The sequence below is a fragment of the Winogradskyella pelagia genome (genome assembly GCF_017581965.1).
GTDB lineage: Bacteria > Bacteroidota > Bacteroidia > Flavobacteriales > Flavobacteriaceae > Winogradskyella > Winogradskyella pelagia.
This window is the reverse complement of sequence record NZ_JAGEVF010000003.1, coordinates 288,357-346,027: the sequence shown is the minus strand read 5'-3', so window position 1 is coordinate 346,027 and position 57,671 is coordinate 288,357. Positions and strand designations below refer to the sequence as shown.

Annotated in this window: 57 protein-coding genes, 1 tRNA gene and 1 pseudogene (2 of these 59 cut by a window edge); 23 read left to right on the top strand and 36 right to left on the bottom strand. The window is 35.9% G+C overall.

Going from position 1 to position 57,671, the window contains the following annotated elements; all coding sequences use genetic code 11:
- Nucleotides 1–180, bottom strand: partial view of a metallophosphoesterase family protein gene (locus J4050_RS06025; protein ID WP_208153281.1) — the 5' end (the start) only. The gene continues 318 nt to the left of window position 1, outside the view; 180 of the gene's 498 nt are visible here — the first part of the coding sequence; the start codon lies at nt 178–180; its stop codon lies off the left edge, out of view.
- Between the two features lie 74 nt (nt 181–254).
- Between J4050_RS06025 and truA the strand changes: the two genes are divergently transcribed.
- Nucleotides 255–1,001, top strand: a complete 747-nt coding sequence (gene truA, locus J4050_RS06020; RefSeq protein ID WP_208153279.1) for a tRNA pseudouridine(38-40) synthase TruA — start codon at nt 255–257, stop codon at nt 999–1,001.
- Nucleotides 1,002–1,031: 30 nt separating this feature from the next.
- Nucleotides 1,032–2,798, top strand: a complete 1,767-nt coding sequence (locus tag J4050_RS06015; RefSeq protein WP_208153277.1) for an ABC transporter ATP-binding protein — start codon at nt 1,032–1,034, stop codon at nt 2,796–2,798.
- Here J4050_RS06015 and J4050_RS06010 read toward each other — a convergent pair whose 3' ends face one another.
- The 5 genes from J4050_RS06010 to folP are packed head-to-tail and all read right to left on the bottom strand — an operon-like array spanning nt 2,799 to nt 6,733.
- On the bottom strand, nt 2,799–3,602 hold the full coding sequence (locus J4050_RS06010; protein WP_208153275.1) for a DUF3667 domain-containing protein: 804 nt from the start codon (nt 3,600–3,602) through the stop codon (nt 2,799–2,801).
- Nucleotides 3,603–3,608: 6 nt separating this feature from the next.
- Nucleotides 3,609–4,394: a DUF3667 domain-containing protein gene (locus J4050_RS06005; RefSeq protein ID WP_208153273.1), complete on the bottom strand. Its 786-nt coding sequence runs from the start codon at nt 4,392–4,394 to the stop codon at nt 3,609–3,611.
- Nucleotides 4,394–5,176, bottom strand: a complete 783-nt coding sequence (cdaA, locus tag J4050_RS06000) for a diadenylate cyclase CdaA (RefSeq protein ID WP_208153271.1) — start codon at nt 5,174–5,176, stop codon at nt 4,394–4,396. The genes J4050_RS06005 and cdaA overlap by 1 nt, the downstream gene beginning before the upstream one ends.
- A 39-nt stretch (nt 5,177–5,215) precedes the next feature.
- Nucleotides 5,216–5,905, bottom strand: a complete 690-nt coding sequence (locus tag J4050_RS05995) for a hypothetical protein (RefSeq protein WP_208153269.1) — start codon at nt 5,903–5,905, stop codon at nt 5,216–5,218.
- Complete coding sequence (gene folP / locus J4050_RS05990) at nt 5,906–6,733, bottom strand: dihydropteroate synthase (RefSeq protein ID WP_208153267.1); 828 nt, start codon at nt 6,731–6,733, stop codon at nt 5,906–5,908.
- A 95-nt stretch (nt 6,734–6,828) separates the two neighbouring features.
- On the opposite strand from folP, the gene J4050_RS05985 reads away from it, so the two are divergent.
- The 6 genes from J4050_RS05985 (at nt 6,829) to J4050_RS05960 (ending at nt 11,609) form a co-directional block, all read left to right on the top strand.
- Nucleotides 6,829–7,368: a DUF1599 domain-containing protein gene (locus J4050_RS05985; RefSeq protein WP_208153265.1), complete on the top strand. Its 540-nt coding sequence runs from the start codon at nt 6,829–6,831 to the stop codon at nt 7,366–7,368.
- A gap of 24 nt (nt 7,369–7,392) precedes the next feature.
- Nucleotides 7,393–8,502: a BT_3928 family protein gene (locus J4050_RS05980; RefSeq protein WP_208153263.1), complete on the top strand. Its 1,110-nt coding sequence runs from the start codon at nt 7,393–7,395 to the stop codon at nt 8,500–8,502.
- Nucleotides 8,503–8,525: 23 nt separating this feature from the next.
- Nucleotides 8,526–9,602 carry an ABC transporter permease subunit gene (locus tag J4050_RS05975; protein ID WP_208153325.1) on the top strand — a complete coding sequence of 359 codons (1,077 nt, stop codon included), beginning with the start codon at nt 8,526–8,528 and terminating at the stop codon, nt 9,600–9,602.
- Between the two features lie 85 nt (nt 9,603–9,687).
- Nucleotides 9,688–10,437, top strand: a complete 750-nt coding sequence (tpiA, locus tag J4050_RS05970) for a triose-phosphate isomerase (protein WP_208153261.1) — start codon at nt 9,688–9,690, stop codon at nt 10,435–10,437.
- On the top strand, nt 10,438–11,274 hold the full coding sequence (prmA, locus tag J4050_RS05965; protein WP_208153259.1) for a 50S ribosomal protein L11 methyltransferase: 837 nt from the start codon (nt 10,438–10,440) through the stop codon (nt 11,272–11,274).
- Between the two features lie 59 nt (nt 11,275–11,333).
- Nucleotides 11,334–11,609, top strand: coding sequence for an ATP-dependent Clp protease adaptor ClpS (locus J4050_RS05960; protein WP_208153257.1), 276 nt, complete (start codon nt 11,334–11,336; stop codon nt 11,607–11,609).
- A gap of 47 nt (nt 11,610–11,656) precedes the next feature.
- On the opposite strand, the gene J4050_RS05955 is transcribed toward J4050_RS05960, so the two are convergent.
- The 6 genes from J4050_RS05955 to J4050_RS05930 all read right to left on the bottom strand — a co-directional run bounded on the left by J4050_RS05955 (nt 11,657) and on the right by J4050_RS05930 (nt 15,437).
- Nucleotides 11,657–11,929 carry a heavy-metal-associated domain-containing protein gene (locus J4050_RS05955; RefSeq protein WP_208153255.1) on the bottom strand — a complete coding sequence of 91 codons (273 nt, stop codon included), beginning with the start codon at nt 11,927–11,929 and terminating at the stop codon, nt 11,657–11,659.
- Nucleotides 11,930–11,934: 5 nt separating this feature from the next.
- A complete protein-coding gene (locus J4050_RS05950; RefSeq protein WP_243878560.1) occupies nt 11,935–12,129 on the bottom strand; it encodes a YgaP family membrane protein in 195 nt (64 codons plus the stop codon).
- A gap of 23 nt (nt 12,130–12,152) precedes the next feature.
- Nucleotides 12,153–13,559, bottom strand: a complete 1,407-nt coding sequence (locus J4050_RS05945) for an MBL fold metallo-hydrolase (RefSeq protein ID WP_208153251.1) — start codon at nt 13,557–13,559, stop codon at nt 12,153–12,155.
- A 205-nt stretch (nt 13,560–13,764) separates the two neighbouring features.
- Nucleotides 13,765–14,181 carry a DUF6691 family protein gene (locus J4050_RS05940; RefSeq protein WP_208153249.1) on the bottom strand — a complete coding sequence of 139 codons (417 nt, stop codon included), beginning with the start codon at nt 14,179–14,181 and terminating at the stop codon, nt 13,765–13,767.
- A gap of 2 nt (nt 14,182–14,183) precedes the next feature.
- A complete protein-coding gene (locus J4050_RS05935) occupies nt 14,184–14,741 on the bottom strand; it encodes a YeeE/YedE family protein (RefSeq protein WP_208153247.1) in 558 nt (185 codons plus the stop codon).
- Between the two features lie 60 nt (nt 14,742–14,801).
- Nucleotides 14,802–15,437, bottom strand: a complete 636-nt coding sequence (locus J4050_RS05930) for a Crp/Fnr family transcriptional regulator (RefSeq protein ID WP_208153245.1) — start codon at nt 15,435–15,437, stop codon at nt 14,802–14,804.
- Nucleotides 15,438–15,523: 86 nt separating this feature from the next.
- Here J4050_RS05930 and J4050_RS05925 point away from each other — a divergent pair.
- A tRNA-Arg gene (locus J4050_RS05925) sits at nt 15,524–15,597 on the top strand.
- A gap of 107 nt (nt 15,598–15,704) precedes the next feature.
- Here the strand turns inward: J4050_RS05925 and J4050_RS05920 are convergent.
- Together J4050_RS05920 and J4050_RS05915 are read right to left on the bottom strand one after the other, a co-directional pair.
- Nucleotides 15,705–16,157 (bottom strand): pyridoxamine 5'-phosphate oxidase family protein, encoded by a 453-nt coding sequence (locus J4050_RS05920; RefSeq protein ID WP_208153243.1) that lies wholly within the window; start codon nt 16,155–16,157, stop codon nt 15,705–15,707.
- A gap of 135 nt (nt 16,158–16,292) precedes the next feature.
- The gene (locus tag J4050_RS05915) at nt 16,293–16,445 is read right to left on the bottom strand and encodes an SsrA-binding protein (protein WP_208153241.1); all 153 of its coding nucleotides are present in this window, start codon (nt 16,443–16,445) and stop codon (nt 16,293–16,295) included.
- Between the two features lie 566 nt (nt 16,446–17,011).
- On the opposite strand from J4050_RS05915, the gene J4050_RS05910 reads away from it, so the two are divergent.
- Entirely contained in the window at nt 17,012–18,970 is a 1,959-nt protein-coding gene (locus tag J4050_RS05910; protein ID WP_208153239.1) for a T9SS type A sorting domain-containing protein, read from the top strand.
- A 33-nt stretch (nt 18,971–19,003) separates the two neighbouring features.
- Here the strand turns inward: J4050_RS05910 and J4050_RS05905 are convergent, their stop codons facing one another.
- Both J4050_RS05905 and J4050_RS05900 read right to left on the bottom strand, forming a co-directional pair.
- Complete coding sequence (locus tag J4050_RS05905; protein ID WP_208153237.1) at nt 19,004–21,091, bottom strand: M56 family metallopeptidase; 2,088 nt, start codon at nt 21,089–21,091, stop codon at nt 19,004–19,006.
- A 2-nt stretch (nt 21,092–21,093) separates the two neighbouring features.
- Nucleotides 21,094–21,453: a BlaI/MecI/CopY family transcriptional regulator gene (locus tag J4050_RS05900; protein WP_208153235.1), complete on the bottom strand. Its 360-nt coding sequence runs from the start codon at nt 21,451–21,453 to the stop codon at nt 21,094–21,096.
- 146 nt (nt 21,454–21,599) lie between these two features.
- Here J4050_RS05900 and J4050_RS05895 point away from each other — a divergent pair, with 146 nt between their 5' ends.
- Entirely contained in the window at nt 21,600–22,556 is a 957-nt protein-coding gene (locus J4050_RS05895; protein ID WP_208153323.1) for a calcium/sodium antiporter, read from the top strand.
- A gap of 50 nt (nt 22,557–22,606) precedes the next feature.
- On the opposite strand, the gene J4050_RS05890 is transcribed toward J4050_RS05895, so the two are convergent.
- Nucleotides 22,607–23,629 carry a glutamine synthetase beta-grasp domain-containing protein gene (locus J4050_RS05890; RefSeq protein WP_208153234.1) on the bottom strand — a complete coding sequence of 341 codons (1,023 nt, stop codon included), beginning with the start codon at nt 23,627–23,629 and terminating at the stop codon, nt 22,607–22,609.
- Between the two features lie 178 nt (nt 23,630–23,807).
- Between J4050_RS05890 and J4050_RS05885 the strand changes: the two genes are divergently transcribed.
- From J4050_RS05885 to J4050_RS05865, 5 genes are all read left to right on the top strand, one after another.
- A complete protein-coding gene (locus J4050_RS05885; RefSeq protein WP_208153232.1) occupies nt 23,808–25,994 on the top strand; it encodes a glutamine synthetase III family protein in 2,187 nt (728 codons plus the stop codon).
- 227 nt (nt 25,995–26,221) lie between these two features.
- Complete coding sequence (locus J4050_RS05880) at nt 26,222–26,359, top strand: hypothetical protein (protein ID WP_208153230.1); 138 nt, start codon at nt 26,222–26,224, stop codon at nt 26,357–26,359.
- Between the two features lie 172 nt (nt 26,360–26,531).
- On the top strand, nt 26,532–27,188 hold the full coding sequence (locus J4050_RS05875) for an outer membrane beta-barrel protein (protein WP_208153228.1): 657 nt from the start codon (nt 26,532–26,534) through the stop codon (nt 27,186–27,188).
- Between the two features lie 42 nt (nt 27,189–27,230).
- Nucleotides 27,231–28,430 carry an AIR synthase related protein gene (locus J4050_RS05870; RefSeq protein WP_208153226.1) on the top strand — a complete coding sequence of 400 codons (1,200 nt, stop codon included), beginning with the start codon at nt 27,231–27,233 and terminating at the stop codon, nt 28,428–28,430.
- Nucleotides 28,431–28,433: 3 nt separating this feature from the next.
- Nucleotides 28,434–29,429 (top strand): DUF3078 domain-containing protein, encoded by a 996-nt coding sequence (locus tag J4050_RS05865; RefSeq protein ID WP_208153223.1) that lies wholly within the window; start codon nt 28,434–28,436, stop codon nt 29,427–29,429.
- On the opposite strand, the gene J4050_RS05860 is transcribed toward J4050_RS05865, so the two are convergent.
- Both J4050_RS05860 and J4050_RS05855 read right to left on the bottom strand, forming a co-directional pair.
- Nucleotides 29,422–30,087 carry an ATP-binding cassette domain-containing protein gene (locus tag J4050_RS05860; protein WP_208153221.1) on the bottom strand — a complete coding sequence of 222 codons (666 nt, stop codon included), beginning with the start codon at nt 30,085–30,087 and terminating at the stop codon, nt 29,422–29,424. The two genes, J4050_RS05865 and J4050_RS05860, sit on opposite strands and share 8 nt — an antisense overlap.
- An 8-nt stretch (nt 30,088–30,095) precedes the next feature.
- Nucleotides 30,096–30,383, bottom strand: a complete 288-nt coding sequence (locus tag J4050_RS05855; protein ID WP_208153219.1) for a hypothetical protein — start codon at nt 30,381–30,383, stop codon at nt 30,096–30,098.
- A 116-nt stretch (nt 30,384–30,499) separates the two neighbouring features.
- Between J4050_RS05855 and prfA the strand changes: the two genes are divergently transcribed.
- Together prfA and pyrF are read left to right on the top strand one after the other, a co-directional pair.
- Nucleotides 30,500–31,576: a peptide chain release factor 1 gene (prfA, locus tag J4050_RS05850; protein WP_208153217.1), complete on the top strand. Its 1,077-nt coding sequence runs from the start codon at nt 30,500–30,502 to the stop codon at nt 31,574–31,576.
- A gap of 51 nt (nt 31,577–31,627) precedes the next feature.
- Entirely contained in the window at nt 31,628–32,443 is an 816-nt protein-coding gene (gene pyrF / locus J4050_RS05845) for an orotidine-5'-phosphate decarboxylase (RefSeq protein WP_208153215.1), read from the top strand.
- A gap of 308 nt (nt 32,444–32,751) precedes the next feature.
- Here pyrF and J4050_RS15275 read toward each other — a convergent pair whose 3' ends face one another.
- On the bottom strand, nt 32,752–32,946 hold the full coding sequence (locus tag J4050_RS15275; RefSeq protein WP_208153213.1) for a Lacal_2735 family protein: 195 nt from the start codon (nt 32,944–32,946) through the stop codon (nt 32,752–32,754).
- Nucleotides 32,947–33,022: 76 nt separating this feature from the next.
- Nucleotides 33,023–33,727, bottom strand: a complete 705-nt coding sequence (locus J4050_RS05835; protein WP_208153211.1) for a DUF4197 domain-containing protein — start codon at nt 33,725–33,727, stop codon at nt 33,023–33,025.
- A gap of 172 nt (nt 33,728–33,899) precedes the next feature.
- Between J4050_RS05835 and J4050_RS05830 the strand changes: the two genes are divergently transcribed.
- Nucleotides 33,900–37,316 (top strand): methylmalonyl-CoA mutase family protein, encoded by a 3,417-nt coding sequence (locus J4050_RS05830; RefSeq protein WP_208153209.1) that lies wholly within the window; start codon nt 33,900–33,902, stop codon nt 37,314–37,316.
- Nucleotides 37,317–37,336: 20 nt separating this feature from the next.
- On the opposite strand, the gene J4050_RS05825 is transcribed toward J4050_RS05830, so the two are convergent.
- Complete coding sequence (locus tag J4050_RS05825) at nt 37,337–37,732, bottom strand: hypothetical protein (protein WP_208153207.1); 396 nt, start codon at nt 37,730–37,732, stop codon at nt 37,337–37,339.
- Between the two features lie 117 nt (nt 37,733–37,849).
- Between J4050_RS05825 and J4050_RS05820 the strand changes: the two genes are divergently transcribed.
- Entirely contained in the window at nt 37,850–38,290 is a 441-nt protein-coding gene (locus J4050_RS05820) for an Lrp/AsnC family transcriptional regulator (RefSeq protein ID WP_208153205.1), read from the top strand.
- Nucleotides 38,291–38,294: 4 nt separating this feature from the next.
- Here the strand turns inward: J4050_RS05820 and J4050_RS05815 are convergent.
- Together J4050_RS05815 and J4050_RS05810 are read right to left on the bottom strand one after the other, a co-directional pair.
- Nucleotides 38,295–39,890: pseudogene (locus tag J4050_RS05815) on the bottom strand (amidohydrolase family protein).
- A gap of 107 nt (nt 39,891–39,997) precedes the next feature.
- Nucleotides 39,998–40,999 carry a YpdA family putative bacillithiol disulfide reductase gene (locus J4050_RS05810; protein ID WP_208153203.1) on the bottom strand — a complete coding sequence of 334 codons (1,002 nt, stop codon included), beginning with the start codon at nt 40,997–40,999 and terminating at the stop codon, nt 39,998–40,000.
- Nucleotides 41,000–41,191: 192 nt separating this feature from the next.
- Here J4050_RS05810 and J4050_RS05805 point away from each other — a divergent pair, with 192 nt between their 5' ends.
- A complete protein-coding gene (locus J4050_RS05805; protein ID WP_208153201.1) occupies nt 41,192–41,791 on the top strand; it encodes a DUF1684 domain-containing protein in 600 nt (199 codons plus the stop codon).
- 131 nt (nt 41,792–41,922) lie between these two features.
- On the opposite strand, the gene crcB is transcribed toward J4050_RS05805, so the two are convergent.
- Complete coding sequence (crcB, locus tag J4050_RS05800) at nt 41,923–42,288, bottom strand: fluoride efflux transporter CrcB (protein WP_208153199.1); 366 nt, start codon at nt 42,286–42,288, stop codon at nt 41,923–41,925.
- Nucleotides 42,289–43,311, bottom strand: a complete 1,023-nt coding sequence (locus J4050_RS05795; protein ID WP_208153197.1) for an SRPBCC family protein — start codon at nt 43,309–43,311, stop codon at nt 42,289–42,291.
- Nucleotides 43,312–43,406: 95 nt separating this feature from the next.
- Between J4050_RS05795 and J4050_RS05790 the strand changes: the two genes are divergently transcribed.
- Complete coding sequence (locus J4050_RS05790; protein WP_208153195.1) at nt 43,407–45,446, top strand: dipeptidyl-peptidase 3 family protein; 2,040 nt, start codon at nt 43,407–43,409, stop codon at nt 45,444–45,446.
- A gap of 140 nt (nt 45,447–45,586) precedes the next feature.
- On the opposite strand, the gene J4050_RS05785 is transcribed toward J4050_RS05790, so the two are convergent.
- From J4050_RS05785 to J4050_RS05745, 9 genes are all read right to left on the bottom strand, one after another.
- Nucleotides 45,587–45,979, bottom strand: a complete 393-nt coding sequence (locus J4050_RS05785) for a LuxR C-terminal-related transcriptional regulator (RefSeq protein ID WP_208153193.1) — start codon at nt 45,977–45,979, stop codon at nt 45,587–45,589.
- A 130-nt stretch (nt 45,980–46,109) separates the two neighbouring features.
- Nucleotides 46,110–49,259: a T9SS type A sorting domain-containing protein gene (locus J4050_RS05780; protein WP_208153191.1), complete on the bottom strand. Its 3,150-nt coding sequence runs from the start codon at nt 49,257–49,259 to the stop codon at nt 46,110–46,112.
- A gap of 17 nt (nt 49,260–49,276) precedes the next feature.
- Entirely contained in the window at nt 49,277–50,332 is a 1,056-nt protein-coding gene (locus tag J4050_RS05775) for a right-handed parallel beta-helix repeat-containing protein (RefSeq protein ID WP_208153189.1), read from the bottom strand.
- A gap of 128 nt (nt 50,333–50,460) precedes the next feature.
- The gene (locus tag J4050_RS05770) at nt 50,461–52,173 is read right to left on the bottom strand and encodes a T9SS type A sorting domain-containing protein (RefSeq protein WP_208153187.1); all 1,713 of its coding nucleotides are present in this window, start codon (nt 52,171–52,173) and stop codon (nt 50,461–50,463) included.
- Nucleotides 52,174–52,279: 106 nt separating this feature from the next.
- On the bottom strand, nt 52,280–53,131 hold the full coding sequence (locus J4050_RS05765) for a hypothetical protein (RefSeq protein ID WP_208153185.1): 852 nt from the start codon (nt 53,129–53,131) through the stop codon (nt 52,280–52,282).
- Nucleotides 53,132–53,136: 5 nt separating this feature from the next.
- Nucleotides 53,137–53,760, bottom strand: coding sequence for a response regulator transcription factor (locus J4050_RS05760; protein ID WP_208153183.1), 624 nt, complete (start codon nt 53,758–53,760; stop codon nt 53,137–53,139).
- Nucleotides 53,757–55,499, bottom strand: coding sequence for a tetratricopeptide repeat-containing sensor histidine kinase (locus tag J4050_RS05755; RefSeq protein WP_208153181.1), 1,743 nt, complete (start codon nt 55,497–55,499; stop codon nt 53,757–53,759). Before J4050_RS05755 ends, J4050_RS05760 begins: the two co-directional genes overlap by 4 nt.
- A 25-nt stretch (nt 55,500–55,524) precedes the next feature.
- On the bottom strand, nt 55,525–56,256 hold the full coding sequence (locus J4050_RS05750) for a hypothetical protein (protein ID WP_208153179.1): 732 nt from the start codon (nt 56,254–56,256) through the stop codon (nt 55,525–55,527).
- A gap of 145 nt (nt 56,257–56,401) precedes the next feature.
- On the bottom strand, nt 56,402–56,587 hold the full coding sequence (locus J4050_RS05745) for a hypothetical protein (RefSeq protein ID WP_208153177.1): 186 nt from the start codon (nt 56,585–56,587) through the stop codon (nt 56,402–56,404).
- 53 nt (nt 56,588–56,640) lie between these two features.
- Here J4050_RS05745 and J4050_RS05740 point away from each other — a divergent pair, with 53 nt between their 5' ends.
- The gene (locus J4050_RS05740) at nt 56,641–57,027 is read left to right on the top strand and encodes a pyrophosphohydrolase domain-containing protein (RefSeq protein WP_208153175.1); all 387 of its coding nucleotides are present in this window, start codon (nt 56,641–56,643) and stop codon (nt 57,025–57,027) included.
- 35 nt (nt 57,028–57,062) lie between these two features.
- Here J4050_RS05740 and J4050_RS05735 read toward each other — a convergent pair whose 3' ends face one another.
- Nucleotides 57,063–57,671, bottom strand: the 3' portion of a protein-coding gene (locus tag J4050_RS05735) for a branched-chain amino acid aminotransferase (RefSeq protein WP_208153173.1). The gene runs 462 nt beyond the window's last position; the window shows 609 of its 1,071 coding nt (coding positions 463–1,071); the start codon falls outside the window, past its right edge — the gene reads right to left on this strand; the stop codon is at nt 57,063–57,065.

The window sequence follows — 57,671 nt, the reverse complement described above, 5'->3', positions numbered from 1 at the left end:
TTTAGCATCATCAATATTGCCATAAACAGCTACTAAAGGTCTTAAGGCTTTAATTTTATCTGTTACAACTAAATCTCCAATATCTCCTGCGTGCCAGACTTCGTCTGCTTGCTTTACATACTTGAGGATGTTATCATCTATATAACTATGTGTATCCGAGAGCAAGAGGATTTTTCGCATTAAGATAATATTGTGATTATACCTAGCTATTCTAAGTATATTTGTAGTTTGTGAAGCAAAAATAAAGCAAACTTTTGAGATATTTTTTAGAGCTTTCATTTAACGGAAGGGCTTATCATGGTTGGCAGGTGCAGCCAAATGCAATAACGGTGCAAGAGGTCTTGGAAACGGCACTAAGTACTATCTTAAAGGAACCACTTAAAATTGTAGGAGCGGGTCGGACAGATACTGGTGTTCATGCCACACAAATGTTTGCCCACTTTGATTGCAGTAATCTAGTTTTGGAGGATGATTTAAAATACAAAATGAATTCCTTTCTGTCTAAAGATATTGTAATTAAGAATGTGCTAAAGGTGAAACCTGATGCTCATGCTCGGTTTGATGCTGTGAGTAGAACCTATAATTATAGAATTTCTACGATTAAGGATGCTTTTAACTTTGACTTTACATATTGTATGCAGCTGCCTTTAAATTTAGAGGCTATGCAAGCAGCTTGCGATATCTTATTGACGCATAAGAATTTTCAATGCTTCTCAAAAACACATACGGATGTAAAGACATATAATTGCGATATAAAAGAGGCCTATTTAAGGCTTGAGAACCAAGAAATTATTTTTACAATAAAGGCGGACCGCTTTTTGAGGAATATGGTACGCGCGATTGTTGGGACGCTAATTAATATAGGTTTAGGAAAAATTGCAGTAGAGGATATGCACCATATCATTAAATCTAAAGATAGGAGTAAAGCAGGGTTTTCAGTTCCTGCACAAGGATTATATTTAGTGGAGATATTCTATCCGAAAGACCTTTTTTTAATTTAAAAATTGATTCCCATATTTAGGAAAATTAATATGGCAGAAAAGCAAAAGAAAATATTTGATGTTTCATTGTTTAAAAGGCTCTTAAATTATATAAAGCCTTATAGAACGGTCTTTGTCTTGTCCTTAGTATGTGTAATTGGGTTGTCTATATTTGGAGCTTTACGGCCCTATGTTCTTCAACAGGCCATTGATACTCAAATAGCGCAAAAAAAATACGATGGCTTCATTGTATATATCGTTTTGATGTTAGCCCTTCTTTTACTCGAAGTCATCTCTCAGTTACTATTTATTTATTACGCAAGTTGGTTAGGTCAATCTGTGGTAAGGGATATTAGGGTAAGGCTATTTAGCCATATGCTCAAATTTAAGATGACCTATTTTGATAAATCGTCGGTAGGGATTTTAATAACCCGGGCTGTTACCGACATGGAGCGTATAGCAGACATTTTTGGTCAAGGTCTTTTTATGATTTTCAGTGATATATTAAAAATGGGTGTTGTTGCTGGTTTTATGTTGTATATGAACTGGAAATTAAGTCTTATTGTATTCATCACGCTCCCTATTATCATTTTTGCGACCAAGATATTTCAAAAATACATGAAGCGGGCCTTTGAAGAGGTGCGCACGGAAGTTTCGAATCTTAATTCTTTTGTGCAAGAGCGTGTGACTGGGATGAAAATCTTGCAGCTCTTTACAAGAGAAGGCACAGAGTTTAAAAAGTTTAAAGCTATTAATGAGCGCCATAAAAAGGGTTGGTTAAAAACGGTGTGGTATAACTCTATTTTTTTTCCAATTGCTGAATTTGTATCGTCTTTAACCATGGGTGCAATCATTTGGATTGGAGGACTTAACACTGTGGTGGGTCAAACGGCGAGTATGGGAGATCTTATTGCTTTTACTATGTTTATTCCTATGTTGTTTAGGCCCCTAAACCAAATTGCTAATAAATTCAACACACTACAGATGGGTATGGTCGCTGCCGATCGTGTCTTTAAGGTTTTGGATACCAACTCTAATATTAACGACACAGGAACTATTGAAGCCAATCATTTTAAAGGGCAGTTGACTTTTGAAGATGTTAGATTCTCCTATATAAAAGATGAAGAAGTCTTAAAAGGTGTATCCTTTAATGTTGACGCCGGACAAACGGTTGCCATTGTTGGCGCAACAGGCGCAGGAAAATCAACTATCATTAATTTGTTAAACCGATTTTACGATATTGATTCTGGAGCTATAAAAATAGATGGAGTTGATATTAAGTCAATGACCTTAAGTTCATTAAGGCACCGAATAGCTGTGGTTTTACAAGATGTATTTTTGTTTGCAGATACTATTTTAAATAATATCACTTTAAATAACGAATATATTACTGAAGAAGACGTGGTTACTGCAGCTAAAGCTATTGGTATACATGATTTTATTTCGAGTTTACCAGGTGGTTATCACTATAACGTTAAGGAGCGTGGTGTGATGTTGTCCTCTGGGCAGCGTCAGTTAATTTCCTTTTTAAGAGCGTATGTTACCAATCCAAGCATTTTAATTTTGGATGAGGCGACCTCCTCTGTAGATTCTTACTCCGAGCAATTGATACAAGATGCTACCGATACCATAACCAAAGGAAGAACGTCTATAGTTATTGCGCATCGTTTAGCAACGGTGCAACAAGCTGATAAAATTATAGTAATGGATTCTGGTCAAATTGTAGAAATGGGGACGCATAAATCCCTACTTAAAAAGAAGGACGGTTACTACAAAAATCTTTACGAGGTTCAGTTCTTAAAGGCTGAGGCCGTTTAATTATTGTTTAGGTTTAAAATCTCCAAGGTTGTACTGACCCGTTAAAACTCCTAAGACAAAGGAAATTACCGCCAAGATTATATAGAGAACAAAGAAAATTGCTAAAAACAAAATTGTTTTTACAAGCAACTCTGAAATACTGAGATTGAAAATTCGTTTTAGTAAAAAACAGTGGTAAAGTAAAATAATGGGGTAGGTTATAAAGATAAAAGGAATATAATATGTTGGAATAATTAAAAGGATAATTTGCCCAGCGATAACAGAAAAAATTGAGATTAGGGACATACTGTACAGATAAATTATAATATGCTCTGTAAAGTTGTATTTTTTATCCCAAAAGACAATCCACGAAATTAGACCAAAAACGGGAACAATTGCTGAGTAAATTAAAGAGCTATATTCCATTGTATCACCCGCGGAATAATTTGCAAGGGCTTCTTGGGATAGAGGATTATTAAAAATCTCAAGGCTAGACATCCATGCTACTATGTCAAAATACTCCAGATAAAATCTTTGAATTAAAAATACTGATAGCCCAGATATCGTTAAGGACAATCCAAAAAGACTAATCGGGTTGACGTAGCGTTTCCTAACCCCGTCAATATAAGTTGAGATAACTTCTTCGGGCTTTTTACATAAATCGATTATAGTCCTTAGCAGTTTGTTATCATAATTGAAAAACGTTTCGCTTAGGTGTTCAAATAAGTTTTTAAGAGTTAATCGTTTTCTAACAACTTTGCCACCGCAGATGCTGCAATATTCAAAATCTTCTCGTAACGCTGTATTACAATTTTTACAGTTCATTTTACGTTATTTTATAAGGCCTACGGTAATTAATGCACCTATAACAGCGACTATCAATCCAAGCACCAAGTAACCTCCTATATAAACTACCATAACCAATAAAAATTTAGCAAGGGTATGAACATGTTGCTCTTTAAATACACGTTTTAGTATGAAGTATAAATAAATAAAGTACGGTATACTTAATATAGTGGATACCATTAAATAGTTAAGGCCAAAGAATAAAAATAGAATACTAAAAACAGCGGTTATGATTATAACTTGAGCTGAATAATATAAATTGATAACAATATGTTCAGTGAAATTATAACGTTTTTCGCTTAAAAAGTAATAAACAATCCAAGTTGAAAAGGCAGAAATTGGGACTCCAATAATATAAAATAAACCTTGATAATCCGTAAAAAAACCAAAGTCCATATCTTTTAAAGGGTTGTTCTCTTGTCCTTGTATACTTTCCATTCCTTCGTAGATATTAACATCTAAAGCTTCCTTAAAAAAGGTTGACATCAAAAACACCTGAATACCTGCTAAGGTTAATGAAAATGCAAAATATGGGATAACATCAAAGAATTTCTTTCTTGTCCCTTCGATATAACCGACAATGACGTCTTCAGGTTTAGTAAACAATGCTATAAATGTGCTCAATAACCTGTTGTCTAGTGAAAAAAATTCTTCATTGACTTGTTGAGCTATAATACGTAGTGTTAATCTATTTTTAATAATCCGCGCACCACATTCATCACAGTAGTTCTGGTCTTCTCGTAGCTGTATATGGCAATTTTTACAGTGCATTATCTAAGGTCATCTTTAATCTTTTTTATAAGATCATCTGTATCCTTGAACATAACGAATTCGCCATTTTTTAAATAGGATATTTGGCCAGTTTCTTCACTAACAACTAAAGCCAAGGCATCTGTTTTTTCAGTAATCCCTACAGCAGCTCTATGCCTTAGGCCAAAACGTTCCGGGATATTCTTCTCATTATTTACAGGCAAAATAACGCGCGTGGCTTTTACGATGTTATTATCTATAATGATAGCTCCGTCATGTAACGGGCTATTTTTAAAAAAGATACTTTCAATAATGGGTTGGGATACCAGGATATTCATTTCATCACCTGTGTTAGTTAAAAAGTCTAGATTATTGTTGCGCTCAATAACAATTAACGCTCCCGTATTTGAAGCTGCCATTTTTGTGCAAGCCTTAACAATAGCTTCAACATCAGTTGAGGTTTGGTCATTGTTTTTTAAGAATTTAAAATCTCTAAAAAGTCCTTTTTTTCCCGCAATATTTGTTGAGCCTACTAAGAGAAGGAATTTTCTAATCTCTGGTTGAAAGACCACAATTAATGCGATGATACCAACTTTCATAAAACCATCAAATATACTGTAGAGCATATACATATTGAGGTAGTCGGTGAGACGCCAAGCAAAGTAAATAATCAGAATGCCAATGAAAATATTAACGGCAACGGTACCTCTCACAAGGCGATAGATATAATAGAGTAGAATAGCGACCAAAAAGACATCTACAAAATCGATTAATCTAAAATCCCAAAGTTGTAAGTCTTCCAATGTTAGCTCTTTTTGCTAATTTATAAAAATAAATGAGGATTATGGAAACAAGTATTCGTTTTCGGATATCTCAAAATCACTATTCATGGGTAGGCTGAAAAAATGCTTTACATCAATATAATCTTGAAAGCTTAAATCATAGTCAAAAAATAAAATAAGGTTTTTAGTTTTTGCAGCTTGCAACTTGTCAAGAAAATTCTCAGAATCATTGAAATAGTACCCTTCTGAAACTTCAGTTTTAAAATCCTGAGTTACACTAATCAATCTTACTTTTTTGTCCTCTTCGATTTTTACAAGCAGGTAGTCATTAGGATTGTTTTTACTGTATTCAAGGTAGTTGGGGTTTTCATCTTTAAAGTAAATATCGGTAAATTCTAAAAAACCAAGAGTCTTAGTTTCTATATTATTGCATGTAAAGTAGTTTTTAGCATTTTCATTTTTATGCATTTGAGCATTACGTTTCTTTTCCTGTAGAAATATTATATGAGTTAAGGCCTGTTTTAGTGAAAGGCGTTTATCCACATTAACGAGCCAGTTGGTTGTACTAATAAGGTTTTTGCGGTTTAATAGTGTAGAATCTGATTGAGATTCGTCATAAAAAATATAAGCTGCCGAAACATCCAATACTTCGGTAACCTCCGCACTCTCTATTTCTGGTAGAATTAAAGTACGTTCATTATTGCAGCTTAAAACAAAAAAAAGTAGAAATAGCTTTAAATATCGTTTCATTTAGTAGGAGTTGATTTGGTTAAATAAAGTTACACATTCCATGGCTTCTTTAACATCGTGAACCCTTAAAATTGAAGCACCTTTTTGTAAACATACCATGTGAAGTGCTGTGGTACCATTAAGTGCATTTTGGGCATCTGTTTTTAGGGGTTTATATATCATGGACTTCCTTGAGACACCAGCCAATACAGGTTTTCCAGCTATTTGAAGCAATTCCATTTTTTGTAATAAATTATAATTTTGCTCTAAAGTTTTGGCAAAACCAAATCCAGGATCAATAATAATATCCTTTATGTTGGCCGCATGAGCCTCGGATATGCGTTCTCCAAAATAGACAATGATGTCTTTTAATAAATCATCGTAATCGGTAAGCTGCTGCATAGTTTTAGGATTTCCTCGCATATGCATCATTATATAGGGTACACCCAACGCTCCTATTGTAGGTATCATCTTATTGTCTAATTGACCACCAGAGATATCATTTATTAATGCAGCACCTTCAGAAATACTTGCTTTGGCAACATTGCTTCTAAAGGTGTCAATAGAAATTATAGTACTTGGAAAATTAGCGAGAATTAGTTTTATAATAGGAACAACACGCTTAAGTTCTTCATTTTCAGAGACGAAATCAGCTCCAGGCCGAGAACTGTAGCCACCAACATCTATAAAGGTTGCACCTTCACGTATCATATATTCTACCTGCTCTAGAATAGTATTTTTATCTTTATAGTGGCCACCATCATAGAATGAGTCTGGTGTTACATTAAGAATACCCATAATTTTTGGGAGAGACAAATCAATAAGTTGGCCTTTACAGTTTATTGTCATATTTGATAGTGTGATTTAAGGTGGTAAACTTTAAACCTTAAACTTTGAACTTCTAATTTATTTATGCGAAATTTACGGAAATTTTAATGGAATAGATGCAAGATACGTCCGCAGAATACGATGCTATCATAGAACAATGCCGTTCACTTTTTGTAAAAAAAATGAGTGATTACGGTTGTGCATGGCGCATACTTAGATTGCCCTCTTTAACAGATCAGATTTTTATCAAAGCTCAACGCATAAGGAGTCTTCAACAAAATGAGGTTAGAAAGGTAGATGAAGGTGAAAAAAGTGAATTCATAGGGATCATTAATTATTGTGTTATGGCGCTCATCCAAATAGATAGAGGTGTTGTAGAGCAACCAGATTTAGAAAATGATGAGGCTACTAAATTGTATGATGAGAAAATTGCCCAGACCAAGCAGCTTATGATGGACAAAAACCATGATTATGGTGAGGCGTGGCGAGATATGCGTGTAAGTTCGTTGACTGATTTGATTTTACAAAAACTGTTGCGTGTTAAGCAAATTGAGGATAATGCCGGTAAAACCATTGTCAGTGAGGGCATAGATGCCAATTACCAGGATATGATTAATTATGCTGTATTTGCATTAATCCATCTTGAAGAATCCTAATACTTTTAATCCATAAATACGTGTATGAAATATATAGTACAGCTCAGTAGAATTTTTGTAGGTGTTTTATTTATAATTTCAGGGTTTATAAAGCTTAATGATCCTTTGGGATTTTCATATAAGCTTCAGGAGTATTTTGGCGCAGATGTACTCAATATGGAATTTTTAATTCCGTATGCTCTGGGTATTTCCGTGTTTGTAGTAGTTTTTGAGGTCATTCTAGGTGTATTTCTTTTAATTGGTTATAAGGTAAAGTTTACCATTTGGAGCTTACTAGCTATGATTGTATTCTTTACTTTTCTTACATTTTATTCTGCCTATTTCGATAAAGTAAAAGATTGTGGGTGTTTTGGAGATGCTCTTAAATTGACACCTTGGGAGAGTTTTACCAAAGATGTTGTGCTTCTTGTATTGATATTGATTCTGGTTGCAGGCATTAAGTATATAAAACCCATTTTCCCCAAACTTCCTAATACAGTTATTGCATTATTAAGCTTTATTGTGTCCTTATGGTTTGGTTATCATGTATTGATGCACTTACCTGCAATAGATTTTAGAGCCTATGCTATTGGTAAAAACCTGAAGCAACAAATGGAAATACCAGAAGATGCCGCTAAACCAATTACAGAATATACTTGGACCTTTAATGTAGCTGGAAAAGAACAAACTTTTATTACAAATGGAAGTTATCCAAATGTAGAAGGAGAGTACGTCGGTGTAGAAACTAAATTGATTGATGAGGGTTACATTCCGCCGATTCAAGATTTTTCAATAGAATCTGATGATCAAGATTTTACTACTGAATTTTTGAATGAGGAAAACTTGGTTATTGTAGCTCTTTATAGTATTTCTAGTGCAGAGCAAGAGGGTGTGGCGAAACTTAAGGTTTTTACTGATAATGCCATTAAAAGGGGCTATAAAGTCATTGGATTAACCTCCTCTGGAGAAGAGGATAAGGAAAACATTAAATCGCAATACAAATTGAATTTCGATTTTTATCTCTGTGACGAAAAAGTGATTAAAACCATAGTGAGGGCTAATCCAGGTATTGTAGTGCTTAATAATGGTACTGTAACTCAAAAGGCCCATTGGAACGATATTGAGGACATTGATATTGGAAATGGTAGTAATTAGTCAACCTAAATAACTCATATCTTATTTTAGGATATCTATTAAATAAAATACTTTATGCCTTACTTACCTTATTGGGAGTAGTCACTGTTATTTTCTTTTTATTTACGGTATTGCCAGGGGACCCGGCGAAAATGATGCTTGGTCAAAATCAAACCGCAGAGCAGGTTGCAGCAGTTAAGAAGAAATATGGGTTTGACAAACCCATCACAACTCAATACTTGTACTATCTCAATGATTTATCGCCAATCTCATTACACGCAATAAATCCTGAAAATTATACGTCATTAAAGTCAAACAAGTATTATGCGAAGCACCTTTTTACCCTAGGTCAAACAGGTGTAGCACTAAAGACACCCTATTTACGCGAATCGTTCACTAAACAGGGTAAAAAAGTCACGGAAGTTATTGGAGAAACCTTGCCGAATACTTTTGTGCTTGCGGTCTCAGCTATAGTTATCGCTATTATTCTGGGTGTAGTATTTGGGATAATTTCTGCTTTAAAAAAAGATACTTGGATAGATAAAATTATTCAGGTATTCAGCACCTTGGGTATGAGCGTACCTTCATTTTTTAGCGCTATTTTGTTTGCTTGGTTATTTGGGTTTGTACTGCACGAATTTACCAATTTAGAAATGACAGGCAGTCTATATGAGCTAGATGATTTTGGCGAGCGCATGACCCTTCAATGGAAAAACTTAATTCTTCCGGCAATTGTGTTAGGTATACGGCCATTAGCCGTTGTTATTCAATTAATGCGTAACTCGTTATTGGAAGTCTTAAGCGAAGATTACATAAGGACAGCGAGAGCAAAGGGGTTAAGTGAGTTTCAGGTTATTAAAAACCATGCCGTAAAAAACGCGTTAAACCCTGTTGTAACAGCTATTTCTGGTTGGTTTGCTTCAATGCTGGCTGGTGCAGTTTTTGTGGAGTATATTTTTGGATGGAATGGTCTGGGTAAAGAAATTGTAAATGCATTAAATACTTTAGACCTACCAGTAATTATGGGTTCTGTTCTTGTCATAGCTATTATTTTTATAACCATTAATATTTTAGTGGACTTTATATACTCATGGTTGGATCCAAGGGTTAAGCTCATCTAAATACACCTGACATTTATCAATATGCATTGGTGCATAATACCTTATTTTTGTATTATATTTTAAAAATTAACTTATTACATAGATTATGAGAAAGCATATTGTTGCAGGTAACTGGAAAATGAATAACGGACTTATTCAGACCGAATCCTTAATAGCAGAATTAAAACAACAATCTAAAACTTCAGATGCAGAAGTTATGATCGCTCCAACATTCACAAACTTGTGGCACGCTTTTCAATCCACTAAGCAAACAGAGATAGAGGTTATTGCCCAGAATATGCATTTCGCAGAAAATGGAGCTTATACTGGAGAAATCAGTGCAGGAATGTTGTCTAGTTTGGGTATTAAAACAGTGATATTGGGACATAGCGAACGTCGTGCTTACTTCAATGAAACAGACGAGTCCTTAGCAAAAAAAGTAGATGCAGCCTTGGCAAATAACATGCGTATTATTTTTTGCTTTGGGGAGGAATTAGCGGATCGTAAAGCTGGAAATGAAGAGTCTGTGGTTGGTGACCAAATAAAAAATGCGCTATTTCATTTAGATCCAGATGCATTCACGCATATCGTCTTGGCATATGAACCTGTTTGGGCCATTGGCACTGGTGAAACAGCAAGTCCAGAACAAGCTCAGGATATGCATGCATTTATAAGAAAAACTTTAGCAGATAAATATGGCGCTGAAGTTGCAGATTCAGTCTCTATTCTATATGGTGGAAGTGTGAAGCCTAATAACGCTAAAGAGATATTTTCTAAACCAGATGTTGATGGTGGATTAATCGGAGGTGCTTCGCTTAAGGCTGAGGATTTTTATGCCATTGTAAACGCATTTTAGTTGGATAATTTGATTTATATAGGCTACGACTTTAATGTTGAGCCGCTACAACCAGCTACTGAAATTCTAATTGCAGAATTAGGGGATGCAGGCTTTGAGAGCTTCGTAGAAACTGATGAAGGCGTTACTGCCTATATTCAGAAAAAGGAATGGAATGCCTTTATTTTAGAAGATATACACATATTATCTTCAGATGAATTTAAAATTACGTTTAGTTTTAATGAAATAAAACAGACCAATTGGAATGCCGAATGGGAGAGCAATTTTAAACCAATTGTTGTAGATGACAGAGTTACTGTAAGAGCACCTTTTCATGAAAAGTCGAATACAGAATATGATATTATCATTGAGCCCAAAATGAGTTTTGGTACTGGCCATCATGAAACTACTCATATGATGATTCAACATATTTTAAGAAACGATTTAAAAGATAAATCTGTTTTAGATATGGGTTGTGGAACCGGTGTTTTAGCCATTATGGCAGAAAAGGTTGGCGCCAATAGGGTTGATGCTATTGATATTGATAATTGGTGTTACCTAAATAGTATAGAAAATGTTGAACGAAACCATTGTAAATATATTTCTGTATTTGAAGGCGATTGTGCTCTTTTGAAGAGTAAAACTTACGATGTTATTATTGCTAATATCAATAGAAATATATTGGTAGATGATTTGCCAATTTATGCGTCTTGCTTAAGCCCTAATAGCAGTTTATTTTTAAGTGGTTTCTATGAAAAGGATATCGAATTAATAGAGAAAACTTGCGCCGAATCTATGTTAAAATTGAATGAAACTTTACAAAGAGGTGAGTGGGTTTCTCTAAAATTTATAAATTAGTTGAGAATTTAATTATAAGTTGTTGTATCAGTTAACGATACGTTTTAAAACAATTTGCTATGAGTACAAAAGAAAAACAGTCGGAAGACCTATTGGTTGAAGAAGAAACTGTAAAACAGAACGAGATTGTCTTATTTAATGATGACGTTAATAGTTTTGACCATGTTATTGATACGCTAATGTACGCTTGCGATCATACACCAGAACAAGCAGAACAATGTTCTATTATTGTACATTACAAAGGAAAATGTACTGTAAAAACGGGTCCTTATGATGATTTAAAACCAAGGTGTTCAAAACTATTAGAAGCCGGATTGAGCGCTGAAATTGTATAAAAAAAGCCTGCGAAAGCAGGCTTTTTTTATTTATAGTCTTTATTCAGTTATTTGTTCATTCTACCAACAGCACAGCTCACAAAAGATTTGGCTTTTTTAGATAGAGAATTTGAATCACTAATCGAAGGGTAACCTAGGTCCGATAGTTTTTGTTTTACCAATCCAACCGAAGTCCCTGCAGATATATTAAAAGTAACTTCATCAGTATCATTGTTAACGGAAACCTCCGAAATGCCTTCTAGTTTTTCAAGCTGTGTTATAATAGTATTGGCGCAGCCATGACATTTTAAGTTTTGTATTTCTATAGTTGTAGTATTCATTTTAGTTAGTTTTTAATTTTACAGGTACTGATACCCAATACTCTGTAAAGAGGACAGAAATTGATAAGACTGGTAACAAGCAATATAATTGCCACTGCCATTAATATATAAGCTAAAGTACCTTCAATAACATTAAAATAATATAATAAGGCCACCACAGCCGCTACAATTACGCGGATCCCTTTATCTAAGTTACTCATGTTTTTTGTCATATCTTTTAATTTTAAAGGGTTGATGGACATACAAAATCCGTTAATGGTAAATCTGTTTTTTTAATAGCACCAAAACCTCCCGCAACATCAATTAGGTTATTAAAACCTCTTGCCTTTAAAATGGAGGCTGCAATAACCGAACGGTAACCTCCTGCACAATGAATGTGGTACGTTTTGTTCCTATCTACAGCATTCATTTGCTCATTAATAAAATCCAGTGCAAAGTGTTGGGCATTTTCTAGATGGCTCGATTTGTATTCACCGTCTTTTCGTACATCTAAAATATTGATCTCAGTTGCTTTGGCTTTTTCGGCGAATTCTTCAGCAGAAATGGATTCTAAAGTGTCTATATCTTTTCCGGCATTTTTCCAAGCTTCAATACCACCTTCGAGATACCCAAGGGTATTATCATAACCTACTCTAGACAATCGGGTAACGGCCTCTGCAGATTTACCTTCAGGAACTACTAAAAGTATGGGCTGTTTAATGTCAGTGATCAGAGCACCTACCCATGGTGCAAATTGACCATTTAATCCAATAAAGATGGAGTTAGGGATATGAGATTTTATATATTCAGATTGTGGTCTTACATCGAGGACTAAAGCAGATTCGTGATTGGCCATAGCTTCAAAGTCTTCTGGATTTAAGGCATTATCACCAGTTTTTAAAATTGAATCAAAGGTGTTATAACCCATTTTATTCATCATGGCGTTTTTAGCAAAATACTGTGGTGGTGGAGCGATGCCATCTAGTACTTCCTTTACAAATTCAGCTTTGGTCATATCTTCGCGCAAGGCATAATTGGTTTTCTTCTGCTCGCCTAATATTCCTACGGTTTCTTTACTTAAATTTTTACCGCAAGCCGAACCAGCACCATGCGCTGGATAAACAATAACATCATCTGCTAACGTCATTATTTTTGTTCTTAAGGAATCATATAGCATGGCTGCCAAATCCTCTTTGGTAAGGTCTGATTTTATTGCTAAATCTGGACGGCCAACATCACCTAAGAATAAAGTGTCGCCAGAAAAAATAGCGTGGTCTTTTCCGTTTTCATCTCTTAATAAATACGTAGTAGACTCTAAAGTGTGTCCCGGAGTATGTAGTACTTTTAGACTTACTTTGCCTAATTGTAAAACCTCTCCGTCCTTAGCCGAGTGAATATCGTAGTCTGTAGTTGCTCCTGGTCCAAATACAATACTTGCTCCAGTTTTTTTAGCTAAATCTACATGACCAGATACAAAATCTGCATGGAAGTGTGTTTCTAAAATATATTTGATTTCGGAATTATTTGCTTTGGCCTTATCCATATATTGTTGCGTTTCCCTTAAAGGATCTATTATGGCAACTTCCCCATCAGATTCAATATAATAGGCACCTTGAGCCAAACATCCTGTATATAATTGTTCTATTTTCATATTCTTTTCAATTTTTTAATGGAGCAAAATTAATAAACTCTATTTTTCAATATGTGACAATTGTAACACTAACACTTTATAAAGTTAGTTAATTTAGATATAACAAACTTCACTTTAACAGTCGTTTAATTTATGATTTCCTTACTAGAATCAATTTGTGTTTAAACAACCAATAATAAGTCCTCAATATAATATTTAGATATTTTTAATGAGGCAGTTTAGAACGTAAAGCACCATAGGCATAAGTACCAACAATGGCAGCTAAAATAACTATAAGCATGGTCATTACGCCTGTGCCAACTAAGATGTACATAGGGCCAGGACATGCGCCACACAAGGCCCATCCTAGTCCAAAAACACTTCCACCAAGGATATACCGAATTAAGCCTCTATCTTTTAATGGAACTCTTAAATAGGTGCCTTCCGTGGTTTTTAGCTTAAGTTGTTTAGATGCTACAAGTAAAATAACGCCTGTGATTACGGCACTTCCAATAATGCCGTACATATGAAAGGACTGAAATTTGAACATTTCATAAATGCGATACCATGATACCGCTTCAGATTTAACGAGAACTATACCAAAAAATATACCAACTAAAAAGAATTTTAGATACTTGCCCATAATTAAAACAGAATTGGATAAATAAGATGAATCATTATTAAGCCACCAATAAAAAAGCCGATGACGGCTATAAATGATGGTAATTGTAAGCTGCTGAGACCTGTGATCGCATGACCAGATGTGCATCCTCCGGCATATCTTGTTCCAAAACCAACTAAGAAACCTCCTATGACCAAAATTAAAAACCCTTTGATACTGAAAAATGCTTCCCAACTAAATAATTCGCCGGGTAAAAGGCTTTTCCCAATATTCTTAAAACCAAGAGAATTTAAATCGGTAATGGTCGCCTCACTGAGATTTATATTAATAGGGTTGGATAAAAAATTATGTGCGATATAGCCGCCTACAAAAGCGCCGCAAATGACAATTAAATTCCACTGATATTGGCGCCAATCAAAGTCAAAAAACTTAACGCGTTTGCCAGCACCACCCATGGCGCAAATGGTTCTTAGATTTGAAGACATCCCAAAGGTTCTGCCAAAATAAAGCAGCAGAAACATAACAATAGCTATGCATGGACCGCTAACGTACCACGGCCACGGCTCTAATATTAAATCCATAGTCAATTTTTTAATTGCAAAATTATTTTGAAAGATTTATGAGTTGTGTAATATATGTTACTAAAAGTCAATAACGATAATCTTATTTCGTCCAAGCTCAATTTTCTTTTCTTTTTCTAATTGTTTTAAAAGTCTCGAAACAACTACTCTAGATGTATTTAAGTCCTCTGCAATATCTTGATGGGTCATTTCTAAGGTTGTAGATGCTGAGAGCTTAACATGATCTGTAAGGTACTTAAACAGACGTTTATCCATTTTCATGAATGCCAGAGTATCTATAGTTTCAAGCATTTCATCAAACCTAGTCTGATAGCTTTGAAGAATAAAATTTCGCCAACTATCGTTGGTATGAAACCAGCTATGCATTTCATTGATAGGAATCATTATAACTTCAACATCCTCATCAGCTATAGCGCGTATTTTACTGGCCGATTTCCCCATACAGCAAGTTAAGGACATGGCACAGGTGTCACCATTTTCTAAAACGTATAGCAACAATTCATTGCCATCGTCATCCTCACGTAATACCTTAATATTTCCATTTAGTAGAAGAGGTATATATTTGAGTTCTTGACCAATATCGATTATGATATCATTTTTTTTGAAAGACTTGAGTTGGGCTACTTTTTGTATTCCGGTTAGAATCTCTTCATCGAAGAGGTAACTAAACGATTCTAAATGCTCTTTTGAAATCATATTTCAAAAATAATCAATTCCATATTTGAAATAAATAGTTTGGTAGTTTTTTAAGTTTTATATTATATTTGCACCCACTTAAAAACGGCCTCGTGGCGCAACTGAATAGCGCATCTGATTACGGCTCAGAAGGTTACAGGTTTGAATCCTGTCGAGGTCACAAAAAGTTAAAAGCAAGCTAACGTAAATAGCTTGCTTTTTTTATTGACAAGATTTTATTCTTTTAAATTATAGTGCCAAACCAGTAAATTAATTTTGGTATTAAGATTAAACTCTAATTTTTCCAGTAAGTTCTTCAACTTTGATTAAAAATACAATGGGTATATCATCCGAATATATTTTACTCGAAAATTCACTGATGAAATCTAGATCTTTATTCTCTTTAGCCAATACAATTTCTTTAATGCCAAGAGAAAATTCATGAAGGTAATTTCTGGCTGTTGATCCATTACTTTCGTTATATTGACCGTGTACCAGCACAGACTCCCATTTGTTAGCCCTGTAAATATCCACTACGGCGAGAGAGACATCAATATTTTTGCGCATTGCTTTTATCTTATGACCCAATCCAGAATAACAAATAATATGGTTCTCTTTTTGATTGTAAAAATAGGTAATGGGTATAGTGAACGGTCTATTATTGCAAATATAGGAGAGGTAGCCAATATAGTTACGTTCTAAAACATCTGAGCACTGTTGTCGATTGAGATTTCTGATCATAATGAAAGATTTGACCTTTAAATTATAGCTAAATCCAGAAACTACAAATGACAAACGTCAGGTTTGAAGGGGAGCTTAACCTTTTTTAAAAAGTAATGCCATTTTCAGGTATTGTGTTAGACTTTAAGGTAAGCATTAAGCTAGAGCATTTTTAGTCACAAAAGTTCTCCATCCAATAATGGCAAGCTGAAATTTGGTTGCTTTACTTAAATCGAGTTGTTTCTTAGAATAAGACGGAAGTACAACTTTATTTAATTTGGCTAAGGCTCTAAAGATTTGACGTTTCATTTTAGTTGTAGTTCAAAATCTTTAGTAAAAATAGTAAAACTTATTCTAGAACTAAGTTTTACTAGGGATAGGTTGGTTGTAATCTTATTGAATTTGAATTATAGAGATAAAACAAAATCAATAATAAGTTTGGCTAAAGTCATCATAATTTTTTTTGGTTTAGAGGTTAATAATTTTCGTTTTTTAACTTGATTGAGTTGCCAATATATAATGAGGGATGAGTGACCTCCAAGGGTTTTTTAAGAAATCTGTGAAATTAAATTCATATTTATAAGTAAAAAAACATGATTGGTTATAAAAAATCGTGACTTCTCTTCATAAATGTTATAAATAATAATATTAAAATATACTTTGTATTAATAATTGTAATAATTGTAGAGCCTTTTCAGGGTTTTATTTAAAAACCAAGGGGTCAATTTGTAGTAAAACGTATGGTTTAACTGATTTTTATCTTTTACAATCTCAAAAGACTAACTTTTTTTTAAGAATACATTGAAGCAATATTATTCATTGTAGCTTAGCGATACACCATTATTTTACCTTTATATTTGTGGAAAATTTATACAATGCATTTAATACGCGTTTTGCCTTTATTTTTAATCTGTTCCTTGGTATGGTCACAACAATTAGTCATAAACGAGCTAGATCCAGATTCCCCAAGTACGGATACTGCAGAGTTCATTGAATTAAAATCAGAATCAGCAAATTTCTCCACGGACGGATTTATATTGGTCTTTTTCAATGGGTCATCAAGCGGAGGAGACTCTAGTTATTTAGTGATTGATTTAAATGGATATACTACAGATAATAACGGCCTGTTAGTTGTTGGTGCATCAGAAGTATTTCCCTATCCTCAAGTATTAGTTGCGGATAATATAATCCAGAACGGAGCAGATGCTGTAGGGATTTATCAAGCTCAAGTTGATGATTTTCCAGAGGGAACACTGGCAACCACCACCAATTTAATTGATGCTTTGGTATATGGTACCAATGATGCTGTAGATGCTGATTTATTGGCATTAATGGGTGAAACTAATCAATATAATGATAACGGTACTAATTCTAACCCTAGGTCAATTCAACGGTTTGTAGATGGAAGTAATAATGAAACCTACAATGCAGCAACGCCAACTCCAAGACGAGAAAACGATGGGTCTGGAATTGAAATTAATCCACTTAGTATTACCGTGAATAACACCCAGTACACGGAAGGCGAAACATTTGACATTACTATTACTGCTGAAACTAACGTAACCTCAGATGTAATATTTAATTTAGATTTAAGCAATTTTGGATTTAATTCGTCTGATTTCACCGGTAATACCAGTCTAACTATACCAAATGGAGGCAATACAGTGAGTACTACCATAACCTTGGTTAATGATTCTGATGATGAAGGCGATGAGGTTTTAAGAATTAGGTTTGTAGATGTGATAGAGCCCATAGTTCCTGGTAATAATAATGTTGAAATTAGAGTCATTGACGATGATTTTACGGTAGCACCATGGGGAACTCCAGTTAACCCAACTTTTAACCAAGTGCAAAGCACACAGCCATCTGGCTATTACGATAGTCTCGACGCTTTAGCAGACGCAGCATTGCGTCAAGCATTGCAAGACATTATTGCCAATCCTAACGAAGTAAGGGCACAGACCTATGCAGATGTCATCGATATTTTAAAAGAGGCAGACCAAAATCCAGAAAATAGCAATCAAGTATGGCTGGTGTATTCCGAAGAAGGGCGCCCTAAGCTCGATTTGCAAACAGGAAGTAATAACACTGGGAAATGGAATAGAGAGCACACTTATCCTAGGTCTAGAGGTGGTTTTGATGATATTGAGGAAGATGAAATTGCCGATGGTATTGATGTTTTTTGGACTACAGAAGCAGATTCACTTCGCCACGGTAATTCCGATGCCCATGCTTTAAGAGCTGCAGATGCAGCGGAGAACAGTTCGCGCGGCAATCAACATTATGGCCAATATGTTGGGCCTACGGGTACCTTAGGGAGTTTTAGAGGAGATGTTGCAAGGAGTGTGCTTTATATGGAGATCCGCTATAATGGACTAGAAGTGGTTAATGGCTTTCCCGATACTATAGGTCAGTTAGGGGATTTAGCAACACTTTTAGATTGGCATAGAAATGACCCGCCAGATGATTATGAGATGAACCGTAATAACATAGTTTATCAATGGCAACGTAATAGAAACCCCTTTATAGATCAACCCTTATTGGTTGAATATATTTGGGGAAATAATGTTGGGGACACTTGGTTTCAATCCTTAAGTGTTGAAGACTATATTGAATCTAAGATTAGGGTATACCCTGTTCCAACAAAAGGGAAGGTTTATATTTCTGGTTTATCAAGTGATACGGACATTAAAGTGTATTCCTCAGATGGTAAATTAGTAAAACAACTAAAAGACTTTACTCAACCCTTAGAGCTAAATCTAGCACAGGGTTTATACATTCTTAAACTACGAAAAGGGAATTCTGTAGTGACTAGGAAATTGATTATTCAATAATAAAAGGTGGCTCATAGGAACCACCTTTTAGATTTAATCGTTATTAAAATTCATCTCACTTGTTCTGGCCACTAAAGCGCCTTCGGAGATACCATATTCTATACCAGAAATACCATCATCATTCTTCCATGATGCAGAGCTTTCATCGCCAGAATTATTCTTTATTTTAATTTTAATACTTGTGATTTCCCCAGCTTTATTCCGGCGTATTTTTGAATACTTAACCGAGATGCCGGCTTTTTCTAACAGGGCTTTATTCTTATCTAGGATATCATCTGGAGTATATTTGGTTATATAGGCAAGGGTTGCATTTTTTCTCGTGTCCTTATCATCAACATAGGTGATACTGCTTACTTGAGGTTTGCTTATAACCCATTTAGATTTTGGTTTATTGTTTTTAACCGATTTTTGGGTTTCAACTATAATTACGCCGTCTTTTGCTTTTTCTCCATATAGACTAACGGCATTATCTTCTTTAAGGACTGTTACGCTTTTTATTTTATCGGTGTCTAGAGTTTGAATGACGCTTTTATCTTTGGCTTCACCATTGATAATAAAAAGTGGATTTTTACCAGAATCTCCTTCAATAAATTTAATATCGTAATTTTCTCCTTTTTTAATATCTCCAACTTTATATTCAAAAGTGTTGCCATCCGCTCTAATAACTTTGACTTCCTGTTCAACATGAATTGTATCGACCAATGAGTTTAACTTATATGTAAAATTGTTTTTGTTGGTCCAACTATTCAATGAAGACGCAGAATCTATTTTAATAACAACCTCAGTATCATCATCACTCTTAAAAACCATCGTTTTTCCATTTAAAATTTTAATATCATCCTTGTCTTCTTCAATGATAATTTCTTGTACAGTGTCATCATTATTTCGAATAAGTATTTTGTCAGCGCTTATAACATTTGTGTTATCTTTTTCTTCAACAATGATAAATTCTTTACTAAGGGCACCGACTCCAAAACTACCATCCTTTGACCTTCTAAAATAAAAATCAGAGATGCCATTGTCATCACTAATACTATAATTGGCCGAACCATTTGAAGTATTAAAGTCTACATTAATGGAAACGATATCTCCAATAGAATTGCGTTTAAGGTCATTTATTACCATAGTAATTCCGTTAGATTTTAATTCTTTTTTAATCTGCTCAATCTGTTGGCCTGTTGTAGCCTTGGTAAAAACAATTTCAATTTCTGGATTGAAAACCTCATCGGAAACCTCTGTTGCAGACGCAGAGGATGTTTCAACATAAACTTCTTTGGTATTCATGCTCATTAAGACTAAAGCCAATAATGGAATGATTAAGGCAAATCGCCATTGTTTCTGAGATTGAGATCTTGTTTTTTGTAACATAACTATGCGTTCTTTAATTAATGAATTGTAAAAATTATTGGTAAGTGAAAGGTTGTGATTAGCAACACTAGTTTTTAATAATAGTTTTTGATAGGACTTAGAATCGTGCGTTGATGCTTGAGTCTTAAAATCGGCAATGAATTCTAAATTCTGTCTTATGGTATTTCGGTAGGTCCAAATCAATGGGTGGAACCAAAACATACTGCAGGCTAATTGCGATAAGATGATATCAATGGAATGCATTTGATTGACGTGAACTTTTTCATGTTTGAGCATCAGTCGAACTTCCTCGTCGTCCATACTCTCAGGATTATAAACAATCCATTTAAAAAATGAGAAGGGGGATAGGTTACTTTTTACAATCACGTAAGTGTAGATACCGTCCTTTAATTTCGGATGTCGCAACAGTAATTGTAGCAGTGAGCCAAATTGAAGCATGAAGCGCAATAGGAAAATGACTAAGCCTATAGTATAAATGAATGGTAATAAAGACCACCAGTCAAAAGGGTTGTGGTTGTTGCTCACTTGTTCAAGTGTTCCTGTATTTTCAATCGGTGAAATATTGTATTCAAATACAATAGGTTCTGCGGGAATTGCAATTGGGATTACTACTAACGGTAAAGTTACTGCTGTAACCAGTCCTAAAAGTAAAAACCATCTATTGTGTTGGAAGAATGTTTCTTTTTTCAATAGAACGTAATAACAGACATAAAAAACACTAATAATCACACTTGCTTTTAATAGGTACTCCATAATTAGTCTTTTTTCTCAATAAGTTCAATAATTTCCTTAAGCTCCTTTACACTGATTTTTTCTTCCTTGGCAAAAAAGGATACGACATTTTTATAAGAGCTGTTAAAGAAGTGGTCTATTGCCGTATTCATAAAACGCTTTTTGTAATCTTCTTTAGAAACAATAGGGTAGTATTGGTGTGTTTTTCCATAAGCATTGTAACTCACATAGCCCTTTTCTTCAAGATGACGTATAATGGTAGACAGCGTATTGTAGTGCGGCTTATCTGTTTTTATTTCACTCAGTACATCTTTTACAAAGGCCTTCTCGAGCTTCCATAAAATATGCATTATTTCCTCTTCTTTATTAGTGAGTTTTTTCATTTTGTTTTATTTAAACGCAATATAACTATTTTTATAGTTATAAAACTAAAAAAACAGTTATTTAACGAAAAATTTAGTTTAGTGTATCTGTTCTTTTGATGTCTTATCTTCGCATTTTGATATAAAACGTTTGAGTTTTTATGGTAATGAGTATCCTTTTGGTGTTGGTAGGTCTAGCACTTCTGGTCATAGGCGGTGAGTTTTTGGTAAGGTCTTCAGTGGCGCTTTCATTTAAACTGAAGTTATCTAAGCTAGTAATAGGAATGACGGTTGTATCCTTCGCCACTTCAGCACCAGAACTTTTGGTAAGCTTACAGGCTGCACTAGATGGTGTTTCTGATATTTCTTTAGGCAATGTCATAGGCTCTAATATTGCCAATATCGGTTTAGTCCTTGGGATAACCGCTATTATTTCACCTCTTATTGTGGATAGGGATTTTTATAGGCTCAATTGGCCTATGATGATGTTATTGTCTATAGCCCTTTATGTTTTTCTAAAGAACGATTTACTTCTCAGCGCAATAGAAGGTTTTATATTGCTCATTTCCCTCTGCGTGTTCTTATTTTTCCTGATTAAAAATTCAATAAATTCTCTCTCAAACGTTACGGTTGTAGATGATGTTGATGAAACACTGGCTGTTGTGTCAACATTTAAAATCGCATTATGGCTTTTAATAGGAGGTTTAGGGTTGTATTTTGGGTCAGAATGGCTTGTTGACGGAGCTAAAGAACTTGCCCAATCTGTGGGTATCAGTGATTATGCTATATCTGTAACGGTGATTGCCATTGGTACAAGTGTACCTGAGCTAGCGGCATCGGTTATTGCGGCATTAAAACAAGAAAAAGCTATTTCTTTAGGTAATTTAATAGGGTCAAATATTTTTAATATTGCCTCTGTTTTAGGGCTTACAGCGATTATAAAACCGATAACTGTAAATCCAGAAACGCCAGAGATTCTATCGACTAACATCTTTTGGATGATTGGTTTTGCGGCAATACTAGTTCCACTAATGTTGTGGCCAAAACGCTATCAGATAACAAGAGGTAATGGAATATTACTATTTATCGCCTACCTTATTTTTATAGTTGGGGCGTTCACATAAAAAAAGCCCACCTCGAAGGTGAGCTTTTAACAATTTAAATATATAATGAACTAAGCTTCTATGTTTGCACTTTTTACAGTCTTAACAATGCGCCCAGCCACTTTATAAGGATCGGCATTAGATGCTGGTCGTCTATCTTCAAGCCAACCTTTCCAGCCTTTCTCAACAGTAATAATTGGAATTCTAATAGAAGCACCTCTATCGGAAACACCATAACTGAAATCATCAATAGAAGCAGTTTCGTGGTCTCCTGTTAAGCGCTGGTCATTGAACTCACCATAAACGGCAATATGCTCTTTAACAACAGGCCTAAATGCTTCACAGATTTTTTCGTAAGTTTCTTTGCTACCACATGTTCTTAATACGGTATTGGAGAAATTTGCATGCATACCAGAGCCATTCCAATCCATCTCTTGCCCAAGAGGTTTAGGGTGATAGTCTATATAGTATCCATATTTTTCCGTAAGTCTGTCTAAGAGATAGCGCGCAACCCAAATCTCGTCTCCTGCTTTTTTAGCTCCTTTAGCAAAAAGCTGAAATTCCCATTGGCCGCATGCTACTTCTTGGTTAATACCTTCAAAGTTAAGCCCAGCTTCAATGCATTGGTCAGCATGTTCTTCTACGATATCCCTACCATGGGTGTTTCTTCCGCCTACAGAACAGTAGTACAGCCCTTGAGGGGCTGGATAACCACCCACAGGGAAGCCAAGAGGTAATTGCGTTTTTCTATTCATAATGAAGTATTCCTGTTCAAAACCAAACCAGAAATCGTTATCATCATCATCAATGGTAGCTCTACCATTAGACTCATGTGGTGTGCCGTCAGGATTTAGAACCTCTGTCATTACTAAGAAACCGTCTTTTCTTACAGGGTCTGGGTAAATAGCAACGGGTTTTAACAAACAATCAGAATTATCTCCAGTAGCTTGTCTTGTAGAACTTCCGTCAAAAGACCATATTGGACAGTCCTCTAATTTACCACTGAAATTTTCTTCAACCTTTGTTTTACTTCTCATGTTTTGAGTAGGTTTATAGCCATCTAGCCATATGTACTCTAATTTCGATTTACTCATCGTTTTTATCGTTTAAAAAAAATTGACGTTGCAAAGATTATTATTTTTTTAGTTTGGTCAAAAAAATTAGGGTCTTTTAGATGAAATGTTATTAATAATTGTTGATAACCCTATTTTTTTAAGGGTTGCTATTTAAAAAATAGTATTTGTAGTATTTTTGCCCTAAATATTTCAGTTTATGTCAACGTTAAGATTTTATGCCGTCAAAGCATCTTTAAATAGAGCACCAGTAAGTATTAAGGAACCGATACGCCGCTCAGATATATTTAACCAAAACGTATTTAATAAGGTCGCTATGCGACAATACCTCACAAAAAATGCTTTAGACTTAATTACTGAGGCAATTGAAAAAGGAAATAAAATCGATAGGCACACCGCAGAACATGTAGCAACTGGTATGAAAGAATGGGCGATATCAAAAGGTGCTACACATTATACCCATTGGTTTCAGCCATTAACAGGATCAACGGCAGAAAAGCATGATGCTTTTTTTGAAACCATCGATGAAGAATCTGCCATCGAAAAGTTTGACAGTAGCCAACTTGTTCAGCAAGAACCTGATGCCTCAAGTTTTCCAAGTGGAGGCATTAGAAATACGTTTGAAGCAAGAGGATATACAGCTTGGGACCCAACATCACCAGCATTTGTTTATGGTTCTACGCTCTGTATACCCACAGTTTTTGTTTCATATACAGGCGAAGCTTTAGATTATAAGACCCCTTTGCTAAGAGCTTTAAACGTAGTAGATAATGCTGCTGTTTCGGTTTGTAAGTACTTTGATAAAAACGTAAAAAAGGTAAGTGCTTCTCTTGGATGGGAACAAGAGTATTTCCTTATTGATAATGCCCTCGCCACATCTAGACCAGATATCGTTTTAACCGGAAGAACGCTCTTGGGGCATTCTCCGGCAAAAGGACAACAACTAGACGATCATTATTTTGGCAGTATTCCGTCTAGGGTAATGGCTTATATGCGCGACTTAGAAACCGAATGTATGCTATTAGGTATCCCGGTAAAAACAAGACATAACGAAGTAGCGCCAAATCAATTTGAACTAGCACCCATTTTTGAGGAGGCTAATCTGGCAGTTGACCATAATTCATTACTAATGGACGTGATGGAAAAGGTAGCCAAACGCCACAATTTCAAAGTTTTGTTACATGAAAAACCATTTGCTGGCGTAAATGGGTCTGGTAAACACAACAATTGGAGTTTAAGAACCGATAAAGGTATAAACCTTCTCTCACCTGGAAAGACACCGATGAGCAATCTTCAATTTTTGACATTCTTTATAAATACAATTAAAGCTGTTCAAAAATATGAGGAGCTTCTGCGAGGATCTATAGCTTCCGCAGGGAATGACCATAGATTAGGTGCCAATGAGGCGCCGCCAGCGGTCATGTCTGTGTTTATTGGAAAACAATTGACGAAAGTCCTAGACGAGTTAGAAACCGTAACTAAAGGTAAACTATCACCAAAGGAAAAGACAGACTTAAAACTCAACGTTGTTGGCAAAATCCCCGAGATTTTATTGGATAACACAGATAGAAATAGAACGTCTCCTTTTGCGTTTACAGGGAACAAATTCGAATTTAGAGCAGTAGGTTCCAAAGCAAATTGCGCCAACCCTATGACAGTTCTCAACTCTATAGTCGCCAAACAATTACAAGATTTTAAAACTGAGGTTGATGGTTTGATCGCTGGTAATGGTATGAAAAAGGACGACGCCATCTTTAATGTATTGCGAGAGTACATTAAAACGTCTAAGTCCATTTTATTTGAAGGTAATGGCTACAGTGAAGACTGGAAAAAGGAAGCTAAGAAAAGAGGCTTAAGTAATAATGTAAATACACCGGAGGCCCTAAGAATTAAAATTTCTGATAATGCCATTAGTTTATTTGAAAGTCTTGGTGTGATGAACAGAATTGAATCTGAAGCGCGTTACGAAGTTGAGATGGAAGAATACATTATGCGCATACAAATTGAAAGCCGGGTTCTTGGTGACATAGCGCGTAATCATGTAGTGCCCACAGCAGTCCGTTATCAGAATGTGTTAATAGAGAATGTTACCGGTTTAAAATCTATTTATGGAGATGCGTTTAAAACGTTAGCTAAAGAACAATTAGTGTTGATTGAAAAGATATCAACTCATATTGAAGCTATTAACTCTTTGGTAACTGAAATGACAAATGCTAGAAAAATGTTCAATCAAGAAACTAGAATTGACAAAAGAGCGATGGGCTATTGTGAGGTTATAAAACCAATTTTTGACAAGATTAGATATCACTGTGATAAATTAGAGCTAATGATTGATGACGAATTGTGGCCTTTAACAAAATATCGCGAACTTTTGTTTACCAAATAACCCTGAAGCCTTAAACATAACGCAGGTTTCAATGTAAATCTAGTGTTAATAAATGAGTACTTCTACGTATATTTTTTGTTGGCAATTAATGTTTTTGTGCCGTTTGTCGATAACAAGTTGCTAATTATCGAAAACACCACTTTATTGCCCTAGAAAACTGGTAATAACACTTTATCGAACGTCTTTATTTCGTATTTTTACAGTGCTATTAATCAATATTCGTAAAGATGAAGAAGTTACTACTTAGTGTAGCTATTCTTGTAGGTGCGACCTTAATTCTTACTCAAGACAATTCAGACGACTTGAATAAAGTTACAAATGAAGATGTTGTCGCGATGCAGGCCAAGTTACAAGCAGAGTCCTAATTCCCTAAGACATTAAAGACTATTTAGTCTATGACATATAATAGGTTTATTCACATTGTGAATAGACCTTTTTGTGCGCTTAATGTTTCTTTTTATTACAAATTGAGCAATATTTTTCTATATTGCAACGCCTCAAATCAATAATAATGCTAAATTCATATGTTAGGATATTATGATTATATCAAAAGACGCGATTATAATTTTGCTTGCTTCAGTTCTATTTTTTTCACCATTATCTGCGCAACAAGAGCAAGATTCTACTAGTTTTGATTCTACATTAAAGTTTTTTGACTTAAGAGGAACTAACGTGGCGGATGTTGGACTAGGCGGTAGTACCTTATTTGGAGATTATGAAAATAAGGATTTTGGATTTTACTACAGGGTCGGCTATAAGCGCTTTATAACACCAAATATTTTTTTGGGTTTAACGGCTAATGGCTATACGATAAGCGCGGAAGATACGGATTTTAGCCTCATGTCCTTTGACTTTGGTATGGAGGTTTTAGTTTTACCATACGATAGGTTTTCACCAATTGTTTACGGTGGTTTTGGAATAAACACCTCTAATGACGTAGATGCTAGTGCAGTAAAAACACAGATTGGTATTGGGGTTGAATATATTGTTATGGGCCAACTTGGTGTTAAGCTTTATTATGAGTACAACTACAGTTTCGAAGACGAGTTGCTACCGCTAATAGTTGACGATAGAAATGATAAGTTTTTGAGATTCGGTATTGGTGTCAATTACTATTTTGGAGGTACTAAGGAACGTGCAAAGAAAACTGAAGAAATGGAAACAATTATTAATTCCAACCTTATAAAAAATTAATCTCATTGCTTACTTTTGCAGAACCAATTAAGGCAATTTATAATGAGTGGTTCTGTGAGTAAACGATATGCGCAAAGAGGAGTTTCTGCCTCTAAGGAAGATGTACACAATGCTATAAAGAACATTGATAAAGGACTTTATCCCAAAGCTTTTTGCAAGATTGTGCCAGATTATCTAACAAATGATGATAATTATTGTTTGATTATGCATGCCGACGGTGCTGGTACTAAATCCTCACTTGCTTACATGTATTGGAAAGAAACCAATGACCTATCAGTTTGGAAAGGAATTGCACAAGATGCGTTAATAATGAATGTTGATGACTTGCTTTGTGTTGGAGCCACAGATAATATAATGTTATCATCAACTATAGGACGCAACAAAAACTTAATTCCTGGCGATGTTATTTCGGCCATAATAAACGGAACAGAAGAATTAATCGGAGACCTTGGTCAATTCGGAGTTACTATACACTCTACGGGAGGAGAAACTGCAGATGTTGGTGATCTAGTAAGGACTATAATTGTTGACTCTACGGTTACGGCCAGAATGAATCGCGCAGATGTCATTGATAATGCCAATATTAAAGCTGGTGATGTTATAGTAGGGCTAGCCTCATTTGGTCAAGCTACTTACGAGAAAGAATATAATGGAGGTATGGGGAGTAATGGTCTAACATCGGCCAGACACGACGTTTTTAGTAAATATTTAGCCCAGAAATACCCGGAGAGTTTTGATCCAAAAGTGCCAGAAGAACTCATTTATTCTGGTAATACTGCATTGACTGATGCTGTTAAAGGTGCTCCTCTTGATGCAGGAAAGTTAGTCCTGTCCCCAACCAGAACTTATGCGCCAATTATCAAGTCAATTTTAAACAGATACAAAAGCGATAATATCCATGGTATGGTGCATTGCAGTGGAGGTGCTCAAACCAAGATTCTTCATTTTGTAGATAACCTCCATATTGTAAAGGATAATTTATTCGATGTCCCACCGCTATTTCAACTCATCCAAGAACAATCACAAACAGATTGGAAGGAAATGTATCAAGTTTTTAATTGCGGTCATAGAATGGAACTTTATGTAACTCCAAAAATAGCTAATGACATTATTAAAATATCACAATCATTTAATGTTGACGCTCAAATAATTGGTCGTGTTGAAAAATATGAGTCACATTCAAATTCAGCACAAACCAAAAAGTTAACAATCTCTAGTATTTACGGTACTTTTGAATACTAAACTATGATTTTTTTTACAACCAGAGCGATATTTTTTGTTCTGTTATGCTCAGCCTTTACAGTATTTGCCCAGCCGAGTTCATTATTTCTGGTGCCTGATGAAACGGACGATTATGGGTGGACCACAATACAAGAGGTAGGTGCATACTTTAATCAGGTTTCGTTTACAAATTGGAATGCCGGTGGTGCAAACTCAATATCAGCAAGTTTTAATGGAAAAGGAGAGGCTAATTTTAAAACTAATAAACTCTTCTGGAACTCTTCTTTAATGCTTCTTTACGGAATCAATAAGCAAGATGGTGAGCCTATAAGAAAAACGGAAGATGCCATTTCTTTAATTTCTAATTTTGGGTATGAATTCAATAAAAACAGTAATTGGTTTTATTCTGCAAGATTTAGTTTTAATACCCAGTTTGCCAATGGTTTTAATAACCCAGATGATCCTCCAATATCGCGGTTTATGGCACCGGGTTATCTCTTCTTAGGGGCTGGGGTTGAATATGGTAGGCAAATAGAGGAATTTTCTGTTTATGCTTCTCCAATAACATTAAAAGGAACATTTGTTTTAGACACTGATTTAGCTAATTCTGGTGCGTTTGGTGTTAATCCAGCAATTTATGACATAAATGGAAATCTCTTGCGCGAGGGGGATAGGGTGCGTGCTGAGTTTGGAATATTAATTACAAACCAATATCAGACTACTCTAATGGAAAATATTAAGGTTAACAGTGTTTTAAGTCTGTATACAGATTATATTAATAGCTTTGGGAATATCGATTTAGACTGGGAAGTGAATTTTGAGTTTAAGGTCAATAAGTACGTAAGGGCCACATTTGGCTCACACTTACGATATGATGACGATATTAAAACCGAAATTATACGAGAAGAGATTACTAATATCGATAGGGTAGTAACTGGTCCAAAACTGCAGTGGAAACAAATATTGGGAATTGGAGTGGTCGTTGACTTATCTGAATTTTTAGAGGACGATACTAATTAAGTAAGGTTCCCTTGTTTAGGTATTCATAATCCTCAAGTTCAGAAAGTTTTTGTATTCTTTTAGTCGCGCCATTTTTTAACAAATAAAGTGTATCGGAAACATCAATCACATCATCAAATCTGTGGTCTGTAAGAATAATTATTTTATCTTGTTTTTCTTCTTCAATAAGAGTTTTAATGCGTTCAATCATCAATGGAGAAATGCCATTAAATGGCTCATCCAATAGTACGATCTTAGCATTAGATTTTAGGATAAGGAACATTTCAAAAATACGTCGTTCCCCTCCAGATAATTGTTTGAATTTAGTGGTTTGGTAGTTGCCAAATTCTGGAAATAGGGTGCTGAAATCTGACCAATGACTATTGAATAATTTTAAGGTAAAATTGAGTTTTAAGTGTTTTAAGACAAAATAATCCTGCGGTAAATATTTAACCAATCCGGTTTTATAAAGTTGCTTTAAAATAGGTTTACCATCTATGCGAATGAGTTTGTATTTGGGTTTTAAGTCGCCAAATATAATATCCATAAGGCAAGACTTGCCACAGCCATTACTTCCCAAAATGGCAGTAACCTTACCTGTTTCTGCCTTGAGGTATATGCCATTTAAAATACGTTTTGTCTTAAAGTAAAGTTCTACATTGTCAATTTCAAAAGTCATTGATGTGGTTATGTAAATTCTTTAAAAATACTAAGGAAAATGATAGTTAATACACAATCTACCAAAAACATTATTGAAAATAATACTAATGGTGAAATTCCTAAGTTTTTATAAAATGTCAACTTGCGCCTTTGATTGGTTTCATTAACATAGTACCAAATAAAAATGGTTAAAAACAGTTTTGTTGTTATTGCCGGTAGTAAATGCGGATTAAAAAAGGCAACGATGGCATTAATCAAAAATGACCAAGCCACAAACGATTTGTAAAATGCAAGTATAGCTAGGAAGCGCTGCATAATTAATTAAACGTAGCTTCTTGGTATTTTATTTTTTGAGGGTTTATTTACTATATACATATTGTAATTGTAATTCATAAAATATTGTATTTTTGAAATGAATATTTAGAAGAGCGATGGTAGAGAAAATACAGATAGTAAAGCAGCGATTTGATGAGGTTAACGATCTCATTATTCAACCAGATATCATATCGGATCAGCAACGTTATACAAAGCTGATGAAAGAATACAAAGACCTTAAGGTAATTGTAGATAAAGGGGATGTGTATAAAGAGGCTTTGGATAATGTAGCTGAGGCTGAAGAAATTTTAGCTGATGGTTCTGATGATGAGATGGTTGAAATGGCAAAAATGCAGCTCGATGAAGCTAAAGAGACCATAACAAAACTTGAAGAAGAAATACGTTTTTTACTTATTCCAAAAGACCCGGATGATGCCAAAAACGTTGTGGTTGAGGTTAGAGCTGGTACTGGTGGTGATGAAGCTAGTATTTTCGCAGGTGATTTATTTAGAATGTATTCAAAATATTGTAGCGATAAAGGCTGGCGAGTTGATGTGGTGAGTCAAAGTGATGGCACCTCAGGCGGTTTTAAAGAAATTATTTTTGAGGTCTCAGGGGAGGATGTTTACGGTACCTTAAAGTTTGAAGCAGGAGTACATCGTGTGCAGCGTGTCCCACAAACAGAGACCCAAGGACGTGTTCATACAAGCGCAGCGACTGTTATGGTGTTACCAGAAGCGGAGGAGTTTGATTATGAATTGGATATGACAGAAGTACGAATAGAACGTACCACCTCTACTGGACCTGGTGGACAGTCTGTAAACACAACCTATTCAGCAATTAAATTACACCACGAACCTACAGGCATGATTGTAAGCTGCCAAGATCAAAAATCGTCACATAAGAATTTAGAAAAAGCTTTAAAGGTCTTACGCTCGCGATTATATGATTTAGAGCTGGCAAAACAACAGGCTGCAGATGCAGAGAAGCGCAAAAGCATGGTGAGTTCTGGAGATCGAAGTGCCAAAATCAGAACTTACAATTATCCTCAAGGTCGTGTCACAGACCACAGAATTGGATTAACGCTTTACGATTTATCCAATATCATAAACGGTGATATCCAAAAGATAATTGACGAGTTAATGTTGGCTGAAAATACTGAGTTGTTAAAAGCTAATGACGATGTCATATAAAACGATGATTATTGTCGTTGTCATTTCGAACGTCTGTGAGAAATCTCAAAAATGAAAATAGACCAACTTATTAACGAAATCCGTAAAAAGCAATCTTTTCTTTGTATTGGATTAGATGTTGACTTAAATAAAATTCCAAAGCACCTCTTAAACGAGGATGACCCAATTTTCGCATTTAATAAGGCCATAATTGATGCGACACATCATCTTTGTGTGGCTTACAAGCCAAATACTGCCTTTTATGAGGCCTATGGCATAAAGGGGTGGCAAGCTCTTGAGAGAACAATTTCATATCTTAATAAAGAATATCCGGAGATTTATACCATTGCCGATGCTAAACGCGGTGATATTGGTAATACAAGTACTATGTATGCCAAGGCCTTTTTTGAGGATTTGGGGTTTGATAGTGTTACTGTTGCGCCTTACATGGGTAAGGATTCGGTAGAACCGTTTTTAGCTTTTAAGGATAAGCACACCATTCTTTTGGCATTAACTTCTAACCAAGGTGCATTCGATTTTCAAACGAAATCCCTTGATGGATTAGAACTCTATAAACACGTTTTACAAACGTCTATAACTTGGAAGAATGCGCAGAATCTAATGTATGTTATTGGAGCCACAAAAGCTGAATATTTGTCTGAGATAAGACAAATCATTCCAGATAACTTTTTGCTTGTACCTGGTGTAGGCGCTCAAGGGGGCAATTTGCAGGAGGTTTGTAAATATGGTATGACAGAAAATGTAGGGCTTCTTATTAATTCGTCAAGAGGTATTATTTACGCATCTCAAGAAAAAGACTTTGCTCAGTCTGCAGCGCGAAAAGCAGAAGAGCTTCAGCAACAAATGCATCTGGTCTTGTCGAAATAGAATTTAGCAAGATTTAAGTCTTTAGTTCTGATACCGTACTTAATACAATAAAAAAGAAAAGTCGATACGATGTACCGACTTTATCTAATCTAACTAACTTCTGCAATCTCTTTTAAGACGTATCTAACTATTCTTTTGCACTACAAAGATGTTTAATTTCTTTAGACTAAATGTTATGGAAACATTAGCAATTAATTAAATATAGTTTAACTGCTTAAGAGGAGGGATCATCAAAGATGTGAATTAGGCGTAGTTGGTCTTGTAGAACTAATGTCTTATGTGACCTTTGTTCCAGAGTCCGCAAAGGATTAGGCCATTGATGCCTTCTCGGTGACAACAAATTTTAACTTGTTGATTTTATAGAGGACTTTTGTAGCTTTAAATTCTGCAAAATCACTCAAGGCGTCATCAAGTTGCTTAAAATTATAAGCATCCTCAATAAGCTCAAGATAGCGTCTTTTTAATTCGTGTTTTTTCGTTAATAATTTATCAGTATTTCCCACATTATTTTAATAAGATTTCAATATAATAATTATAATGTTAAGGAATTGATAATTTTTAAACAATTTAACTAACAGCCTAATCTTGTAAGGCGAAAACCTTTTGTAGTAGGGCGGTTGTTCTAGATCCCATTTTGGTTCTTATCTCTTTTTCTTCAACAGCTATCATTATGTAAACACCTTTTAAAGCCTCGTTAGTCACATAGTCCGTTAAATCAGTATTGACATTGTTTGTAAATGGTATAGCGTTATATTTTGTAATTAGATTTGTCCATATTTGATCGGCACCCACTTTGCTAAAAGAGGTGTTAATAACGGGCTTAAATTTGTTGTAAAGACTGCTTTGAGTTTTTGATTTTAAATAGTCTGTAGCAGCTTTGTCGTTTCCTAGCAAAATATTTTTCGCATCTGCAAAGGTGATATTTTTAACAGCATCAATAAATATAGGTGTAGCTTCTTTTACGGCATCTTCCGCAGCACGGTTTAGTACTTTTAAACCTTCGTCGGCTAGATTGCCAAGACCTATGTCTCTTAATGCCTTATCTACTTTTCTTAACTCTTCAGGAAGAAGAATTTTTACCAATTCATTTTTAAAGAAACCATCTTTCTGGGTCAATTTTGTGACTTGTCTGTCAATACCAAATTCTAGTGCTTGCCTTAAGCCGGAAGCAATATCAGCATTAGTTAAAGCACTGCTGTCTTCTGGTAATTGATTAACGACTTGTTGTAGTTCGGCGCAATTTGTTGCTAATAGAACTGTTAAAAGAAGATATATGCGTTTCATATAGATTTGAGTTTTTAAAAACGTTTTACAAAGATAGATTTTAAATAAACGAATACTAAAGAGATTGATTTAAAGTGTTTTTTCATGAAAAGCCTTATATAATTCTTAATATATGCACAGGATTTTTCAATATTCTCTAAATTTGTACCACTAAAATGCTAGATTATTACGAATGGAACAAATGGCACCTTACAAACCAAAGCACAAAGTACGTATTGTAACAGCAGCGTCATTATTTGATGGTCATGATGCAGCAATAAATATAATGCGACGAATTATTCAATCTACTGGAGTGGAGGTAATTCATTTAGGACATGATAGAAGTGTTGAAGAGGTTGTAAATACTGCAATACAGGAGGATGCTAATGCTATCGCTATGACTTCTTATCAAGGTGGGCATAATGAGTACTTTAAGTATATGTTTGACCTCTTGAAAGAAAAAGGTGCTGGCCATATTAAGATTTTTGGTGGCGGAGGTGGTGTCATATTGCCAGAAGAAATCAAGGAATTGATGGATTATGGCATCACTAGAATATATTCTCCAGATGATGGTCGTGAGATGGGTTTGCAGGGTATGATTAATGATTTGGTGCAAAAATCAGATTTCGCAATTGGAGATAGCCTTAATGGTGAGGTAAAAATTCTAGAAAAAAAGAATCCTAAAGATATAGCTCGCGTAATTTCCGCAGCCGAAAATTTTCCGGATGTTGCTAAACACGCTTTGGATGAAATAAATAAAAAGAATAAAACATCAAAAACACCAGTTCTTGGCATTACAGGTACAGGAGGTGCTGGTAAGTCTTCTCTAGTAGATGAATTGGTTCGCAGGTTCTTAATTGATTTCCCTGAGAAAACCATAGGGCTCATTTCGGTTGATCCGTCTAAGCGAAAGACAGGTGGTGCATTATTAGGGGACCGTATTCGTATGAATGCTATTAATAACTCACGTGTTTATATGCGAAGTTTGGCCACACGCCAATCTAATTTGGCGCTCTCTAAATACGTAAGTGAGGCCATTGAAGTTCTTAAAGCTGCCGAGTTTGATTTAATCATTCTAGAGACTTCAGGTATTGGTCAGTCCGATACTGAAATTATGGAACATAGTGATGTGGCATTGTACGTAATGACACCAGAATTTGGAGCTGCAACGCAATTAGAAAAAATTGATATGCTCGATTTTGCAGACTTAGTAGCTATAAACAAATTCGACAAACGAGGTGCTTTGGATGCTTTGCGAGATGTAAAAAAGCAATACATGCGCAATAATAATCTTTGGGACATACCTCAAGACGAATTACCGGTCTTTGGAACTATTGCCTCACAATTTAATGACCCTGGGATGAATACCTTGTATAAGGCGGTAATGGATAAATTGGTAGAAAGAACAAATACCAATCTAAGATCCACCTTTGAGATTTCAAAGGAAATGAGTGAAAAGATATATGTTATTCCTCCTAACCGTACGAGATATTTATCAGAAATTGCAGAGAATAATAGAGCTTACGACGAGAAATCTATTACCCAATCCCAAGTTGCTCAGAAGCTCTATGGCATTTACAAAACAGTAGAAACGGTAAGTGGTAAACAACCTGCTTTGGATAAATCTGGTATCACTACAGAATCTGTGAATACTGATAGTTCAGAAAATAAGGATTTTATTAAACTATTATTGGCCGAATTTGACCGTGTTAAAATGGATTTAGATCCCTACAATTGGGAGATCATCCTAGGATGGGAAGAGAAGGTAAATCGTTATAAAGCACCAGTTTATTCCTTTAAAGTACGGGATAAGGAAATTAAGATTGAAACACATACGGAATCCCTTAGCCATACCCAAATACCAAAAGTGGCCTTGCCAAAATATAGTGCTTGGGGAGATATTTTAAGATGGAGTTTACAAGAAAATGTACCCGGTGAATTTCCATATACCTCTGGGCTTTATCCATTTAAACGAACGGGAGAAGATCCAACACGTATGTTTGCTGGAGAAGGCGGACCGGAACGCACAAACAGAAGATTCCACTATGTTAGTATGGGTTTACCTGCAAAGCGGTTATCAACAGCATTTGATAGTGTGACGCTTTATGGAAACGACCCGGATTACAGACCAGATATTTATGGAAAAATTGGTAATGCTGGCGTTTCTATTTGCTGTTTGGACGATGCTAAAAAGTTGTATTCAGGATTTAATCTTGCAGATGCAATGACCTCTGTGAGTATGACCATAAACGGACCTGCTCCAATGCTTCTGGGCTTTTTTATGAATGCTGCTATAGATCAGCAATGCGAACTTTACATTAAAGAAAACGGTCTAGAAAAAGACGTTGAAAAGAAAATAGAAAATGTATATAAAGGTAAAATAAGACCTAGCTATAATGGCGAATTACCAGAGGGTAATAACGGTCTTGGTTTGATGCTTTTAGGTGTTACCGGCGACCAAGTATTGCCAGAAAACATTTATCAGGACATTAAGGCCAAGACCATTGCTCAGGTCAGAGGAACCGTTCAGGCTGATATTTTAAAGGAAGATCAGGCTCAGAACACGTGCATTTTTTCGACAGAATTTGCGTTGCGCTTAATGGGAGACGTGCAAGAGTATTTCATTAAGAATAATGTACGTAATTTCTATTCGGTTTCCATTTCAGGGTATCACATTGCAGAAGCTGGGGCTAACCCAATTACTCAATTGGCATTGACCTTATCTAACGGTTTTACTTACGTAGAATACTATTTAAGTAGAGGGATGGATATCAATAAATTTGGCCCAAATTTATCCTTCTTCTTTTCTAATGGTATTGATCCAGAATATGCTGTAATTGGTCGTGTAGCTCGACGCATTTGGTCAAAGGCATTGAAGTATAAGTATGCTGCTAACCCAAGAGCTCAAATGCTTAAGTATCATATTCAAACTTCTGGACGGAGTTTGCATGCTCAGGAAATTGATTTTAATGATATCAGAACCACGCTTCAAGCCCTATATGCTATTTATGACAATTGTAACTCGTTACACACCAATGCTTACGATGAAGCCATTACAACACCTACAGAGGAGTCGGTGAGACGAGCTATGGCAATACAGCTTATCATAAATAAAGAATTAGGACTGGCTAAAAATGAAAATCCTATCCAAGGTGCATTTATTATAGAGGAATTGACAGATTTGGTTGAGGAAGCGGTTTTATTAGAGTTTGATAGAATAACTGAACGAGGTGGTGTTTTGGGAGCTATGGAGACCATGTACCAACGCTCTAAAATTCAAGAGGAGAGTTTATACTATGAAACCTTAAAGCACAATGGCGAGTTTCCAATTATTGGGGTTAATACCTTTTTAAGTAGTAAAGGGTCGCCAACGGTTCAACCTGCAGAGGTAATAAGAGCTACTACCGCGGAAAAAGAATTCCAGATAAAAACATTAGAAAACCTGCATAAGGCAAACGATACAGAGGCGCTTTTAAAGGAGTTACAGCAAAAGGCCATAAATAACCAGAATATTTTTGAAGCCTTAATGGAAGTGTGCAAGGTGTGTTCCTTAGGTCAAATCACAAAGGCGTTGTTTGAAGTGGGAGGTCAGTACAGACGAAATATGTAAGAATTATCTACTAGACTCTCCTACAAAGTCATCATCCAGGTGCGCTGAAGTTTTCTAAAGGTCTTTATTTCACCTTTTAAAACAAGAAGATAGTCGCGTCCGTTGCTATTGGTCTTTTCTAATCGTGTGCAATTCCTGTTTAAAAGAGATACAAGCCTATCTAAACGTTCAATATGCTTTCTTTTCTTTTCTGGAAAGGGCTCACGCTCTGCGTTTATAATTTCAGGCGCCAGATTTACGGATTGCTGAACAATATCTCCAGTGAAGTAGATGTCACCGTCCTCAGTGCCATCGGCATTTAAGTAAGATAAATCATAATGCAGGTAGGTTGATATACTACGACTAAGCATAATAATATCTTGTGCCTTTTTATAAATGGGCAAATCAGACATGTGAGATGGTAGGTTATAATTCATTTTCTAATAGCAAGGAAGACGAAATTACGCATGAAAACTAAATTTATGCTTTAAAATATTAAGTTATATAGTATATTTACTTTAGAATATATATATTTTACTATTAAATAATTTAAAATGAAAGTTGACGGCCTCAATTGGCAAATTCTTAGATGCCTGCAAGAAAATGCAAGGATGACCAATACTGAAATTAGTAGACGTGTAGGAGTCAGTTCACCTGCCGTAGCAGAGCGCATTAAAAAGATGGAGGATGCCGAAATTATTGAAGGCTATGCCACCTTGGTTTCTCCATTTGAAGCAGGATATCAGCTTAAAGCCTTAATTACTCTAAGGGCTTTTATGGGCATGCTAAAACCCTTTTTAGAAAAGGTAAAATCTTTTGATGAGGTGATTAATTGTTACAGAATAACTGGTAATGAAAATATAGTTATGGAAGTGGTGCTTAAAAACCAAAAACATCTAGAGGCATTTATAGATAGGCTCATATCATATGGAGAGACCAAAACCCAAATTGTGTTGTCTCATGTGGTTAAGAACAGTGAGATTAAGCCTGTTTAAAATATTAATCTTTAATTCCTGGTTGTTTTAAAGACCAACCTGTTTTTGCTTTCTCTTCATCAACCATGTTTTTTACATCTTTTAAAAGTTGTTTAGCGTCATAAATGATTCCATCTTTTATGGTATACTTTACACCACCAACTCTCACAACCTCATTGTCTTCGGTTAATTTAATAGCACCAGTACCATAAAGGACTTTTAGATTTTTTAATGGGTTTTCCTCAACAATTACAAAATCAGCAAGTTTTCCTATTTGGATACTCCCAATTTTATCATCCCAACCAAGAGCTTCCGCACCATTAAGAGTGGCAGATCTTATGACTTCTAAAGGATGAAATCCAGCTTCTCGTAATAATTCTAATTCCCTAATGTAAGCGAAGCCGTAAAGTTGATAGATAAAACCAGAGTCGGAACCTGTTGTTACGCGCCCGCCTCGGTTTTTATACTCATTTATAAAGGTCATCCATAATTTAAAATTATGTTTCCATTCAATTTCTTGTTCTGTTCCCCAAAAGTGCCAATAACTGCCATGACTGACCTTACTTGGTTCGTAGAACTTCCATAGTGAGGGAAGGGTATAATCTTCGTGCCATTCTGCTCGTCTAGCACGATGCAAGTCTCTGCTGGCTTCATAGATATTAAAGGTTGGGTCAATTGTAAAATCTAGTTCTATAAGCTCGTTCATAACGGCATTTCAATGCTCAGAATAGGGTTCTGCAGCTTGCTTCCAGAGTTTACCTGCCTCTTCAAACCGATTTTGTTCATTCTGGTAATTATAATCGAGAGGATAATCTTGAACAGTTCTATCGTTAAATAAAGCTTCAGGTAGACCATACCAATGCTCCATTGAGGTTAAACCCGCTCTAGCTGAATGTAATACATTCCATCTGGCAACACTCAATTGTGCATGATGACAAGCCGATCGTAGTCCTAATTTCTTGTTCTCATCTAAGGCCGCTGCCATGATTTCTGGTTCTGCACCAAAAAACTTTATACCATCAGCACCATTTTTAGCATTGGCTCTTACCCATGCTCTAGCTTCCTCTGGTGTGCCGATAGGAGCGTCATTCAAGGGGTTGAAATTCTTAGTTGTCTGTCCAAAACCCGTATAAGCAAAAATCCGAGGGGCGACTATTGAATTCTCTTCGCTTCTGTGTTTTAAATCTAGGGCCCAATCAATGCTGCGCCCACTAGGTTCTCTTATAGTTGTGATACCGTGTGCCATCCATAGTTTGAAAACATATTCCCAATCAGCACCTTGGGCAACACCGCCAATATGACCGTGCATATCAATAAATCCCGGCATTAAATACATACCTGAAGCATCTAGTTCTTTACCTCCCTGTTTCAATTGAGGTCTGTTTTCAGCCTTAATATCAACACCTGGATACCCAACAACTTTGATTTCTTTTATTATGTTTTTTTCAACGACAATATCTACCGGGCCTCTAGGTGGTGCACCATCTCCATTTATTAAGGTGACACCTCTTATGATAAGCTGCTCATGAGGACCGTCCGCAAGATTTGTATCTTGGGCATTTAATATGCAAGCGCTTGTTACCACAAATATTAAGCTAAATAGAAGTGCAATGGTTTTCATAAAAAAAGGAATAAGGTTGACTTAAAAATAAGGAATATAAGTCAGCTTTGTAGGTCTTTTTTTAATATACTATACCAAATCTTAAATCTGAAAAGTACTTCCGTCAGTTACCTGGAAAGTTGAGTGTATATGTGTTTGGCAATTTGTTTAGCATGTATTCTGGAATTTTCAATAAACCATTTGTGGGTCTCCATGCCACCACAAATTACGCCTGCTAGATACAGCCCTTCAACGTTAGATTCCATAGTTTCTGAGTCGTAAATAGGAATATGCTTTTCATCTTTAGAAAAAGTTATTCCTGCATCTTCTAAAAACTTAAAGTTTGGTCTATAGCCCGTTAAGGCAACAACAAAATCATTCTTAAGTTCGAGTGGTCCTTTTGAAGTATTTACTTTAACGTAATCTTCAGTGATTTCTGTGAGTTCAGAATTAAAATAGGCCTTAATACTTCCTTCAGCTATACGGTTGATGATATCTGGCCGCACCCAATATTTTACGCGTGGGCCTATCTCTGCACCTCTAACAATCATAGTCACATTTCCACCTTTGCGATAAATGTCCAACGCAGCATCAACTGCAGAGTTGCTAGCGCCTACAACAACGACATCTTGCAGAACGAATGGATGTGCTTCTTTATAATAATGCACAACCTTAGGTAGATGCTCACCAGGGACTTCTAATTGATTTGGGATGTCATAAAAACCTGTTGCGATTATAACTTTACGTCCCTTATAATGCTGTTTAGAACTTTCGATTATGAAGTGTTGACTTTCTTTTTGAAGCGATTTTACACCTTCGTAAAGCCTAATATTCAGGTTATTTGACGTGGTCACCCTTCTGTAATATTCCAAGGCTTCATTTCTAGTTGGTTTTGGATTATTACTGATGAAAGGAATATCATCAATCTCTAGCTTTTCAGATGTTGAAAAGAAAGTCATGTTCAGAGGATAGTTATAGAGGGAATTGGTGAGGGTTCCTTTTTCGAGCACAAGGTAGTTCCAATGGTGCTTTTTGCATTCCAAGGCGCAAGCAATACCTATTGGTCCTGCACCAATAATTATAACATCTAATACCGGTAATTTTGAAATATCTGAAGAGGCTTCTGTCATAGTCTTTGCGCGATGATTTTTTAATGACTTTTAGTTAGTTCAAAAATACTAAGGTATGAGCTCTTTTTCATCTATTTTGTATTCTTTAAGGATATGATATTATTATAACAAGTTATTTTGTATCAAAACAAGTATTCCATGGACAAAGGAAAACGTTCATAAATTGTATTTTTGAATTAAATTATAACTGAAATGCGAATATTTATTGGTGTTGCTATATTAGTTTTAGTAAGTTGCTCAGGAAAGCAACCAGCATCTATTGGAGATACGCCCTTTCAAATTAAGATGAATGCAGATTTCAAGGATGCGTCAAAATCTCCTTTAAAGTCAAAAGATTTAAAATCGTTCAAGGGGTTGGATTTCTTTCCGTTTGATGACACTTATGTCGTTAATGCCCAACTTGAACGCACACCTAATTCAGAATGGTTTAATATGAGAACTACAACGGACCGTTTGTCTAAGGAACGCATATTCGGCGTGCTCTCGTTTCAATTAAAAGGTAAATCGTATGCCCTAAATATTTACCAAGGAGAAGAAAACATGACTACGGAAGGTCTCGAAGACTACCTGTTTTTACCTTTTTTAGATGACACCAATGGAGAAAGCACCTATGGAGGAGGACGATATATTGATTTGAGAATTCCAAAAGGAGAGAAAATGGAAATCGACTTTAACAAAGCCTATAATCCCTATTGTGTTTACAATGAGAAATTCTCTTGTCCAATTGTACCGCGCTCAAATTATCTTGACCTAAAAGTTGAAGCAGGTGTAAAGATGTTTGTGAAGGAGTAGTTAGTATTGAGCATTGAGTATTGAGTAGTTGGGAATGGTTAGGTTCTTTAAATGGTCTTAGGCCGCTACGACCATCTTTAGGTTTGTATCAACGATAACTAAATAACCAATTTTCAAGGTCAAATGTTTATTTATTTGGCCAAGTACATCCCAAGAAATACAGCTAAGAACCCTACTATAAAACTACCAATGGTATATATTGCAAAACTGGTAAAATCACCAGATTTTAAGAATACGTGATTTTCATAGGCAAAAGTGGAGAATGTGGTAAACCCACCACAAAACCCAGTGGCTAAAAATAGTGTTTGTGAAGGTGAAAGACTATCGTTTTTAACCGCTAATCCAAGAATAACGCCAATGAGCAGGCTTCCTAAAATATTTGCCGCAAAGGTACCATATGGAATCCCATCCGAACTACTGTTTAACCATTTACCAATTATAAATCGCAATGTACTGCCTATACCGCCTCCAATAAAGACTAAAAGAAGTTGTTTCATTTATTCTACAGCTACAAAAATTTCGGTAATCCAATCTGCTGGATTGGGTTTAAGCATAGGATCAGTGATATAAACCTCCAACATTGGACCAGATTCAATCATTTTTAAACTATTGATTTCAACAAAAGACATAGATTGCTCCCACGCCTCTTTAAGATTGCTATAATCTCCTTTTAGGGTAGTTTTTACAGCTTTAAAAGATTCTAATTGTCCTGTGAGAATAGTTGAGTCTTCTGTCTTAATTCTTGAATTGGTAGGATAGCATGTGGAGAACATAACGGCATCGTTTTCCTCGTCCCATTTATGATAAATGACAAAAGGCGCACCAGCTCTGTTTATATTATGGGTTAAGGCATAGCTGCCTACATCACCTATCATGTTTTTCATGTGTTCTTGAAACTCAGATAATTTGCAAGAGATAGTTTTATACAGATAAAAGCCTCCACTATGTTGCGTTACGCCGTTAACATCGATACTATAAACCTTCATTTCTGCATTAACAATACTATCCAACTTAAAGAGTCCACGTTCAAAATTTGGTCCTGTTTCAGACTCAATAGAGCCCATTACCGTAGTAAAAAGTTTGGTTATAAAATCTTGTTTGCCATCCATGGACCAAGTCACATTAGTGCCTTCTTCAGTGGTTTCAAAATCCCACTTAATATTTGAGGATGCCTCAAATGGTGTTATGAATTCTAATTTTTGAGCAATACTGTTGTTTTGATTGGTTTCTACGGTACTCATTGTTCCTTCGCCAAGAACCTCACCTTGCCATGAATAGGAGGCACCTTCTCCAATAGTTTTGTCTCCGTAGAATATGGTAGCTTCTGGGTCTTGTTCAATCCATGGCGAAAAGCTTGGCCATGCTTTAAAGTCGTTTACTTTGTTATACAATAAACTTTTTGGTGCCTTTATGTTGCGACTTCTGCTAAAACTGTACTCATTTGGCTGTACGGCTACGTAAATGGAAAATCCTATGATAGCTACAAGCAACAGCAGCAGAATGTATTTTAACGTTTTCATGGATTGATTTGATTTAGTCCTTACTCAAAGATAGCAATTTTATGGTATGTTATATTAGTATTACATTTGTGTATAACTAAAAATCAATAATACAAATGAAACTAAAATCCCTAATGTACTACCTCGTTTTTATATTGCTTTTTGTGGCGTGTAAAGATGATGGAAAGTCTAAGGTTGACGATCAGGATGTATCGACTTCAGAAACTAAATTTGATTATAACGTAGAGCAGTTTGCTGATGTTAAGATACTTCGATATCAAATCCCAGGATGGGAGAACCTTAGCCTTAAAGAACAAAAATTGGTTTATTATCTCGTAGAAGCAGGTTTGGCTGGTAGAGATATTATGTGGGACCAAAATTACAGGCACAATTTAAAGATAAGACGTGCCCTGGAAAATGTTTATACAAATTATAATGGCGATAAATCTACCGAAGACTGGAAAGCCTTTGAGGTCTATTTAAAGCGTATCTGGTTTAGCAATGGTATTCATCACCATTACTCCAACGACAAGCTAAAACCAGATTTTTCTAAAGACTATTTAAACGAATTGTTTTTGGCTACCAACACAAAATTAGATGGCGAAGTTTTTAATGTTATATTTAATGATAAGGACAGCAAAAAGGTAAATCAGGCTAAAGGTGTAGATAATGTGGCTTTATCTGCCGTTAATTTTTACGGCCCAAATGTAACCAATGACGATGTCATAAGTTTTTATAAGAATAAAACATCACCTAATCCAGATAGACCATTAGCTTTCGGTTTAAATTCCCAACTCGTTAAAGAAGATGGAGCGCTCAAAGAACGCGTTTATAAGTCTGGAGGATTGTATGGTTCTGCTATAGATGAAATTGTAAAATGGTTGGAGAAAGCCCAAGGTGTTGCTGAGAATAAAGCCCAAGGTGATGCGATTGGCCTATTGATTCAGTATTATAAAACGGGCGATTTACAAATATGGGATGACTATAACGTAGCTTGGACCGCTGCTACAGCAGGTAATGTTGATTACATTAATAGTTTTATCGAAGTGTATAATGATCCTTTAGGATACAGAGGTTCATACGAGAATATTGTTCAAATCAATGATTTTGACATGTCCCAAAAAATGAAGGTGTTGTCAGACAATGCGCAATGGTTTGAAGATAATTCGCCTTTAATGGATGCACATAAGAAGAAAAATGTTGTTGGTGTAACCTATAAAGTAGTCACTGTAGCCGGTGAAGCTGGCGATGCATCTCCAAGCACACCGATAGGCGTTAATTTACCAAATGCTAATTGGATACGTAAAGAAGTGGGAAGTAAGTCTGTCTCGTTGGGTAATATTATCAATGCGTATAATAATGCAGGAAGTTCAGGCCGATTAAAAGAGTTTGTGCATGACGATGAAGAGTACCAGTTGGAAAAAGACTACGGTCAGTTGGCGGATAAGTTACATACTGCACTTCATGAAGTTATTGGTCACGCCTCAGGACAATTGAATCCAGGGGTTGGAGAAACCAAAGAAACGCTAAAGAATTACGCTTCCACCTTGGAAGAAGGAAGGGCAGACTTGGTTGGGTTGTATTATTTATACGATTCAAAACTACAGGAGCTTGGTTTGGTCGAAGATTGGAAAAAAGTAGGTATGGCTGCTTATGATGGGTATATAAGAAATGGTTTAATGACCCAATTGATTCGATTGAATTTAGGAGACGATGTAGAAGAAGCCCATATGCGTAACAGGCAATGGGTGAGTGCTTGGGTTTACGAAAAAGGTAAGGCAGATAATGTTATTGAAAAGGTAACACGAGATGGTAAGACCTATTTCAATATCAACGATTACGACAAATTACATGAGCTATTTGGTCAATTATTACGAGAAACCCAACGCATTAAATCCGAAGGCGATTATGCTGCTGTTGAGGCCTTAGTAGAAGGTTATGGTGTTAAGGTTGATCAAGACATTCATGCTGAGGTATTGGAGCGAAATAAACAATTTACATCTGCACCGTATAGTGGTTTTGTAAACCCGGTATTGGTACCAGAGGTGAATGACAATGGTGAAATAACAGCTATTAAAGTCACCCAACCGGTGGGATTCCCAGAACAGATGTTAGACTACAGCAGTAAATACAATAATTTACCTGATGTGAATTAAAAATTAGTATTACTTAGAGAAAAGCAATCATTATTATGGTTGCTTTTTTTTGTTGATACTATATTTTAGAAGTAAAAAATTTATCAGAAGTAAGATTAAGATAACAAGCATATTCAAAAAGATTTTCTGTCGTTATAAATTTAATTTGGCAAATGCGCTTCCTGCAATTGAAAGACCAATGCAAAGGCAAATAGATTATCATTTCCCTTTAAGGTTAGTTTCTTTCTAATGTTTTTACGGTGCGTCTCAATAGTAGAGACACTCAGGTTTAGGTATTGTGCCATATCCGAATTGGAAAATCCTTTTCCAATTAATTTAACAATCTGACATTCGCGTTGAGTTAGCTTTTGTTTTAACTTTAAGTCTTTGGCCAGAATACTTTTTAGGGATTGAATCAAGGCATCGAGAATTATTTCATTGTCGTAAACTCGTTTTGAAGCTTTTAGCAGCTCAATTAAATCATGGGTCGATAAATTGGTGTCGTTTACTTTTAAATCTTTTATAAATTTTGAAATCCGTTGATGGTTGGTCATCTCTTCCTACTTTTATCTAAAAATACGTTGAGCTTAGGCATAAAAAAATCCCCAATAGTGGGGATTTTTCGGTTTGCTGAGATTTGGTTTCCCTTAGATTAATAGCAACTCAGCAATACACTAACTTAAGTTATTGTTTTATAAAGCGCTTTACAACAGAAGTACTACCAATACTCAACTTTATAAAATAAACACCGTTAGATAGTCCTTGGACATTTATAGTGCTAGCGCTATTATTGGATTTAAGAACTTCTTTTCCCAGAGCATCATAGATACTAAATTGGGAAATCGTATAATCTGTTGTAATACGCAGTTCGTACTGTGTCGGATTGGGATGTAAATCTATCCGTTTAGGGTCAATACTATTTTCAGAAAGCCCTAAGGTAGCCTCTACGGTAACGGTAACCGTTGTTGAATTAGAGTTTCCAGAGGCATCCGTCACTGTTAGTACAACCGGATAAGTACCTACCGCTGTAAATGTATCAACATCGATGGTATACGAGTTTATGCCACAATTATCTGAAGATCCATTGTCTACATCCAATGCTACAATGCTAACGGATGGATTGCCCTCCAAGCCAATGGTGATGTCTTGCCCCAATGCAATAGGGTCGAGATTATCTTCCACGGTCACCGTTGCACTCGTTGTATTGGAATTACCACTAGCATCAAAAACCGTTAAATTAACGGTGTTCGCTCCTAAATCTACACAACTAAAACTAGATACATCAATACTGCGGGAATCAATGCCACAATTGTCTGATGAACCGCCATCGATAGCATCAGGCGTTAGGGTTGCATTTCCATTAACATCCAATTCTAAAGTGATATTCTGGCTTACTGCAAGTGGGTCCGTACTGTCTGTTACCGTTACAGTTGCTGTGGCGTTACCAGTTCTTCCATTCACATCTGTAATGTTAAGGGTAACCGTGTTTGCGCCTAAATTGGAGCAATCGAAGGTTGTAATGTCTAACGTTCTTGTGGCAATACCACAATTGTCTGAAGATCCATTATCAATATCGTCAACCGTTATCGTTGCTATACCGCCACTATCCAGGCCAATACTTATATTTTGTGTAATAACACTAGGGTCAACTCCGTCTTCTACAGTTACAGTTGCTGTTGTTACATCTGTATTTCCAGAGGTGTCAGTAACCGTTAAGTTCACTGTATTAGCACCTATATCACTACAACTAAATAGTGTGATATCTGAAGCAAAAGAGGCAATACCACAATTATCTGATGACCCATTATCTAATAAAGCAGGGTCTAAAGTTGCACTGCCAGTGGCATCAAGCTGTAACGTTATATTCTGAGCTAGGACTGTTGGTGCAACACCATCTTCAACTGTGACGTTGGCTGTCCCAAAAGCACTGTTACCACTTTGGTCTGTGACGGTTAGGGTAACCGTATTTGATCCTAGGTTGGAGCAATCAAAAGTGTCGATGTCTAAAGCTAAACTCGATATACCGCAATTATCCGTTGATCCGTTTTCAATGTCAGCAGTGGTGATTGTTGCCGTTCCATTACTATCGAGCTGTACCGTAACATCTTGCGTTATTACCGTTGGTGAAATTGAATCTTCTACGGTCACGGTTGCAGTAGTTGAAGCTGAATTACCACTCTGATCCGTCACCGTTAAATTGACTGTATTAGCACCTAAATTGGAACAATCAAATGAAGTGATGTCTAGAGCCTTGGTTACAATGCTGCAGTTATCAGTGGACTGGTCCACATCATCTGCCGTTATTGTTGCATTTCCACTGGCATCAAGTTGTACGGTTATATTTTGAGTAAGTGCTTCGGGATTAACCGAATCTTCTACAGTTACCGTAGCTTGAACGGTATTGGTATTACCAGAGGAGTCTGTTACTGTAAAATTGACAAGGTTATCTCCTAAATTGGAACAATCAAAACTTGAAACATCCACACTGCGGCTCGTAATACTACAATTATCTGTGGAACCATTTTCCAAATCGTCTGCTGTGATGGTGACTTGTCCGTTAGTGTTGAGTTGCACCGTAATATTTTGTGCTAAAGCTACCGGATCAATAAGATCTACCACGGTAATGGCAACATCTAGTGTACTCACTTTAGCTTCCGCATCGGTGGCGGTAACTGTCACGGTCTGTGTACCTAAATCGGCACAGGTGTAATCAAATTGTGGTTGGTTCAGTTCTACAGATACCAATTCGCAATCATCAAAGGTACCGTTATCCACATCGGCGATGGTCAAACTCCCTTGTCCACTGGCATCTAACTCTACGGTAATATCATTGAAGACCACAATGGTGGGGTCGGCGTTATCAAAAACTTCAATTTGTAAACCATAATCATAGAGTGACCAAGAGCCATCTTCATTAATTAGGCGAATGTAGAAATCATGAAAGTCGCAGGTAATATCGGCTGTACTTAAATCCACAGTAAATTCGTCTAGATTACCTGTTGGTTGCAAAACTACTGATGTACCATTACCTAAACCAGGATCAACGTCATAGAAATATTCTGCAGCTACAATAGGTGACACGTTTTGTTCTGGTGTAACAAAGAACAAGCGTTTATCATATAAGCTCCATTCCCCAAAATCATCTTGGGTTCTGATGTACAAGTTGTGAAAGCCTTCATCTAAATTGACTAGAGGAATAGCAAAACTTTGCGACACACTGCCCGTATTGGTGTTAACTCCAACACTAGTAGCATTACCAAATCCTGGGTCGGTATCTATAAAATATTCTAAAGCTGTAATTGAGGTAGCGCCACTGCCTTGTTCTTCAGTAACAAAGAATTTTACGTTATCGTAAAGACTCCAATTCCCCAAATCATCTTGTGTACGAATATATATTGTGTTAAATCCGCTGAGACTCGCTCCAATAGGTATGGGAAAACTCTGGGTGAGATTGCCAGTATTTGTGTTTAGCGGTAAGGCTGTAGCATTGCCAAAGCCTGGGTCGGTATTTATAAAATATTCTGCTGCTGTGAGTTCTGTGGCCGTACCACTGTTGTCTGTATCAGTTATAAATACAATACTATTAGCGTATAAAGACCAAGTGTTAGTATCATCTTTTGCTCTAATATATAGGGTGTTAAAGCCTGTTGCATCTGTTGGCGGTGAAATATTGAAGCTTTGAGAAAGCTCTCCCGAATTGGCATTGGGTGTCAATGTGTTGGCATTTCCAAAACCAGGATCGGTATTAAAGAAATACTCCAATTCTGTAATAGACTGCCCTAAACTAAACCAAGTGATACAACAGCATAACCATAATGTGATATGCGTTTTCATAAAATATGGTTTAAAGATTAGTTGGTTTTGGCTGTAATGGTTACCGTTAGATCCGAATTTTTAGGTACCGTTGGATCATAGCTGTCAATTTTAAGGCTTGGCAGTCCAGTGGGTGTACCTAAAGGTTTAAAATTATAGGCCTCATAAATACCATCATTGATAAATGGAGAGCCCGCTTGTAGTGTTAAATCGTCTAAATTTGGATTAAATGTACCCGAAGTACCAATACTCCCGTTACTGCCATCTCTAAAGGTAAATAAAGGGTCAATGTTTTCTTGGCTGTTACTTATGGTAATGTTACTGCCTGTTGCAAAATTGTAGTTAGCGTCATAGTTGTAGGTTAAACAATTGGTAATTTGCAAAGGTCCTGTACCAAAATAAGATACCGTGATATCAGCGAATCGATCCCCAATGAACAAGCAGTTACTGATATTTAGAAGATCAGGTGTATTATTGGTAATAGAAAATCCATTAAAATAGCCTACGATATTATTTGCAAAAAGCAACGTGTCTACCATACTAAAGGATACAGATGATGAAGTGAATATATTATTGGTAACTAAAAAGTTAGAAGTATTTGTACCAATACTAAAGGATCCAATAATGTTTCCTTGCATTAAAATGTTATTAAAGGTTCTATAAATCCCAATATTTGGAAAGTTTCCGATTTTGTTATCTTGAAAAACTAAATCTGTGATTGTACCGTAGTTTCCACCAGACACAAAAGGTTCACTTACACTAGAAATGTCAAGACCTTTTATAACACTGTTGGAAGAGCCTTCTACAAGCTCTAATGTACCAATATCAGAAGAGTAGGACGCATCACTATGGGATCGCCCAATAATGGTGAGTTGTTTATCTAATGTCACATTACCATAGCTGGTTGAGGATTGCTGTACGTGAATAATATCCCCGTTGGCCGCAGCATCAATGGCGGCCTGTAGATTATCAAAGTCTGCAGCTGTACCAGCATTATTATTAACGATGTGTGTGGTTTGTGCGTTTAAGGCCGTTATCGTAAGACCTAAGCAAAGCACCATTGCTGTTTTAAAGATTTTTGTAATCGTTTTCATTGTAAATTAAATTATTGGTTAATAACAGTTTCCAATTTAGGTTTCATGGAGACACAAAAAAATCCCCAATACTGGGGATTTTTTGGTCACAAGATGCCTATTCTATCGTTAAATGGTAAAATTAAATGTTATTGCTTCATAAAGCGTTTGACGACTTTAGAATTTTGCTCTTCAATACTAAGGATATACATACCAGAATTAAGGTTCTCAATATTGAGTAATAGGGTATCCCCAGAAACCTCTTTTTGCTGTATGAGTCTGCCATTTACATCGTAAATGCTTAGAAGGCCTTTCTCTAAGGTTTCCCCAAATTGAATATTTAGCCACTCTTTTGATGGATTTGGGTATAAGATTAGATTAAAATTCTGTTCAGTGTCCATACTTAAGCTGGCATCTATCAATAGGGTGATTGGAGCCCGGGCAATCGTTAGGCCTGGTAATATAGGATTGGTAATTTCGCAATAATAGATGCCACTATCCGTCTCCTGAGCATTGTTAATTACATATGTGGAGGCATTAGCACCAGAAATGGCGACGTTATCCTTAAACCATTGGTATTGATTGTTTAATGCTGTAGCCTCAGAGTTTCTATTGATGTCAGCATCGTTAACATCAAAAGTGAAGTTAGTACCAGGAGGGCTCTCAAAGTCTTCTGGTAAATCAGTTGTGCGTTGTGGTGAATAGGTAATGCTATTGTAATTACCGCTAGTGAAATAAGGTTCTATGTCGGAAAAATCAAAAAGGTTATCAGAAATATCAAGATTGATGGTAGGACTATTAAATGGAATAGAACCTCCAAGATTATTTCCGCTAAGATTTACAAATAAGAGATTCGTTAAATTTCCTAAGGTCGCAGGCAGGTTACCAGTCAAATTGTTGTTAGGTAAGTTTAATCCGCCTACACTACCGTTATCAGAAAGGCTAACACCAGTCCACATAGCAATGGGTAATGAGGTATCTAGCCAATTTACATTATCTGACCAATTAGTGCCCCCTAATGAATTATAGACATCTAATAAATTAGAATAATCCGGATGCGCTGTTGGGTCTAATAAGTTATTGATGTCAACTGTGGCTATGCGTTGTGCTGTTTGCTGAACGATATAGAATTCATTATCTATCAACATATCCCAAATAGAAGTTAAGCCAGTCGCTAAGGTAATAGGTGTGGGATTAGTATCTGTAAGGTTAATACGCTTTAAACTGCTACTTCCCGAATAATACAAAAAGCCGTTGTCAATAGCTACGTCTAAAACACTAGATTCTATAACCACATTTTCAACTGTGGGGTTAGTTTGGGTCACATCAATTTTAGAGACAAAGCCATCACTACCTCTGGCAACATACAAATCGTTTCCGTCAAAGGCAATATCTCCCATAAAACTGCCAAGATTATCAATGACAACTTCGCTTGTAGGTGTTGGAACGGTATAATCGAATCTTAGTATTTGACCATTGTTTCTGTCGCCTACATACATAAAGTTGTCTTTAGTAGCAAGTCCGAAAGCACCAGGAATAACCAGGACGAATTCTAGTTGAGGCGTTGGGGCTGATAGGTCTATTTTACCTACGTTATTGAGCCCATAGGTGAGATAAAGCTCATTACCTACGACGACAAGCTTTGTTGGGAAAGATATTCCGGTAATTAAATCTTGAGGAACTGGGTTTGGTAAAGACATGTCAACCGATAATACTTTGGATTCACCTACACTTCCAATATAAAGTGTGTTACCGCTTTTCGTAACACCTACAGTGGTACCTAGATTAGTTAAATAGTCAGAAATTTGTGCATTTAGCGAAAAACACGCAACACATGCTAAGAGTAATGTAATTTTTTTCATCTTATGAAATACGTTAGTTAATACATTTTAAAAATACAAAACCGCTTAACGCCAAAAAATCCCCTGTAGTGGGTATTTTTTAAGTTATGTTATGGAAATATACTTGTTAATTAAGCAATTCCTTGAGTCTTTGAAGTAAGTTGTTAATGTCTTCTTGATTTGCCGACAAATTACTTTCCAACTCTTCTAGTTTTAAGTGATAGGGATTAATTTCAGTTATTTTAACCTCAATTGTTTTTAGGCCATCTATTTTAAAGAGGTCACTGTAGATTTTTGAATTTTTGAATAATTCCTTAGTATCTGTATGATTTCTGACAGGTACAATTATAGTATTTGCATCTTGAGCCTGTTCTTTGATTTTTCCATTAACTAGGCTGTAATAAGTGCCTTTGATTTCAATAAGCAAATTGACATATGGGTATTTTTCTGTGGTCTTGGCTTTGGTATAGCTGCTTTTTATATCCTTTAAGCTAAAAACGAATAAACTATCGTCAATAGGTATGGCATCAAACTGAATTCGCATTGCCGATTTATTATTGGTTTCTTTAGCATTTGTGAAAATGGTTCTGGTTAATTCAAGTTTAGGTAATGCAATACTATCCCCTGTATCATTATCAATGACACCTGTTTTAAATGGCACCGTATTTCTTGCGGTATAGGTTTGGGTATATTTCTTTTTGCGGTCCTTGATGATTTTCCCCAAGTAATCTGGAATTTTAACAATCTGTTCAATGATAAGTCCGCTAGGGTCAAAGCTCTCTGAACTTATATTGTTTTCTTCATCAACATTTGTTAAGGCTGAGGTTCTGTGCTCAGTTATTTTTAAGTGCACAAATTCTGCTTGTGTCTTTATTTTTTGGTAGGATTTCTCACCAATTTTTCCATAACTATTGAGTTTGATTGTGGAGCACGAACATAGCAATAGAAATATAGTAACAATAAGAACTGTATGCTTCATCAATTTTAGGGTTTAAATTTATATTTCTTTTCAAGTGCATAACGCATCAATTCGCCTTTGCCTTTTAGTCCCAAAATGCGTGTCATGTTTTTTCTATGGGTATCCACAGTATGTATGCCAATGAATAGTTCATCTGCAATTTCTCTTGAGGTTTTTCCTTGGCCCACCAAACGCAAGATTTCTATTTGTCTTTTGGTGAGTTTACCTTTCTTTTTCCCAGAGGTACTAATTGAATTCAGTTCGATATTGGCATCAAAATAAGTCTGTCCGTTATAAACGGCTTTTATGGCTTTGAGTACCTCACCTAGTGCTGAGTTTTTTAACAAATATCCAGAAGCACCGGCTTCAAGCATTTGTTGTATAGCTTCGGTTTGATCGAACATTGTAAAGGCCAATACTTTTATATGTGGGAACTCCCTTTTTATGGTTTCTGTGACGGTTATGCCATCCATTTTGGGCATTCTAATATCCGTAATGACAACGTTAGGTTCCTTTAAACGAACCAAATGAAGCAAGGCTTCCCCATCATTTGTGGTACCTACAATGTCTATATCCTGTTCATATTTGAGCAGTAGTTCTATACCGTCAATGAGGGCTTGGTGGTCTTCTGCTATGGCTATTCGTATCATAAGGGGATGTCTATTATTACAGTGGTACCTTTATTCAATTCAGATTCAATACTGAGCTTACCATCCAAGTGCTCTACACGTTTGTCAATGCTAGAAATACCCATACCATAATTCATTTTTGTAATCTGCTTTGGATTGAAGCCCTTACCGTTATCCTCTACCATGATATTTATACTATCGTCATGATGGGTGAGATGGATGGTCGCCTCAGTGGCTTCGGCATGTTTAATGATATTGGTTACTAATTCTTGGATAACCCTAAAAAGGGTGAGCTCGAGACTGTTTTCAAGGCGTTGGTCTAAGCCATGGTCAACAACTTCAATATCAATTTGGTTACTTGCAGAAATCGTATCAGCTAGGTGTTGAACAGCTTTAAGTAGTCCTTGTTTGGCCATGACACCAGAATTCTTGACATGGGCAACCGTACGTACCTTTTGATAGGCCTCATTAATCAACTTATTGGTTTTTTCAAATAGGTCTTTCGATGCATCTCTTTTTAGGGCATCAAAATGGAGTTTTACGGTTGCCATCATTCCGCCTAAATCATCATGTAAATCATTTGCTATACGTTGCCGTTCTTTTTCCTGACCTTCTATCATGGCATCTATGGCCTTAAGTTCTTGTTCTTTTAGAACTGTTGACAATTTTTGACTTTGAAGTTTTTTAGCTTGTTCGGTAAGCTTTTGTTTACGTTTAACGTTTTTAAACACTAGAAATGCGATTATACTGCCCAAAGCCAAACTGCCACCAAGGCCAATGGCAATGTTCTGATTCTGTTTGCGTTTTGCTTCACTCTCTAAATTATCTGCTCTAAGTTTTTCATTGTCGTATCGTTCTTCAATCTCTGTTATAGCAGAATTTTGCTCCTTTAAGTTAATGACATCCTTAATGGAATCGTATTTATATAAGTAATCGTAGGCCTTGGGCCAGTCTTTTAGATAATAATAGGTAATGTCCATATTGGAGTAGAGGATTTTTTTACTCTTGCTATTCAATTTGGGTAAATCAATGGCTTCTGCCATGAAATAATAGTCCAGAGCTTTTTGGTACTCCTTTTTGCGACGGTAGGCATTCCCTATGTTGTTGTATATGTTGAACGCTGTATTTAAATCTTTGTAGTTGAGCGTATCTGAGAAATAATATTTCAATGCTTGGTTGTAATAGATAATGGCAGAATCCTGATTTCTGAATTTACGTGAATAGGTCGAACCAAGATTTATGGCAATATTGGTTTGCATTCTGGTACTGTCTATTTGTTGAGCCAGGTCTAGTGCTTCTTCAAAATAATATTTGGCAGAGTCACCTTGATTGGCTTTAAGCATTTCAACACCATAATTGGTATAATATACGCTCAACCATTTCACTGAATTGTTGGTTTTGGCATGTTCATACACCTTGTTAAGGTAATCGGTATTTTTAACTTCAAGGTTGTTTTGGCTATCAATAGTGAGATAAAGTTCTAGGTTAAGCCTCGCAACCTGTTCTGTGTCGCCAAGCTCAGTATACAGTTCCAATGCTTTTTTGTATAAATTAACCGCTTGGTCTTCCTTGTTAAGGTTTTCAAAGGATTTACCAAATATAAAGTTGGCCTCAGCCAGCTCTTGCTTGTTAACGGTTTTAATTTGCGAAACATCCAAACCTATAATATCAGAATAAGCTTCTGCATTAAAAATAGAATCCAGTTCTGTAAGCGTAAAATAAGTATTCTCCTGCGCTTTTAATGCAAAACTCAGGAGCATAAAATAAACCAAAATGTAACCGGACCTAACCACCAACTATAATATCGCCTTCTTGTTCGCGGGGACGATTGATGTCTAATATTAAAACAGGTGGAGGAAGCCGACATATATTGGCTTCATATTCTGCTCCATCAGATTTTACGCAAGCTCTAAAGCCGTCAATAAGTTTGTCACTATAAAATGCAGTGTCGTGCAATATATAGACTTTAAGCTGTTCATGGTCAGCAAGCATCGCTTTGCTCAAGCCTTTAATTCGTTTAATTTGAGCTTTTGCTTCTATAAAATGGGTGGCATCAGAGGCTCGATTTTTTTCTCCATCAAATCCATCTACAAGAACGACAATGGCATTCAGGTCTTCGCTTGATGCATTTATAATATCCATAATTTCCATGGATGTGCCAGAAGGGTTGTAAACAGGGAATTTTAGGTGTATCTCTCCTTTTTCTGTGTTGAACATATTAAAATCAATCGATTCAATTTTGAAATGACTTTTCCCATAAGTTTTCTTTTCAGCATCTGTCATTTCAATAAGTTTTTGTATTGGCTTATAGGGATTTAGTAGTATTGTTCCATATTCTTTTGAAGCAATTATTTGGCATTGTTCCAATGTTGCTGCCAAGGATATAATTGAATCCTTTGCTTGCCTCAGTTCAACAGTTTTAGAATTTAGTTGAGTTTCTATGTCTTCACAATCTTTGCAGCCGAAGTACGACAAAAGTATTAGCAAGGACATAACTTTTAGAATGTTAGTTTTCATTAAGAGTTGGTTTTTGAATTAATGTTAAGTCAAAGATGAGAAGAAGGGCTAAACAAAAACATACCCAGTTCTAGGTATATTTGAATGTTAAGTTATAAAAAAATAAGGAATTAATAAGAATTTTAAGACAAAACGGCCTAAACTACTACATAAACATAAACTTCACTGTAGCTAATAGGGCTATAAAACCAACAAAGGCAATTAAGATCCAAACCGTTCCTTTGTAGTAGCGTCGGTGCAGATTGCGGTCCTTACGGTATTGAAAGGCAATGACAATAACAAAGGTTAAGAAGAATAATAGTGCAAAAATCAATTGACCAGTTGTGAACATTGCTGTATTTTTATGCAAATTTAGGAATAATCCTTGTTAAAACAATCCCAACAATGCAAGATAAAATCAATGCTGTAAAGGCTTTTCATACCGCTTTTAAAATAGGTCATAGAGAAACCCCTAAGGCCAATTTAGGACTCGAAAAAAACATGTTGCGCTATAAATTAATGCGTGAGGAAAATGAAGAATATCTAGAAGCTGCCAACGATGGTGATTTGGTTGAAGTTGCTGATGCGCTTGGTGATATGTTATACATTCTTTGTGGCACTATCATAGAGCATGGCTTGCAGCATAAAATCGAGGAGGTCTTTGAAGAAATTCAACGCAGTAATATGAGTAAACTTGGTGAGGATGGCGAACCCATTTACAGAGAAGACGGTAAGGTTTTAAAAGGACCTAACTATTTTAAACCCAATATAGAAGCCATTTTAGAGTCATAAAAAAATCCGCTGAAAAGCGGATTTTTATGTCTTATCTATTTCACTTCATATCTCCAACCATGAGGGTCTTCTGAAATATTATGTTGAATATTCATGAGCTTTTCCTTAAATAAGGAGGCGTAGGAATTATCTAGTTGTTCCAATTCATATACTTCTTCCGCGTGCTCAAAAGCGGACACCGGACTTATAACTGCCGCAGTACCAGCTCCAAAAATTTCTTTTAAACTACCATCTATAGCAGCTGCTTTTATTTCTTTTACACTAACACGTCTTACCTCGCATTCAATACCTAAGTCTTTAGCTAAGGAAATCACACTTTTACGTGTTACACCATCTAAAATACGGTCATTGTTTGGCGCTGTAATCAATGTATCATTTACTCTGAAAAATATATTCATAGTACCTGCTTCCTCGAGGTACTCGTGGGTATTTGCATCGGTCCAAATTATTTGTTGAAACCCTTTCTTTTGTGCTAAGCTGGTTGGATAAAACTGAGCGGCATAATTCCCGGCAGCTTTTGCAAAACCAACACCACCATCGGCAGATCTACTGTACTTTTCTGCAAACAGTACTCTAACAGGCTCATTGTAATAAGCTTTCGCAGGAGAAAGAATGATCATAAAACGATAAGACATGGCAGGCGA

Bases quoted from the DNA above. Each gene is read 5' to 3' on its own strand.
- J4050_RS05870 (WP_208153226.1), top strand. From the start codon at position 27,231: ATGAGTGGTTCTGTGAGTAAACGATATGCGCAAAGAGGAGTTTCTGCC.
- J4050_RS05765 (WP_208153185.1), bottom strand. From the start codon at position 53,131: ATGAAGCATACAGTTCTTATTGTTACTATATTTCTATTGCTATGTTCG.
- J4050_RS05825 (WP_208153207.1), bottom strand. From the start codon at position 37,732: ATGAATTATAACCTACCATCTCACATGTCTGATTTGCCCATTTATAAA.
- J4050_RS05750 (WP_208153179.1), bottom strand. From the start codon at position 56,256: ATGAAAACTAACATTCTAAAAGTTATGTCCTTGCTAATACTTTTGTCG.
- J4050_RS05945 (WP_208153251.1), bottom strand. From the start codon at position 13,559: ATGAAAATAGAACAATTATATACAGGATGTTTGGCTCAAGGTGCCTAT.
- J4050_RS05790 (WP_208153195.1), top strand. From the start codon at position 43,407: ATGAAACTAAAATCCCTAATGTACTACCTCGTTTTTATATTGCTTTTT.
- J4050_RS05760 (WP_208153183.1), bottom strand. From the start codon at position 53,760: ATGATACGAATAGCCATAGCAGAAGACCACCAAGCCCTCATTGACGGT.
- J4050_RS05855 (WP_208153219.1), bottom strand. From the start codon at position 30,383: ATGCAGCGCTTCCTAGCTATACTTGCATTTTACAAATCGTTTGTGGCT.
- J4050_RS05930 (WP_208153245.1), bottom strand. From the start codon at position 15,437: ATGATTTCAAAAGAGCATTTAGAATCGTTTAGTTACCTCTTCGATGAA.
- J4050_RS05770 (WP_208153187.1), bottom strand. From the start codon at position 52,173: ATGAAAAAAATTACATTACTCTTAGCATGTGTTGCGTGTTTTTCGCTA.
- J4050_RS05985 (WP_208153265.1), top strand. From the start codon at position 6,829: ATGCAAGATACGTCCGCAGAATACGATGCTATCATAGAACAATGCCGT.
- J4050_RS05915 (WP_208153241.1), bottom strand. From the start codon at position 16,445: ATGAAACGTCAAATCTTTAGAGCCTTAGCCAAATTAAATAAAGTTGTA.
- J4050_RS06005 (WP_208153273.1), bottom strand. From the start codon at position 4,394: ATGCACTGTAAAAATTGCCATATACAGCTACGAGAAGACCAGAACTAC.
- prfA (WP_208153217.1), top strand. From the start codon at position 30,500: ATGGTAGAGAAAATACAGATAGTAAAGCAGCGATTTGATGAGGTTAAC.
- J4050_RS05995 (WP_208153269.1), bottom strand. From the start codon at position 5,905: ATGAAACGATATTTAAAGCTATTTCTACTTTTTTTTGTTTTAAGCTGC.
- J4050_RS05980 (WP_208153263.1), top strand. From the start codon at position 7,393: ATGAAATATATAGTACAGCTCAGTAGAATTTTTGTAGGTGTTTTATTT.
- J4050_RS06015 (WP_208153277.1), top strand. From the start codon at position 1,032: ATGGCAGAAAAGCAAAAGAAAATATTTGATGTTTCATTGTTTAAAAGG.
- J4050_RS05960 (WP_208153257.1), top strand. From the start codon at position 11,334: ATGAGTACAAAAGAAAAACAGTCGGAAGACCTATTGGTTGAAGAAGAA.
- J4050_RS05895 (WP_208153323.1), top strand. From the start codon at position 21,600: ATGAGTATCCTTTTGGTGTTGGTAGGTCTAGCACTTCTGGTCATAGGC.
- J4050_RS05745 (WP_208153177.1), bottom strand. From the start codon at position 56,587: ATGTTCACAACTGGTCAATTGATTTTTGCACTATTATTCTTCTTAACC.
- J4050_RS05905 (WP_208153237.1), bottom strand. From the start codon at position 21,091: ATGGAGTACCTATTAAAAGCAAGTGTGATTATTAGTGTTTTTTATGTC.
- J4050_RS05830 (WP_208153209.1), top strand. From the start codon at position 33,900: ATGGAACAAATGGCACCTTACAAACCAAAGCACAAAGTACGTATTGTA.
- J4050_RS05890 (WP_208153234.1), bottom strand. From the start codon at position 23,629: ATGAGTAAATCGAAATTAGAGTACATATGGCTAGATGGCTATAAACCT.
- J4050_RS05885 (WP_208153232.1), top strand. From the start codon at position 23,808: ATGTCAACGTTAAGATTTTATGCCGTCAAAGCATCTTTAAATAGAGCA.
- J4050_RS05880 (WP_208153230.1), top strand. From the start codon at position 26,222: ATGAAGAAGTTACTACTTAGTGTAGCTATTCTTGTAGGTGCGACCTTA.
- J4050_RS05940 (WP_208153249.1), bottom strand. From the start codon at position 14,181: ATGGGCAAGTATCTAAAATTCTTTTTAGTTGGTATATTTTTTGGTATA.
- J4050_RS05805 (WP_208153201.1), top strand. From the start codon at position 41,192: ATGCGAATATTTATTGGTGTTGCTATATTAGTTTTAGTAAGTTGCTCA.
- J4050_RS05780 (WP_208153191.1), bottom strand. From the start codon at position 49,259: ATGAAAACGCATATCACATTATGGTTATGCTGTTGTATCACTTGGTTT.
- tpiA (WP_208153261.1), top strand. From the start codon at position 9,688: ATGAGAAAGCATATTGTTGCAGGTAACTGGAAAATGAATAACGGACTT.
- J4050_RS05950 (WP_243878560.1), bottom strand. From the start codon at position 12,129: ATGAGTAACTTAGATAAAGGGATCCGCGTAATTGTAGCGGCTGTGGTG.
- J4050_RS05955 (WP_208153255.1), bottom strand. From the start codon at position 11,929: ATGAATACTACAACTATAGAAATACAAAACTTAAAATGTCATGGCTGC.
- J4050_RS05795 (WP_208153197.1), bottom strand. From the start codon at position 43,311: ATGAAAACGTTAAAATACATTCTGCTGCTGTTGCTTGTAGCTATCATA.
- J4050_RS05835 (WP_208153211.1), bottom strand. From the start codon at position 33,727: ATGAAACGCATATATCTTCTTTTAACAGTTCTATTAGCAACAAATTGC.
- J4050_RS05875 (WP_208153228.1), top strand. From the start codon at position 26,532: ATGATTATATCAAAAGACGCGATTATAATTTTGCTTGCTTCAGTTCTA.
- folP (WP_208153267.1), bottom strand. From the start codon at position 6,733: ATGACAATAAACTGTAAAGGCCAACTTATTGATTTGTCTCTCCCAAAA.
- J4050_RS05865 (WP_208153223.1), top strand. From the start codon at position 28,434: ATGATTTTTTTTACAACCAGAGCGATATTTTTTGTTCTGTTATGCTCA.
- J4050_RS06010 (WP_208153275.1), bottom strand. From the start codon at position 3,602: ATGAACTGTAAAAATTGTAATACAGCGTTACGAGAAGATTTTGAATAT.
- J4050_RS05785 (WP_208153193.1), bottom strand. From the start codon at position 45,979: ATGACCAACCATCAACGGATTTCAAAATTTATAAAAGATTTAAAAGTA.
- pyrF (WP_208153215.1), top strand. From the start codon at position 31,628: ATGAAAATAGACCAACTTATTAACGAAATCCGTAAAAAGCAATCTTTT.
- crcB (WP_208153199.1), bottom strand. From the start codon at position 42,288: ATGAAACAACTTCTTTTAGTCTTTATTGGAGGCGGTATAGGCAGTACA.
- J4050_RS05755 (WP_208153181.1), bottom strand. From the start codon at position 55,499: ATGCTCCTGAGTTTTGCATTAAAAGCGCAGGAGAATACTTATTTTACG.
- J4050_RS05820 (WP_208153205.1), top strand. From the start codon at position 37,850: ATGAAAGTTGACGGCCTCAATTGGCAAATTCTTAGATGCCTGCAAGAA.
- J4050_RS05775 (WP_208153189.1), bottom strand. From the start codon at position 50,332: ATGAAAACGATTACAAAAATCTTTAAAACAGCAATGGTGCTTTGCTTA.
- J4050_RS05900 (WP_208153235.1), bottom strand. From the start codon at position 21,453: ATGAAAAAACTCACTAATAAAGAAGAGGAAATAATGCATATTTTATGG.
- J4050_RS05920 (WP_208153243.1), bottom strand. From the start codon at position 16,157: ATGATCAGAAATCTCAATCGACAACAGTGCTCAGATGTTTTAGAACGT.
- J4050_RS05810 (WP_208153203.1), bottom strand. From the start codon at position 40,999: ATGACAGAAGCCTCTTCAGATATTTCAAAATTACCGGTATTAGATGTT.
- J4050_RS05740 (WP_208153175.1), top strand. From the start codon at position 56,641: ATGCAAGATAAAATCAATGCTGTAAAGGCTTTTCATACCGCTTTTAAA.
- J4050_RS05860 (WP_208153221.1), bottom strand. From the start codon at position 30,087: ATGACTTTTGAAATTGACAATGTAGAACTTTACTTTAAGACAAAACGT.
- J4050_RS05935 (WP_208153247.1), bottom strand. From the start codon at position 14,741: ATGGATTTAATATTAGAGCCGTGGCCGTGGTACGTTAGCGGTCCATGC.
- J4050_RS05910 (WP_208153239.1), top strand. From the start codon at position 17,012: ATGCATTTAATACGCGTTTTGCCTTTATTTTTAATCTGTTCCTTGGTA.